This window comes from Streptomyces sp. NPDC039480 (assembly GCF_055597165.1).
In genome coordinates this window covers 319,527-375,594 of record NZ_JBVITX010000002.1, presented here as the reverse complement: position 1 = coordinate 375,594, position 56,068 = coordinate 319,527, and the positions used below count along the sequence as shown (strand labels likewise).

The 56,068-nt window shown below is 71.6% G+C and carries 51 protein-coding genes and 1 riboswitch (1 of these 52 running past the window's edge); of the genes, 17 read left to right on the top strand and 34 right to left on the bottom strand.

All coding sequences use genetic code 11. The features are described 5' to 3' along the window. The 4 genes in view from ACZ56E_RS07700 to ACZ56E_RS07685 are tightly spaced (at most 53 nt apart) and all read right to left on the bottom strand, a layout consistent with a single transcriptional unit that may run on beyond the window. Positions 1-568: the 5' portion of a YihY/virulence factor BrkB family protein gene (locus ACZ56E_RS07700; RefSeq protein WP_468604695.1), read on the bottom strand. Its footprint begins 332 nt before the window's first position; only the first 568 of its 900 coding nucleotides appear in the window; its start codon is at positions 566-568; its stop codon lies beyond the left edge, outside the window. Continuing rightward, positions 556-1,023, bottom strand: coding sequence for a GtrA family protein (locus tag ACZ56E_RS07695; protein ID WP_471213095.1), 468 nt, complete (start codon positions 1,021-1,023; stop codon positions 556-558). Before ACZ56E_RS07695 ends, ACZ56E_RS07700 begins: the two co-directional genes overlap by 13 nt. Positions 1,024-1,076: 53 nt before the next feature. Then, positions 1,077-2,027 carry a decaprenyl-phosphate phosphoribosyltransferase gene (locus tag ACZ56E_RS07690; RefSeq protein WP_471212151.1) on the bottom strand — a complete coding sequence of 317 codons (951 nt, stop codon included), beginning with the start codon at positions 2,025-2,027 and terminating at the stop codon, positions 1,077-1,079. After that, positions 2,020-2,538: a phosphatase PAP2 family protein gene (locus ACZ56E_RS07685; protein WP_471212149.1), complete on the bottom strand. Its 519-nt coding sequence runs from the start codon at positions 2,536-2,538 to the stop codon at positions 2,020-2,022. Before ACZ56E_RS07685 ends, ACZ56E_RS07690 begins: the two co-directional genes overlap by 8 nt. Positions 2,539-2,703: 165 nt before the next feature. Between ACZ56E_RS07685 and ACZ56E_RS07680 the strand changes: the two genes are divergently transcribed. Beyond that, positions 2,704-4,104: an FAD-binding protein gene (locus tag ACZ56E_RS07680; protein WP_471212147.1), complete on the top strand. Its 1,401-nt coding sequence runs from the start codon at positions 2,704-2,706 to the stop codon at positions 4,102-4,104. Between the two features lie 13 nt (positions 4,105-4,117). Continuing rightward, positions 4,118-4,873, top strand: coding sequence for a decaprenylphospho-beta-D-erythro-pentofuranosid-2-ulose 2-reductase (locus tag ACZ56E_RS07675; protein ID WP_471212145.1), 756 nt, complete (start codon positions 4,118-4,120; stop codon positions 4,871-4,873). On the opposite strand, the gene ACZ56E_RS07670 is transcribed toward ACZ56E_RS07675, so the two are convergent. The 4 genes from ACZ56E_RS07670 to trpS form a co-directional block, all read right to left on the bottom strand. Then, a complete protein-coding gene (locus ACZ56E_RS07670) occupies positions 4,870-6,084 on the bottom strand; it encodes a hypothetical protein (protein WP_471212143.1) in 1,215 nt (404 codons plus the stop codon). The two genes, ACZ56E_RS07675 and ACZ56E_RS07670, sit on opposite strands and share 4 nt — an antisense overlap. A gap of 9 nt (positions 6,085-6,093) precedes the next feature. Further along, the gene (locus tag ACZ56E_RS07665) at positions 6,094-7,287 is read right to left on the bottom strand and encodes a hypothetical protein (protein ID WP_471212140.1); all 1,194 of its coding nucleotides are present in this window, start codon (positions 7,285-7,287) and stop codon (positions 6,094-6,096) included. Between the two features lie 34 nt (positions 7,288-7,321). Beyond that, positions 7,322-7,903, bottom strand: a complete 582-nt coding sequence (locus tag ACZ56E_RS07660) for a 2'-5' RNA ligase family protein (RefSeq protein WP_468333352.1) — start codon at positions 7,901-7,903, stop codon at positions 7,322-7,324. Between the two features lie 88 nt (positions 7,904-7,991). After that, complete coding sequence (gene trpS / locus ACZ56E_RS07655) at positions 7,992-9,005, bottom strand: tryptophan--tRNA ligase (RefSeq protein WP_398300400.1); 1,014 nt, start codon at positions 9,003-9,005, stop codon at positions 7,992-7,994. Between the two features lie 89 nt (positions 9,006-9,094). Between trpS and ACZ56E_RS07650 the strand changes: the two genes are divergently transcribed. The 3 genes from ACZ56E_RS07650 to ACZ56E_RS07640 all read left to right on the top strand — a co-directional run bounded on the left by ACZ56E_RS07650 (position 9,095) and on the right by ACZ56E_RS07640 (position 11,374). Beyond that, positions 9,095-9,697: an RNA polymerase sigma factor gene (locus tag ACZ56E_RS07650; protein ID WP_471212137.1), complete on the top strand. Its 603-nt coding sequence runs from the start codon at positions 9,095-9,097 to the stop codon at positions 9,695-9,697. After that, positions 9,681-10,526, top strand: coding sequence for a hypothetical protein (locus ACZ56E_RS07645; protein ID WP_471212132.1), 846 nt, complete (start codon positions 9,681-9,683; stop codon positions 10,524-10,526). The genes ACZ56E_RS07650 and ACZ56E_RS07645 overlap by 17 nt, the downstream gene beginning before the upstream one ends. A 71-nt stretch (positions 10,527-10,597) precedes the next feature. Next, positions 10,598-11,374 carry a hypothetical protein gene (locus tag ACZ56E_RS07640; protein WP_471212129.1) on the top strand — a complete coding sequence of 259 codons (777 nt, stop codon included), beginning with the start codon at positions 10,598-10,600 and terminating at the stop codon, positions 11,372-11,374. A gap of 30 nt (positions 11,375-11,404) precedes the next feature. On the opposite strand, the gene ACZ56E_RS07635 is transcribed toward ACZ56E_RS07640, so the two are convergent. After that, a complete protein-coding gene (locus ACZ56E_RS07635; RefSeq protein WP_471212127.1) occupies positions 11,405-12,742 on the bottom strand; it encodes a serine hydroxymethyltransferase in 1,338 nt (445 codons plus the stop codon). Between the two features lie 40 nt (positions 12,743-12,782). Continuing rightward, positions 12,783-12,873: riboswitch (ZMP/ZTP riboswitch) on the bottom strand. A gap of 252 nt (positions 12,874-13,125) precedes the next feature. On the opposite strand from ACZ56E_RS07635, the gene rocD reads away from it, so the two are divergent. Together rocD and ACZ56E_RS07625 are read left to right on the top strand one after the other, a co-directional pair. Further along, entirely contained in the window at positions 13,126-14,307 is a 1,182-nt protein-coding gene (rocD, locus tag ACZ56E_RS07630; RefSeq protein ID WP_471213092.1) for an ornithine--oxo-acid transaminase, read from the top strand. Between the two features lie 184 nt (positions 14,308-14,491). Further along, on the top strand, positions 14,492-15,727 hold the full coding sequence (locus ACZ56E_RS07625; protein WP_471212125.1) for a serine hydrolase domain-containing protein: 1,236 nt from the start codon (positions 14,492-14,494) through the stop codon (positions 15,725-15,727). Between the two features lie 69 nt (positions 15,728-15,796). Here ACZ56E_RS07625 and ACZ56E_RS07620 read toward each other — a convergent pair whose 3' ends face one another. Next, on the bottom strand, positions 15,797-19,141 hold the full coding sequence (locus ACZ56E_RS07620; protein ID WP_471212122.1) for an AfsR/SARP family transcriptional regulator: 3,345 nt from the start codon (positions 19,139-19,141) through the stop codon (positions 15,797-15,799). 160 nt (positions 19,142-19,301) lie between these two features. On the opposite strand from ACZ56E_RS07620, the gene ACZ56E_RS07615 reads away from it, so the two are divergent. Next, positions 19,302-20,318 (top strand): NADP-dependent oxidoreductase, encoded by a 1,017-nt coding sequence (locus ACZ56E_RS07615; RefSeq protein ID WP_471212121.1) that lies wholly within the window; start codon positions 19,302-19,304, stop codon positions 20,316-20,318. A 62-nt stretch (positions 20,319-20,380) separates the two neighbouring features. On the opposite strand, the gene ACZ56E_RS07610 is transcribed toward ACZ56E_RS07615, so the two are convergent. Both ACZ56E_RS07610 and ACZ56E_RS07605 read right to left on the bottom strand, forming a co-directional pair. Further along, a complete protein-coding gene (locus ACZ56E_RS07610) occupies positions 20,381-21,574 on the bottom strand; it encodes a glutathionylspermidine synthase family protein (RefSeq protein ID WP_471212120.1) in 1,194 nt (397 codons plus the stop codon). Positions 21,575-21,592: 18 nt separating this feature from the next. Further along, on the bottom strand, positions 21,593-22,012 hold the full coding sequence (locus tag ACZ56E_RS07605; protein ID WP_471212118.1) for a hypothetical protein: 420 nt from the start codon (positions 22,010-22,012) through the stop codon (positions 21,593-21,595). Positions 22,013-22,166: 154 nt separating this feature from the next. On the opposite strand from ACZ56E_RS07605, the gene ACZ56E_RS07600 reads away from it, so the two are divergent. Continuing rightward, entirely contained in the window at positions 22,167-23,033 is an 867-nt protein-coding gene (locus ACZ56E_RS07600; protein WP_471213090.1) for a DMT family protein, read from the top strand. A 23-nt stretch (positions 23,034-23,056) separates the two neighbouring features. On the opposite strand, the gene pdxR is transcribed toward ACZ56E_RS07600, so the two are convergent. Further along, a complete protein-coding gene (pdxR, locus tag ACZ56E_RS07595; RefSeq protein WP_471212116.1) occupies positions 23,057-24,466 on the bottom strand; it encodes a MocR-like pyridoxine biosynthesis transcription factor PdxR in 1,410 nt (469 codons plus the stop codon). A gap of 46 nt (positions 24,467-24,512) precedes the next feature. Here pdxR and ACZ56E_RS07590 point away from each other — a divergent pair, with 46 nt between their 5' ends. Genes ACZ56E_RS07590 through ACZ56E_RS07580 form a run of 3 tightly spaced genes read left to right on the top strand, consistent with a single transcriptional unit; the run spans position 24,513 to position 26,175 of the window. Further along, positions 24,513-25,007 (top strand): carboxymuconolactone decarboxylase family protein, encoded by a 495-nt coding sequence (locus tag ACZ56E_RS07590; protein WP_468604663.1) that lies wholly within the window; start codon positions 24,513-24,515, stop codon positions 25,005-25,007. Further along, positions 25,004-25,450 carry a carboxymuconolactone decarboxylase family protein gene (locus ACZ56E_RS07585; protein WP_471212114.1) on the top strand — a complete coding sequence of 149 codons (447 nt, stop codon included), beginning with the start codon at positions 25,004-25,006 and terminating at the stop codon, positions 25,448-25,450. The genes ACZ56E_RS07590 and ACZ56E_RS07585 overlap by 4 nt, the downstream gene beginning before the upstream one ends. Further along, positions 25,447-26,175 carry an isocitrate lyase/PEP mutase family protein gene (locus ACZ56E_RS07580; protein ID WP_471213088.1) on the top strand — a complete coding sequence of 243 codons (729 nt, stop codon included), beginning with the start codon at positions 25,447-25,449 and terminating at the stop codon, positions 26,173-26,175. The genes ACZ56E_RS07585 and ACZ56E_RS07580 overlap by 4 nt, the downstream gene beginning before the upstream one ends. Before the next feature lie 69 nt (positions 26,176-26,244). Here the strand turns inward: ACZ56E_RS07580 and ACZ56E_RS07575 are convergent, their stop codons facing one another. The 7 genes from ACZ56E_RS07575 to ACZ56E_RS07545 form a co-directional block, all read right to left on the bottom strand. Next, positions 26,245-27,210, bottom strand: coding sequence for an ABC transporter substrate-binding protein (locus ACZ56E_RS07575; RefSeq protein ID WP_468604659.1), 966 nt, complete (start codon positions 27,208-27,210; stop codon positions 26,245-26,247). A gap of 1 nt (position 27,211) precedes the next feature. Further along, positions 27,212-29,188 carry an ABC transporter permease gene (locus tag ACZ56E_RS07570; protein ID WP_471212111.1) on the bottom strand — a complete coding sequence of 659 codons (1,977 nt, stop codon included), beginning with the start codon at positions 29,186-29,188 and terminating at the stop codon, positions 27,212-27,214. After that, positions 29,188-30,297, bottom strand: a complete 1,110-nt coding sequence (locus tag ACZ56E_RS07565) for a quaternary amine ABC transporter ATP-binding protein (protein WP_471212109.1) — start codon at positions 30,295-30,297, stop codon at positions 29,188-29,190. Before ACZ56E_RS07565 ends, ACZ56E_RS07570 begins: the two co-directional genes overlap by 1 nt. Next, positions 30,294-31,829, bottom strand: a complete 1,536-nt coding sequence (locus ACZ56E_RS07560; protein WP_471212106.1) for a GMC family oxidoreductase — start codon at positions 31,827-31,829, stop codon at positions 30,294-30,296. The genes ACZ56E_RS07565 and ACZ56E_RS07560 overlap by 4 nt, the downstream gene beginning before the upstream one ends. A gap of 125 nt (positions 31,830-31,954) precedes the next feature. Next, the gene (locus tag ACZ56E_RS07555; protein ID WP_471212105.1) at positions 31,955-33,484 is read right to left on the bottom strand and encodes an aldehyde dehydrogenase family protein; all 1,530 of its coding nucleotides are present in this window, start codon (positions 33,482-33,484) and stop codon (positions 31,955-31,957) included. 81 nt (positions 33,485-33,565) lie between these two features. Continuing rightward, entirely contained in the window at positions 33,566-34,120 is a 555-nt protein-coding gene (locus ACZ56E_RS07550) for a hypothetical protein (protein ID WP_471212102.1), read from the bottom strand. Next, the gene (locus ACZ56E_RS07545) at positions 34,120-34,365 is read right to left on the bottom strand and encodes a helix-turn-helix transcriptional regulator (protein WP_471212101.1); all 246 of its coding nucleotides are present in this window, start codon (positions 34,363-34,365) and stop codon (positions 34,120-34,122) included. Before ACZ56E_RS07545 ends, ACZ56E_RS07550 begins: the two co-directional genes overlap by 1 nt. A 72-nt stretch (positions 34,366-34,437) precedes the next feature. On the opposite strand from ACZ56E_RS07545, the gene ACZ56E_RS07540 reads away from it, so the two are divergent. After that, the gene (locus ACZ56E_RS07540; RefSeq protein ID WP_470978607.1) at positions 34,438-34,779 is read left to right on the top strand and encodes a hypothetical protein; all 342 of its coding nucleotides are present in this window, start codon (positions 34,438-34,440) and stop codon (positions 34,777-34,779) included. A gap of 102 nt (positions 34,780-34,881) precedes the next feature. Here ACZ56E_RS07540 and ACZ56E_RS07535 read toward each other — a convergent pair whose 3' ends face one another. Next, positions 34,882-35,871 (bottom strand): malate dehydrogenase, encoded by a 990-nt coding sequence (locus tag ACZ56E_RS07535; protein WP_468604645.1) that lies wholly within the window; start codon positions 35,869-35,871, stop codon positions 34,882-34,884. A 424-nt stretch (positions 35,872-36,295) separates the two neighbouring features. Continuing rightward, positions 36,296-37,396 carry an XRE family transcriptional regulator gene (locus ACZ56E_RS07530; RefSeq protein WP_471212097.1) on the bottom strand — a complete coding sequence of 367 codons (1,101 nt, stop codon included), beginning with the start codon at positions 37,394-37,396 and terminating at the stop codon, positions 36,296-36,298. A 622-nt stretch (positions 37,397-38,018) separates the two neighbouring features. Here ACZ56E_RS07530 and ACZ56E_RS07525 point away from each other — a divergent pair. Then, the gene (locus ACZ56E_RS07525) at positions 38,019-38,345 is read left to right on the top strand and encodes a hypothetical protein (protein ID WP_471212095.1); all 327 of its coding nucleotides are present in this window, start codon (positions 38,019-38,021) and stop codon (positions 38,343-38,345) included. Positions 38,346-38,372: 27 nt separating this feature from the next. Here ACZ56E_RS07525 and ACZ56E_RS07520 read toward each other — a convergent pair whose 3' ends face one another. The 4 genes from ACZ56E_RS07520 to ACZ56E_RS07505 form a co-directional block, all read right to left on the bottom strand. Further along, positions 38,373-39,077: a response regulator gene (locus ACZ56E_RS07520; protein ID WP_468604639.1), complete on the bottom strand. Its 705-nt coding sequence runs from the start codon at positions 39,075-39,077 to the stop codon at positions 38,373-38,375. Between the two features lie 21 nt (positions 39,078-39,098). Next, the gene (locus tag ACZ56E_RS07515) at positions 39,099-40,286 is read right to left on the bottom strand and encodes a sensor histidine kinase (RefSeq protein WP_471212090.1); all 1,188 of its coding nucleotides are present in this window, start codon (positions 40,284-40,286) and stop codon (positions 39,099-39,101) included. A 295-nt stretch (positions 40,287-40,581) separates the two neighbouring features. Beyond that, positions 40,582-41,067 (bottom strand): DUF3017 domain-containing protein, encoded by a 486-nt coding sequence (locus ACZ56E_RS07510; protein ID WP_471212088.1) that lies wholly within the window; start codon positions 41,065-41,067, stop codon positions 40,582-40,584. A 19-nt stretch (positions 41,068-41,086) separates the two neighbouring features. Continuing rightward, entirely contained in the window at positions 41,087-41,941 is an 855-nt protein-coding gene (locus ACZ56E_RS07505) for a bifunctional methylenetetrahydrofolate dehydrogenase/methenyltetrahydrofolate cyclohydrolase (RefSeq protein ID WP_398300348.1), read from the bottom strand. A gap of 254 nt (positions 41,942-42,195) precedes the next feature. Between ACZ56E_RS07505 and ACZ56E_RS07500 the strand changes: the two genes are divergently transcribed. Beyond that, positions 42,196-42,939 carry an RDD family protein gene (locus ACZ56E_RS07500; RefSeq protein WP_471212086.1) on the top strand — a complete coding sequence of 248 codons (744 nt, stop codon included), beginning with the start codon at positions 42,196-42,198 and terminating at the stop codon, positions 42,937-42,939. 91 nt (positions 42,940-43,030) lie between these two features. Here ACZ56E_RS07500 and purH read toward each other — a convergent pair whose 3' ends face one another. Continuing rightward, positions 43,031-44,611, bottom strand: coding sequence for a bifunctional phosphoribosylaminoimidazolecarboxamide formyltransferase/IMP cyclohydrolase (gene purH, locus ACZ56E_RS07495; RefSeq protein WP_471213085.1), 1,581 nt, complete (start codon positions 44,609-44,611; stop codon positions 43,031-43,033). An 11-nt stretch (positions 44,612-44,622) separates the two neighbouring features. After that, positions 44,623-45,261 (bottom strand): phosphoribosylglycinamide formyltransferase, encoded by a 639-nt coding sequence (gene purN, locus ACZ56E_RS07490; protein ID WP_471212084.1) that lies wholly within the window; start codon positions 45,259-45,261, stop codon positions 44,623-44,625. Positions 45,262-45,537: 276 nt separating this feature from the next. Between purN and ACZ56E_RS07485 the strand changes: the two genes are divergently transcribed. After that, on the top strand, positions 45,538-46,356 hold the full coding sequence (locus ACZ56E_RS07485; RefSeq protein ID WP_471212082.1) for a hypothetical protein: 819 nt from the start codon (positions 45,538-45,540) through the stop codon (positions 46,354-46,356). Positions 46,357-46,416: 60 nt separating this feature from the next. Here ACZ56E_RS07485 and ACZ56E_RS07480 read toward each other — a convergent pair whose 3' ends face one another. Continuing rightward, positions 46,417-48,591: a cell division protein PerM gene (locus ACZ56E_RS07480; protein WP_471212079.1), complete on the bottom strand. Its 2,175-nt coding sequence runs from the start codon at positions 48,589-48,591 to the stop codon at positions 46,417-46,419. A 151-nt stretch (positions 48,592-48,742) separates the two neighbouring features. Here ACZ56E_RS07480 and ACZ56E_RS07475 point away from each other — a divergent pair, with 151 nt between their 5' ends. Then, positions 48,743-49,915, top strand: coding sequence for a helix-turn-helix domain-containing protein (locus tag ACZ56E_RS07475; protein ID WP_471212077.1), 1,173 nt, complete (start codon positions 48,743-48,745; stop codon positions 49,913-49,915). A gap of 201 nt (positions 49,916-50,116) precedes the next feature. Here ACZ56E_RS07475 and sucD read toward each other — a convergent pair whose 3' ends face one another. The 5 genes from sucD to ACZ56E_RS07450 all read right to left on the bottom strand — a co-directional run bounded on the left by sucD (position 50,117) and on the right by ACZ56E_RS07450 (position 55,619). Continuing rightward, complete coding sequence (sucD, locus tag ACZ56E_RS07470) at positions 50,117-51,001, bottom strand: succinate--CoA ligase subunit alpha (protein ID WP_150171229.1); 885 nt, start codon at positions 50,999-51,001, stop codon at positions 50,117-50,119. A 21-nt stretch (positions 51,002-51,022) separates the two neighbouring features. Next, positions 51,023-52,201, bottom strand: a complete 1,179-nt coding sequence (gene sucC / locus ACZ56E_RS07465) for an ADP-forming succinate--CoA ligase subunit beta (protein WP_468604623.1) — start codon at positions 52,199-52,201, stop codon at positions 51,023-51,025. 300 nt (positions 52,202-52,501) lie between these two features. Beyond that, positions 52,502-53,365, bottom strand: coding sequence for a hypothetical protein (locus ACZ56E_RS07460; RefSeq protein ID WP_471212074.1), 864 nt, complete (start codon positions 53,363-53,365; stop codon positions 52,502-52,504). Between the two features lie 139 nt (positions 53,366-53,504). Then, a complete protein-coding gene (locus ACZ56E_RS07455; protein WP_471212071.1) occupies positions 53,505-54,356 on the bottom strand; it encodes a hypothetical protein in 852 nt (283 codons plus the stop codon). 93 nt (positions 54,357-54,449) lie between these two features. After that, positions 54,450-55,619, bottom strand: coding sequence for a VWA domain-containing protein (locus tag ACZ56E_RS07450; protein WP_471212070.1), 1,170 nt, complete (start codon positions 55,617-55,619; stop codon positions 54,450-54,452). Positions 55,620-56,068 lie beyond the last annotated feature (449 nt).

Below are 56,068 nucleotides of genomic sequence, written 5' to 3'. Positions count from 1 at the left end.
CGACGACCTGGAGCAGCACGGTGCCCCAGCCCTTCTCGTCGATGCCGACGAGGTCGGCGGCCCAGCCGACGGCGGTCGAGGCGAGCCCGGACGCGGCGAACGACGCGAGCCCCACGCCGCCGAGCCCGATCAGCACCCCGGCGTCCTTCGCCTTGCGCAGGACGGGGTTCTCCTCCTCGTCAGGCAGCTCCCAGACGGCCCGCAGGCACTCCCTGATCGAGCCGACCCAGCCGATGCCGGTGAAGAGCAGCAGGGCGCCCGCGACGAGGCCGACGGTGCCGGCGTTGGTGACGAGGGCGTCCAGGTTCAGCTGGTCGGAGATGCCGGGGACCTGTTCGGAGATCTTGTCTTCCAGCGTGTTCTGCTGCTTCTTCGACAGGGTGGCCGCGGCGATCGCGGCGGCGACGGTGAGCAGCGGGAAGAGCGCCAGGAAGCTGATGAACGTCATGGCGGCGGCGAGGCGCGTCCAGTGCACGTGATCGAGCCGGTCGTACGCCTGCCACGCGTGCGTGCGCATGCCCTTCTCAACGAGGGGCCCGATGCCGGGGAGTTTCTTCAGCCAGTCCATGACGCCTCCGTGCCTGTGGTTCTGCCTGTTGTCCTGCCCGGTGAGCGGAAGACCAACGTCCGAGTACCCCAGAACCGCAGGACAGTGGCGAGTGCCATACCGATTCCGGCACCTGAGACGGTGTCCGCCCGCTGCGAGGTGAGGCCGAGACCGTAGTGGGACACGGCGATGCACAGCAGTTGGACGAGGGCACCCGCGATGTTGACGGCGAAGAACACCACGTACTGGCGCAGCCGCGAGACCTCCGAGGTCCTGCTCCGGTAGGTGCCGAGCGCGTTGCCCGCGTACGCGACCGAGCAGCCCGCCACAAAGGAGAGCGCTTTGGCGGTCAGCGGGTCCAGGCCCACGGGTCCGCGCAGCCAGATGAACAGGCCGAGGTCGGCGGCGTACGCGCAGATCCCGACGGCGGCGAAGCCGAGCAGTTCGGGCCCGAGCGCCTGCAACCGTTCGCGCAGGGAACGCACCCTCGTATGCAGGGAACGCGCCTTCGTGCGTAGGGATTTCAAACTCACCAGTCCGCGACCGCGAGTCCGTACATCGCAATCCACACGAGGCCGATCACGGCGAGCGCCCGGTCCCGCAGGACGACGTCCTCCGGTTCGCCCGCCGTGCCCCGGTCGGCGAAGACGGCGTAGCGCAGGATCGCGAGGATGAAGGCCGCCATGGACAGCTGGCGCCAGGGCAGCAGGCTTCCGTTGGCGGTGCCGCCCTCCTCCATGGCCCACAGGCAGTAGGCGAGAACGGCGACGCCCGCGGCCAGTTGCCAGACGAAGCGCAGGTAGCCGGTGGTGTATTCGGTGAGCAACGCGCGCGTGGCGCCCAGTTTCTCCGAGCTCGCGGACATCTGGACGGCTTCGGAGTAGCGCTTGGCGGAGACCATGAAGAGCGCGCCAAAGCCGGTGGTGATCAGGAACCAGCGCGAGAGCGGGATCTCCAGTGCGAGGCCGCCGATCATGGCGCGCATCAGGAAGCCGGTCGTGACGATCGTGAGGTCGACGACGAGGACGTGCTTGAGGCTGATGCAGTAGGCGAGCTGCATGCCGACGTACGCGGCCAGGAGCGCCGCTGTGAGCGGTGTGCACAGGACGGCGGCCGCCACGGGCGCGAGGACGGCCAGGAGCCCTCCCACGGCGTAGGCGACGGGCACCGGGACCTGCCCGGCGGCGACCGGCCTGCGGCACTTGGTGGGGTGCGCGCGGTCGGCGTCCGCGTCGCGCGCGTCGTTGATCAGGTAGACGGCGGACGCGGCGGCCGTGAACAGCGCGAAGACGATCGCGACTTGGGTGAGGGCGTGCCGCGAGAAGAGTTCGCCGGCGGCCGCGGGGGCCGCGACGACCAGGACGTTCTTCACCCACTGGCGGGGGCGCGCGGTCTTCAGGAGGCCGAGCGGCAGGCTGATGGTGGCCGGGCGCTGGGCCGGGCGGGGCGGCTCCAGGACGGTGGAGATACGTTCAGGCATTGCTGCCCCCGTTCATCCAGGCGGCGCCCACGCGCGCGGTGAGCGCGCCGAGCGCCGCACCGGCGGCCACGTCCGAGGGGTAGTGGACGCCGACGACCATCCGCGAGACGCACATCGCGGCGGCCAGCGGCGGTACGAGATGGGCGCCGACGGGGCGCAGCGCGCCGTACGCGACGGTGGCCGCGGCGGCCGACGTGGCGTGCGAGCTGGGGAAGGAGTGCCGGCCCGCGGTGCGCACGAGGGGCTCGACGCCGTGGTGGCTGCCCGGACGCGGCCGTCGGACGATCCGCTTGACGCCCATGCTGGCCAGATGTGCGGTGGCGGTGAGCGCCGTGCCGCGCAGCCACGCGCCGCGGCGCTCCCGGTCGACGGCGGCGCCCGCGAGGCCGGCCGCGATCCAGAGCGCGCCGTGCTCGCCGGTCCGCGACAGGGCGCGTGCGGCGGCCGCCACATGTGGGTTGGTGCCGCAGTCGCGGAGGGCCGACAGCAACCGGTGGTCCATGTCGTGCATGTCGCCTCTATTTCGAAGACGTTCGAGAGCCGGGCATCTCAACTCTTCTAAACAACATGCTCATAATTACGTCAATGTAGGGTGACACTCCATCAATCACCCATTTCGGTGAGGACCGGGACTGTTGGAGCGAAGCGCGCATACACGGGCGATACGGTCACCTTCATGCCTGCCGACTCGCCCGCCGATTCCCCTGCCCGCGCCTCGGTCCCCGCGGCGCCCGCCGTGTCCGTCTCCGGCTGGGGCCGCACCGCACCGACCACCGCCCGGCTGGTGAGACCCCGCACGCAGGAGGAGGCGGCGGCCGCGGTGCGTGACTGCGGGGAGCGCGGCGGCATCGCCCGCGGCCTGGGCCGTGCCTACGGAGACGCCGCTCAGAACGCGGGCGGCGCCGTCTTCGACATGACGGGCCTCGACCGGGTGCGCGTCATCGACGCCGACGCGGGAACGGTCGTCTGCGACGCGGGCGTTTCGCTGCACCGTCTGATGGAAGTCCTGCTTCCCCTCGGCTGGTTCGTGCCGGTGACCCCGGGGACCCGCTATGTGACGGTGGGCGGGGCGATCGGCGCCGACATCCACGGCAAGAACCACCACGTCTCCGGCTCCTTTTCCCGGCACGTCCTGTCGATGGACCTGCTGACCGCCGACGGCACGGTCCGCACGGTCGAACCGGGCACCGCGCTGTTCGACGCGACGGCCGGCGGCATGGGCCTCACCGGCGTGATCCTCTCGGCGACCGTGCAACTCCTGCCGGTCGAGACGTCCCTGATGTCGGTCGACACGGAACGCGCCACGGACCTCGACGACTTGATGGCCCGCCTCACCGCCACCGACCACCGCTACCGCTACTCGGTCGCCTGGATCGACCTCCTCGCGCGCGGCGCCGCCATGGGCCGCTCGGTCCTGACCCGCGGCGACCACGCCCCCCTGGACGCGCTTCCGGAGCGGGCACGCGCGCGTAGAGCCCCTCTCGCGTTCCGTCCGGGCCGGCTGCCCGCCGCCCCCTCCTTCCTGCCGGAGGGACTGCTCGGCAAGGCCTCTGTGGGGCTCTTCAACGAACTCTGGTACCGCAAGGCGCCCCGCTCCCGCACCGGCGAGCTCCAGAAGATCTCCACCTTCTTCCACCCCCTGGACGGCGTCCCGCACTGGAACCGCGTCTACGGCCGCGGCGGCTTCGTGCAGTACCAATTCGTCGTCGGATACGGCAAGGAGGAGGCCCTGCGCCGCATCGTGCAGCGCATCTCGGAGCGCGGCTGCCCCTCCTTCCTCGCCGTACTGAAGCGCTTCGGAGAGGGCGATCCGGGCTGGCTCTCCTTCCCGATGCCCGGCTGGACCCTCGCCCTGGACATCCCGGCGAACCTCCCCGGACTCGGCGCCTTCCTCGACGAGCTCGACGAGGAGGTGGCCGCCGCCGACGGGCGCATCTACCTCGCCAAGGACTCCCGCCTGCGGCCCGAGATGCTCGCCGCCATGTACCCCCGGCTCGACGACTTCCGCGCCCTGCGGGCCGATCTCGACCCGCGTGGAGTGTTCCGCTCGGACCTCTCCCGCCGCCTCGCCCTCTAGGAGACCGGTACTCATGAAAGACGCCTTCGGCACCCCCCAGTCCCTGCTCATCCTCGGCGGCACCTCCGAGATCGGCCTCGCCACCGCGCGGCGCCTCGTCGCCCGCCGCACCCGCACGGTGTGGCTGGCCGGGCGCCCCTCCCAGGACCTGGAGAAGGCCGCCGCCGGCCTGCGCGACATGGGCGCGGACGTGCGGACCGTCGCCTTCGACGCGCTCGACCCCGAGTCCCACGAAGCGACCCTCGGCAAGATCTTCACCGAGGGCGACATCGACATGGTGCTGCTCGCCTTCGGCATCCTCGGCGACCAGGCACGCGACGAGGACGAGCCCGTCGCGGCGGTACGCGTCGCCCAGACCAACTACACGGGCGCGATCTCCGCGGGACTCGTCTGCGCCCGGTCGCTGCAGGCCCAGGGCCACGGCTCCTTGGTGGTGCTCTCCTCGGTGGCGGGCGAGCGCGCCCGCAGGTCGAACTTCATCTACGGCTCCAGCAAGGCCGGACTCGACGCGTTCGCGCAGGGCCTGGGCGACGCGCTGCACGGCACCGGAGTGCACGTGATGGTCGTCCGCCCCGGCTTCGTCCGCTCGAAGATGACCGCGGGCCTGGAGGAGGCGCCCATGGCGACCACTCCGGAGGCGGTGGCGGAAGCCATCGAGAACGGCCTGCGGCGGCGCTCGGAGACGGTGTGGGTGCCCGGGGCGCTGCGACTGGTCATGTCGGCCCTGCGGCACGTGCCCAGGCCGGTGTTCCGCCGGCTGCCGCTCTAGCGGCCCTTCGGGGGCTCGTAGGTGGCGACGGTGGGCAGGGTCAGCGTTCTGGCGCCTCTCTGCAGCACATAGACCTTGCCCACACCGACGAACTTCCTCGTGCCGGGCACCGGGACGATCGGGTCCAGCCAGAGCTGCTGCTTGGCCTTGGCGGTGACCTCGCCCTTCGCGGGCAGCTTCGGCCAGGACGGCCGGACGCAGCGTCCCTCCGGAGTGCGATAACGGCGTACTCCGGAGAGGAGGCCTCCGTCCTCCCCGTGCGCGACGATGTTCCTGGAGAGGCACGGGTCCTGGTCGGCGGCCTTCTGCCGGTGCCAGCGGGAACCGTCCCAGCGCAGCAGGATGTGCTCGATGGACGGCTCCTTCTCGACCTCTCCGTGGTTGAAGGAGTGCGAGCCGTACGCCCACACCTCGGTCGGAGAGACCACCTCGACGCCGTCGAGTGACGCTCCGGGCTCGGGCGGCACGGGCTCGGAGAAGCGGTACTCGGGCGTCCGCGTGAGCGTCCACGTCCTGCCGTCCCAGTGCATCGCGGCGGGCTGGCTGAGCTCACCGCCGTCACCGCCGACTCCGGAGCCGCTGTCCCGGTGGCCGACCGCCCACAGATCGTCACCCGACGTGCCGTCGAGCGCCGCCGGTTCGGCGGGCAGGGTGTGGGTTTCCCAGCGAGCGCCGTCCCAGTGCAGCAGCCGCTTCCGGCCGCCCACCACCCACACGTCGTCGGGCGCGAACACCTCGATCTCGGAGACGACGCCCTGGAGCGGCGGCCGCGGCACGCGCTGCCATCGGGTGCCGTCCCAGCGCGCCGCGCTCGCCCCACCGCGGGGACCGAAGCCGAACAGCCATACGTTGTCCGGCCCCGACGAGCCGAGCAGCGGGTGGAAGAAGTTCCCTTCGAGCTCCGCGGGCACCTTCTGCCGCTGCCAGCCACTGCCGTCGTGGCGGACCAGGAACTGGCCGTCGGGGTCGTCCATGCTGCCGTCGCGCAGCTCGTACCCGGCCGCCCAGATGTCGTCGGCGGACGACGCGGTGACGGCGGTCAGTTCACCGTCGACCGTCTTGTCGACGTACTCCAGCTTCCAAGCCCCTCCCCCGGCGGCACCGGACGAGGCGCGGCCGGTGGGGGTCGTGCGGGCGGGCCCGGTGCCGTCGCTTCCGCACCCCGCCGCGGCGAGGGCGAGGACGGCCAGGATCGCGGCGGTCTTCCTCACGGCCCTCTCCTAACGCTTCAGGGAGACGACGACGGCCCGGTCCGGGGCGTAGCCGCTCTGCAGGACGTCGACCGTGCCGAAACCCAGTACCTCGTCGGAGCCCGGCACCGTGATGATCCTCTTCAGCCAGAGCTGCTGCTGCGCCTCGGGGCGTACGCCTCCGCCCTCGGGCAGCCTCGACTTTCTGATCTTGGTGCAGGTGCCGTCGGTGGTCAGGTGCCGGTTGCCGTTCATGAAGAAGCCGCGACCGCCGTCCCGGGCCACGGGTTTCCGGTACGCGCACGCTCCGGGGAAGGGCTTCGCGTCCTTCCAGCGGGAGCCGTCCCAGCTCAACTCGACGTTCTCGGACTCCGGATCGCGGACCTCTTCGCCGTCGTACCCCCGGTAGGAGTGCCCTCCGTAGGCGCGTACGTACGTCCTGGCCGCGACGTCGATCCCGGTGAACTCGGCGAACGGCTCGGACGGCACCGGGTCGGGGAAGCGGTACGTCGGCGTCCGGGTGAGCGTCCACTTCTCACCGTCGAAGTGCATCGCGGCGAGCTGTCTGACCTCGCCGCCCGGCCCGCCGACACCGGGCCCTGTCGTACGCGAGCCGACCGCCCACACGTCGTCCCGTGCCGAGCCGGCGAGGGCGGTGACCCTCTCCGCGGGCATCGGCGTCACCGTCCAGCGATCGCCGTCCCAGTGCGTGACCTCGCCGTCGCCCCGGAGCACCCACACGTCATCCGGAGTGATGACCTCGACGTCGGTGAGCGGCCCGGCGGGAGCGTCCTTCGCGGGGCCCCAGCGCGTGCCGTCCCAGAGTGCGTAGCGCGGCTTCCTCGTGTCCGACGCGGTGCCTTCCACGGTGTGCAGCCGGATGCCCGCCGACCCGAGGTACTCCAGCCGGGAGAGGTGGGGGTCGCCGTCGACCGGCATCGGCTCCCGCGTCCACTTCTCGCCGTCGTAGTGCAGCAGGTGGCCCTTCGCGAACCGTCCGTCGGTGTGGGCGCCGTCGCTCCCGAGGGCCCATATGTCGTCCGGAGCCATGGCGGCCCCGTCGATCAGCTCACCGGGTTCGTCGTCGATGCGTTCGTACGTCCAGGAGAGGCCGGCCGCACGGGACGTGGACGGCCGCGTGTCGGCCGCACCGTCGGGCTTCTGTGCCCCACAGCCGGCCGCCACGAAGGCGAGTACGGCGACGGCTCCCGCTGCGTTGCGCATGATCCCCCAGCACAGGTCGGCCGGGGCACCCCGGTCAGCGAGCGGGCAGCGTACCCCGCGCCGACGGGGCCGAGGCCTGAGGGGGCACTACAGGGCCGCCGAAAACGAAGTCGCGCAGCTTGCGCCAGACACCGTCGGAACCCTGCTCGTACAGGGCGAAGCCGGTGCACGGCCACTCGGCCTCATACTCCGAGAGCTCCTCGTACGCGCGGTCCATGGCCTCTTCGGAGATGCCGTGCGCCACCGTGACATGCGGGTGGTACGGGAACTGCAGTTCGCGTGCCATCGGGCCTGACGCGTCCCGGACCCGCTCCTGCAGCCAGGAGCAGGCCGAGGCGCCCGACACCACCTGCACGAACACGACGGGCGACAGCGGGCGGAAGGTGCCCGTCCCCGAAAGGCGCATCGGGAACGGGCGGCCCGCCGCCGCGACCGACAGCAGGTGCGCCTCGACCGCGGGCAGCGCCGACGCGTCCACCTCGGTGGGCGGCAGCAGGGTCACATGGGTGGGGATGCCGTGCGCCGCGGGGTCCCCGAAGCCCGCACGCCGCTCCTGGAGCAGGCTGCCGTGTGGCTCCGGGACCGCGATCGAGACGCCGATCGTTACGGTCCCCACGTCGTACTCCTGTCGTCGTGTCCATGGGCAGGGGACGCCGCCCGGTGGGCAGCGCGGTGCAAACTGTGGTGCTCGGTCGTCCGGTGACTCAGTGCTTGGCGGGCAGGAAGCCCACCTTGTCGTACGCCTGCGCGAGGGTCTCGGCGGCGACGGCTCGAGCCTTCTCCGCGCCCTTGGCCAGGATCGAGTCGAGCGTCTCCGGGTCGTCCAGATACTGCTGGGTGCGGTCCCGGAAGGGGGTCACGAACTCGACCATGACCTCGGCGAGGTCGGTCTTCAGCGCACCGTAGCCCTTGCCGACGTACTTCTGCTCCAGTTCGGCGATACCGGTGCCGGTGAGCGTGGAGTAGATGCTGAGGAGGTTGCTGACGCCGGGCTTCTCCGCCACGTCGTAGCGGATCACCGTGTCGGTGTCGGTGACGGCGCTCTTGACCTTCTTGGCGGTGGCCTTGGGCTCATCCAGGAGGTTGATCAGACCCTTCGGCGTGGACGCCGACTTGCTCATCTTGATCGACGGGTCCTGGAGGTCGTAGATCTTCGCCGTCTCCTTGAGGATGTACGCCGACGGCACGGTGAACGTCTCCCCGAAGCGGCCGTTGAAACGCTCGGCCAGGTCACGGGTTAGCTCGATGTGCTGCCGCTGGTCCTCGCCGACCGGCACTTCGTTGGCCTGGTACAGCAGGATGTCCGCGACCTGCAGGACCGGGTACGTGAAGAGGCCGACGGACGCGCGGTCGGCGCCCTGCTTGGCCGACTTGTCCTTGAACTGCGTCATGCGGGAGGCCTCGCCGAAGCCCGTGAGGCAGTTCATCACCCAGGCGAGCTGGGCGTGCTCGGGGACGTGGCTCTGGACGAAGAGCGTGCAGCGCTCCGGGTCGAGGCCCGCGGCGAGGAGCTGGGCGGCGGCGAGCCGGGTGTTGGCACGCAGCTCGGCGGGGTCCTGCGGGACCGTGATCGCGTGCAGGTCCACCACCATGTAGAAGGCGTCGTGGGACTCCTGCAGCGCCACCCACTGGCGGACCGCGCCGAGGTAATTGCCGAGGTGGAACGAGCCGGCGGTGGGCTGGATTCCGGAGAGCACACGAGGTCGTTCAGAGGCCATGGTGCCCATTCTCTCAGGTGACTCTCATAGCTCGGAAACAGGTGTGTGACGGGTGGGAACCGATCGGCCACGGCCGGTGTATCAAAGGTGTGAGGGCACAGGGGGAGGTCCTGGAGGGGGGCCGCGTCGTCGACGAGCGTGCGGTGATCGCGCGGGTGCGCGCCGGAGAAGCGGAGGCGTACGCGGAATTGGTGCGCGCTTTCACCGGCATCGCGCTCAGGGCGGCCGCGGCACTCGGCGCGGGATCGGACGCGGAAGACGTGGTGCAGCAGGCCTTCTTCAAGGCCTACTGCTCACTCGGACGGTTCAGGGACGGCTCGGCGTTCAAGCCGTGGCTGCTCGCGATCGTCGCCAATGAGACGAGGAACACAGTGCGTTCGGCGGTCCGGCAGCGGTCTGTCGTCGGCCGGGAGGCCGCGCTCGCCGAAGCGGAGCCGTTGATACCGGAATCGGCGGACCCGGCAGTGGCGGCCCTGGAGGACGAGCGAAGGGCGGCGCTGCTCGCCGCCCTCGACCAGCTGGGCGAAGATCACCGCCTGGTCGTCACCTACCGCTATCTGCTGGAGATGGACGAGGCGGAGACGGCCCAGGCCCTCGGCTGGCCGCGGGGCACGGTGAAGTCCCGGCTGAACCGCGCGCTGCGCAAGCTGGGCCGGCTGTTGCCCGCAGAGGGAGGTGAGGGAGGTGAGTGAGCGGCAGCGCGCAGCCGAGGCGGCCGAGGCGGCGCGGCTCCGTGAGGAGCTGCGGGCGCTCGGCCGGTCGATGGATGCGGGCGGCACGGGCGGTGCCGGCGGGGAGTCGATGGCCGAGCGGGTCATCGCGCAGATACTCGCGGAGAGAGCCGGGGTGCCGGTGGCCGAGCCGCCCGGCCCCGCCGAGCGGCTGCGCGGCCTGCGGCGTGGTCTGCGGATGCGGTGGCGGACGGTGACGGCCGCGCTGTGCGGGCTGCTCGCGGTCCTCGTGCTCACGCCTCCGGTGCGGGCGGCGGTCTTCGAATGGTTCGACTTCGGCGGAGTCGAGGTGCGGTACGACCCGTCGGCGACCCCCTCGGCCGGGCCGGGCGTGCCCGGGTGCGGTGAGCCGGTGACGGCGGCGGAGGCGCGGCGCCTGGCCGGGTTCTCGCCCGCGGTGCCGAAGTCGCTCGGCGCGCCGGATGCGGTGTCGGTGACGCGGGAGCCGGGCGCCCGGGTCCTGGTCAGCCTCTGCTGGCGCGCGGCCGGCCGGACGATACGCCTCGATCAGTACGCGGCCCGGCTCGACCCCGGTTTCGCCAAGACGGTGCCGGTGCCGCCCGACTGGGTCGAAATCGGCCGGGAGACGGGGCTCTGGTTCGCCCGGCCGCACCGGCTCACGTTCTGGCTGGTGGAGGGCGACGGCGACCGCTGGCGGCGGTCCGAGCGGACGGCGGGGCCGACGCTGCTGTGGACACGCGGGCAGGAGCTGACGTTGCGGCTTGAAGGGGTGGCGTCGAAGGAGCGGGCCCTGGAGATCGCGGAGTCGATCCCCGAATCGGGAACCTGACCGGCTCGGGCGGTGTACCAGAAGTGAACCGGTGCGGAGGGGCCGCGCCGGCGGGCGGCTGGGGGACGGACATGCGGAAGGCAAGGGGACTGTGCGGGGCGGCGGCCGGGCTGGGCGTCACGGCGGCGCTGATGGTGGTGGGCGCACCCCAGGCGGTGGCGGGCGGGCCGACGAGCGTGCTGCTGGTGTCACCGGAGACCACCGAGAGCGCCTCGCTGTACTACACCGACGGGGAGTACGGCGACCTGGAGACCTGGCTGGAGCCCCCGGCCTCCGGCGGGAAGCCGACCGGGAAGCCGAGCGAGGACCCGCCGGGCCTCGGCGTGGGTGTCCAGAGCCGTCAGATCAATCTCACGTGGATGGTTCATGACGTGACGCCGTGGCGTGTCGACCGGGTCTATGCGCCGCTCTCCGACAAGGGGGGCGACAAGAAGGGCGGTGACAAGAAGGACATGGACGTGTGGGTGCACAGGTCGACGGAGACCGAGTCGCTGACCGGTGACTGGCACCGGGCGAAGGAGCCGGATCGCCTGGTGCCCCTGTTCAAGGAGCTCGGCCTCATGGGCAAGGCGTCCGACCGGGGCGCCTCCGGAATCGCGCCGGGCTCGGAGCCGGTGCCGGAGCCCAGGGCCCCCGAGAAGAGCGGCGGCGTGCAGAAGGCCGCCGCGGGCGGTGGCGGGCCGGGCACGACCGGCTCGGAGTGGTGGTGGGCGATACCGGGCGCCGGGGCCGGTGCGGTCGCCGCGCTGCTGCTCCGGCGCCCGGTGTCCGAGCGCTGGGCGGCAGCGGCGGCATGGCGACGGCGACCGCACGAGCCGGGGCCCCGGCAGGAGCTGCGGGACCTGTGAACCTCTGAGGTGAGGGGGGTGGGGACCCCCTCAGGCGGTGGGCAGGCCCGGTGCCGGGTGGGTGGCCATCAGGTCGGCGACCTCGGACCTGATCTTCGTCAGGGCGTCCTCGTCACCGGTGCGCGCCGCGGCGACACCACGGTCGATCCATTCGGCGACGGCCGTCATGTGCTCGGTGCCGAGTCCGCGGGAGGTGAGGGAGGGGGTGCCGATGCGGATGCCCGACGGGTCGAACGGCTTCCTGGGGTCGTAGGGCACGGTGTTGTGGTTCACGACGATCCCGGCCCGGTCGAGGGCCTTCGCGGCGATCTTGCCCGGGACGTCCTTGGAGGTCAGGTCCATCAGGATCAGGTGGTTGTCCGTGCCGCCGGAGACCAGGTCGAAGCCGCGGGCGAGGAGGGCGTCGGCGAGAGCCTTGGCGTTGTCGACGATCGCGTGGGCGTAGTCGCGGAAGGAGGGTCGGGACGCCTCGTGGAGGGCGACCGCGATGGCCGCGGTGGTCTGGTTGTGCGGGCCGCCCTGCAGACCGGGGAAGACCGCCTTGTCGATGGCCTTGGCGTGCTCCTCGCGGGACATCAGCATCGCGCCGCGCGGGCCGCGCAGGGTCTTGTGGGTGGTCGTGGAGATCACGTCGGCGTGCGGCACCGGCGAGGGATGGGCGCCGCCCGCGATCAGACCGGCGATGTGCGCGATGTCGGCCACCAGGACGGCGCCGGCCTCGCGGGCGATCTCGGCGAAGGCGGCGAAGTCGATGGTGCGAGGGAGGGCAGTGCCACCGCAGAAGATCAGTTTGGGGCGCTCCTTGAGCGCGAGGTCACGGACCTCGTCGAGGTCGACGCGGCCGTTCGTCTCGGGGTCGGTGGTCCGGCGCACGCCGTACTGCACGCCGCGGAACCACTTGCCGGTGGCCGAGACGCCCCAGCCGTGGGTGAGGTGCCCGCCCATCGGCAGGGCCATGCCCATGACGGTGTCGCCGGGTTCGGCGAAGGCGAGGTAGACGGCGAGGTTGGCCGGGGAGCCGGAGTAGGGCTGGACGTTGGCGTGCTCGACGCCGAAGACGGCCTTGGCGCGGGCGATGGCCAGGCGTTCGACGGGGTCGATGTTCTGCTGGCCCTCGTAGTAGCGGCGGCCGGGGTAGCCCTCGCTGTACTTGTTCTGGAGGACGGTGCCGGAGGCTTCGAGGACCGCGGTGGACACGTAGTTCTCGCTGGGGATCAGGCGCAGGGTGTCGGCCTGGAGCTGCTCCTCGGCGCCGATGAGGGCGGCGAGTTCGGGGTCCTCGGCGGCGAGGGCGGGGTGGTGCTGAGCGGGTGAGGAAGGGCGAGAGGAAGAGGCAGGGGATGCAGGGGATGAGGAAGGGGAAGTCATGGCGTCCTCCGGGGCGAGCGGTCAGTGTCCGGTCGTGGTCCCGGGGTGCCCAGGCGGGCGGCACCTCGAAGGTTCTGCCTGGCACGGCTTCATCGGGGTCGGTTCCCCGTGCGCCAGTCACCGTGCTGTCAGGGCCAGCCTAGCGGGCGCGCCGATCCGGCAGGTTTCTTCGTCCGCGATGCGAGCGACGATAGGAATTGGGCGCCACATCCGCCCCACGCCGCAAGACGAACGGAGACCCCGTGTCGAGTACGTCATCTCCCCGCACGTCATCGTCGTCATCGCCCTCATCCGCGTCATCGCCTGCTGCCGCGTCACCGGCCGCGTCATCGGCCGCCGGTTCCGGCACCGGCTCCGGCTCCGGCTCGGCCAGCGAGCGGCTCATCGCCTCGGCCGAGGCGCACAGCGCGCACAACTACCATCCGCTGCCCATCGTGGTCGCCTCCGCCGAGGGCGCGTGGATGACCGATGTCGAGGGGCGCCGCTATCTCGACATGCTCGCCGGGTACTCCGCGCTCAACTTCGGGCACGGCAACCGCCGGCTGATCGACGCCGCGAAGGCACAGCTCGACCGGGTGACGCTGACGTCGCGGGCGTTTCACCACGACCGGTTCGCCGAGTTCTGTACGCGCCTGGCGGAGCTCTGCGGCAAGGAGATGGTGCTGCCCATGAACACGGGCGCGGAGGCCGTGGAGACGGCCGTGAAGACCGCGCGGAAGTGGGGGTACCAGGTCAAGGGCGTGCCGGACGGGCGGGCGAAGATCGTGGTCGCGGCCGGCAACTTCCACGGCAGGACCACCACGGTCATCAGCTTCTCCACGGACGAGGAGGCGCGGGCGGACTTCGGGCCGTACACGCCGGGCTTCGAGATCGTGCCGTACGGCGACCTGGCGGCGCTGCGGGCCGCGGTCACCGACGAGACGGTGGCCGTGCTTATCGAGCCGATCCAGGGCGAGGCCGGGGTGCTCGTGCCGCCGGCCGGATATCTGCCGGGGGTGCGGGAGTTGACCCGGGAGCGCGGGGTCCTCTTCATCGCGGACGAGATCCAGTCGGGGCTCGGCAGGACGGGACGTACGTTCGCGTGCGAGCACGAGGGCGTGGTGCCGGACGTGTATCTGCTGGGCAAGGCGCTCGGGGGCGGCGTGGTGCCGGTGTCGGCCGTGGTGGCGGACGCCGATGTGCTGGGGGTGTTCAAGCCGGGTGAGCACGGTTCGACGTTCGGCGGCAACCCTCTCGCCTGCGCGGTGGGGCTCGAGGTGGTCGACATGCTGTCGACGGGTGAGTACCAGCAGCGCGCCACGGAGCTGGGCGACCATCTGCACGCCGAGCTGGGGCTGCTGACCGGTGCGGGCAAGGTGACGGAGGTGCGGGGCCGCGGTCTGTGGGCGGGTGTCGACATCGCCCCGTCGTACGGCACGGGGCGGGAGATCTCCGAGAAGTTGATGGAGAGGGGGGTGCTGGTCAAGGACACGCACGGGTCGACGATCCGTATCGCTCCCCCGCTGGTGATCAGTAAGGAGGATCTGGACTGGGGGCTGGATCAGTTGCGGGCCGTGCTGAGCTAGCGGCCGGCCGGGGCGGGGTTGCCCGTCCCTGTGCCGGGGCGGGGTTGCGCGCCCCCGCGCCGGGGCGGGGGTTACCCCCACCTGGAGTGGGCGGTTGGCAGGATCGTCGCGGGTGTTCTCATCCGGAAGTGTGGAGTCCGGCGGGGTGCCGCCGGATTCCCGACGCTTCCACAGGAGTTGGCTCGTGCGTGAGCAGACATGGCAGAGGTTCCGTTTTTCCGGTCGGCAGCGGGGCGGTCGGCGTAGAGCCGTGTCGACCGCGACCGCGGTGGCCATCAGCGTGAGTGTGGGCGCCATGACGGTGGGGGCGCTGGCACCGTCTGCGGCGTCCGCGGCACCCGCCACGCCCACGCCCACATCCACATCCACATCCGCGTCCGCGTCCGCATCCGTCGCGTCCAGGGCGGACGCCGTCCAGCGGGGTTTGGAGGCGCTGGTGCGCGACGATGGCATTCCCGGTGCGCTGGCGAGTGTCAAGGGGCGCGACGGACACAGCCGTGCCTACACGGCGGGGGTCGGCGATCTGGCCACCGGGGCGAAGGTGCCGCGGGACGGGCGGGTGCGGGTCGGCAGCAATACCAAGGCGTTCACCGCGGTGGTCGTGCTGCAGCTGGTCGGTGAGGGGAAGGTCCGCCTCGACGACTCGGTCGACACCTATTTGCCGGGTGTCGTGCGCGGGAAGGGGATCGACGGCAACCGGATCACGATCCGCCATCTTCTGCAGCAGACGAGTGGGCTGCCCAATTACACGAAGCACGACCTCCAGCCGCGTTATTACGAGCCTCGTGAACTGCTCGACATCGCGCTTCAGTACGAGGGCGAGTTCGAGCCGGGGAAGGGATGGGCGTACAGCAACACGAACTACGTACTGGCCGGGATGATCGTCGAGCAGGTCACCAAGCGCACTGTGGCGGAGGAGATCGACCGGCGCATCGTCAAGAAGATCGGGTTGCGCCACACCTATTTCCCCGCCCCTCATGACGCGACCATCCGCGGACCCCACCCCAAGGGGTATCTGCAGGAGGGTGAGGGCGCGCCCCTGCGTGACATCACGGAGCTGGATCCGTCCTGGACCTGGGCGGCGGGTCAGATGATCTCCACCAACTCCGACCTCAACCGGTTCTACGGCGAGCTCCTGCGCGGCCGTCTCCTCCACCAGGAGCAGCTCGACCAGATGCGCACCACCGTCCGCGCCGACTACTTCGGCCCTGGCGCCCGCTACGGCCTGGGGCTCGTGAGCAAGCCGCTGTCGTGCGGCGGCGTCTACTGGGGTCACGGCGGCAGCTACCCGGGATACGAGACCCGGGGCGGAGTCACCGACGAGGGCCGCGCCGCGAACGTCGCGGTGACCATGCAGCCGAACGACAAGACGGTCATGACCCGGGTGGACGGTGTCGTCGACAAGGCCCTGTGCCGCTGAACCGCGACACCGGGCTGAGCCCCTCCCCCGCCTTCCCCCCGCCCTTCCCGGCCCTCCCCCGCCCTGGCGTCAGGGGTGGGCTCCCCGGTCGTATGCCGTTTGGAACGCGGTGTCGCCGAGGGCGGTGCGGGTGCGGTGGGTGGCGCGGGTGACGTCCGTGCGTTCTGCCGGAGGCAGGGGTGCTCCCTCCGACTCGCGGATGCGGGCGGCCGTGCCGAGGAGGCCTGCGGCGTGGGTGTGGTCGCCGGCGAGGGAGCGGGCGCCCGCGAGGCCTTCCAGGGCGAGGGCCACCGCGCGCTCGTCGCCCGTCGTGCGGGCCACGGCCAGGCCCTCGCGGTGGAGGGTTTCGGCGCGCTCCGCGTCGCCGCGTTGTTCGGCGACGTAGCCGAGTTGGGCCAGGATCAGGGCCGTGCCGGAGTCGACGCCGAGGCGGCGGTTGAAGTCCAGCCACGGCAGGAGGAGTTTCTCGGCCGTGTCCAGGTCACCGCGGCGGCGGGCGCCGATGGCGAGGCCGGTCTCGGCGAACTGCTGGGCGGGGCGATGTGACTGCTGGGCGGCGAGGCCGGCGGCTCGTTCGTGGAAGGCGGTGGCGGCGGGGTCGTCACCGGTGAGGAGGGCGATGCGGCCGAGGCGGGAGAGGCGGAAGGAGAGATCGGTCCAGAGGTGGAGTTCTTCGGCGCGGCGCATTCCGTCGCGTTGGAGGCGGGCGGCTTCCTCGTAGTCGGCGGCGATCTCGGCGAGGATGCCGAGCTGTTCGGACGACTGCAACTGGCCCCAACCGTCGCCCAGTTCGCGGAACATCTCGGCGCTGCGTGTGGCGTCGCGGCGCAGGGCCGGGAGGTCGCCGCGGTAGAGGGCGCGGGTGGCCCGGGTGGACAGTGTGGCGGCCTCGCCCCAGCGGTCGCCCGCGGCCCGGAACTCCGCGAGGAGCGCGTCGACCCGCGCGGCCTCGCGAGGCGTGTGGTCGAACCCGCACCGCGCGAAGGCGAGCAGCCAGCGGGACCGGGCGTCGGCGGCCGTGGCCGTGGCAGTAGTGGCGGGCGCGGTGGTTTCCGCGCCCTCGGAGGTGTCGTGGTGCGCGGAGGCGGGTTCGCCGGCCAGTAGGGCGAAGGCGGCGTGGGCCGACGCGGCGGCGGTGCGGGCCGAGAGCAGCGGGCCGGCCTCTTCCCGCTGAGGCGGCGCGGGCAGGTTCAGGGCCTGGTCCAGGGAGCGCATGGCTTCGCGGAGGCGGCCTCGGAGGAACCAGTACCAGGTCAGGGCGTTGACCAGGCGCAGGGCTGTCGGGGTGTCGGAGTCCGTGGCGGACCAGTTCAGCGCGGCACGGAGGTTCACCGTCTCGTGGTCGAGCCGGCGCAGCCAGGTCCGCTGGTCGGGGCCGCGCAGGGCTGCGGCGGCGCGTTCGGCGAAGGTGGCGAAGTGGCGGGCGTGACGGCGGCGGACCTCGGCGGTCTCGGCCGCGTCGTCGAGGCGTTCGAGGCCGTACGCGGTGACGGACTCGAGCATGCGGTAGCGCATCTCGGGGGCGTCGGTCGTCATCGGAGCGAGGAGGGAGCGGTCCACGAGACGGGTCACCAGGTCGAGGACGTCGTCCTCTGGTGGAGAGTGCGGTGGGGCCTGCGGGGCGGTGTGCGTCAGTACGGCTTCTGCGTGCGGGAGCGTGAATCCGCCGTCGAACACCGCGAGTTGACGCAGAGCGCGCTGCTCGGGGGTCGTCAGGAGTTCCCAGCTCCAGTCGATCATCGCGCGCAGGGTGCGCTGGCGGGCGGGGGCGTCGCGGCGTACCTGGTTGAGGAGGCGGAAGCGGTCGTGCAGGCGGTCGGCGAGGGCGTGCACGCCGAGGGCTCGTACGCGGGTGGCGGCGAGTTCGACGGCGAGGGGGATGCCGTCGAGGCGGCGGCAGATGAGGGCGACGGACTCACGGTTCGTGTCGTCCAGGGCGAAGCCCGGGGCGGTGGCCGCGGCACGGGCGGCGAAGAGCCGCACCGCGTCCTCCTCGCCGAGCGGACCGATGGCCTCCACGGTTTCGCCGGTGAGGGCGAGAGGTTCCTGGCTGGTGGTGAGGATGTGCAGGTGGGGGGCTTGGCGCAGAAGTTCGGCGGTCAGGTCCGCGACGGGGTCGAGGACGTGTTCGCAGTTGTCGAGGACGAGGAGGAGGCGACGGCCGGCGAGGGCCTGTGCGAGCCGTACGGCTGGGGTCCGGGCGGCCGAGGCCCGGGCGGCCGGGGGGTGTGCGGCCGGTGCGTCGTCGCGGAGGCCCAGGGCGGCCGCGACCGTTGGGACCACCTCGTCCCAGGTGCCGGCGAGTTCGGTCAGCCAGATGCCGTCGGGGAAGGCGTCCGTCAGGCCTGACGCCGACTCCAGGGCCAGCCGCGTCTTTCCTACGCCGCCGGGGCCCGTGAGGGTGACCAGGCGTTCCGTGGCGATCAGGTCGCGTATGCGCGCGATCGCGCCGTCGCGGCCGATGAGGTCCGTGACCTGCGCGGGCAGATTCGTGAGCGGGCGGTTCACAGCCACGTCTGCGCCCGCAGCTGTGCCCGTATCCGGGCCCGCAGCTCTCCCCGCACCTGTGCCCGTATCTGCGCCCACACCTGTGCCCGCAGCTGTGCTCACATCCGGGCTCGTAGCCGCACCCGCGCCTTGTGGTCCCCGCTCCTCCTCCTGTCGCAGCATCGCCTCGTGCAGCTCCGTCAGTTCGGGGCTCGGGTCGATGCCGAGTTCTTCGGCGAGACGAAGCCGGAGGTCCCGGTAGGAGTCCAGGGCCTCGGCCACGCGGCCGGAGCGGTACAGGGCCCTGAGATGGATGGCCCGCAGGCGTTCGCGCAGGGGCTCGCGCGCCACCAAGGGGGCCAGGTCGTCCGCCAGTACGGCGTGCTCGCCGTGCGCGAGGCGCAGCTCGGCCAGCGTCTCCTGCGCGGTCAGGCGCTGCTCCTCCAGGCGTGTGACGGCCGCGCGCGCGAAGTCGGCGTCGCGGAAGTCGGCGTACGCGGGGCCGCGCCACAGCGCCAGCGCGTCGGTCAGAAGCGATGCCTTCGTACGCGTATCAGCTTCCGTCGAGTCGGTCGTGTCCGTCGCGTACGCGCGTGAGGTCAGCGTCTCGAAACGGGTGGCGTCGACGTGCTCGGGCGGTATGCGCAGCGCGTATCCGGCGGGCCCGTGCACGACGAGGCCGCGGCCGCCGGGTTCGGCCGCCTCCAGCGTGCGGCGCAGCTGGGAGACCTTTGTCTGGAGCGAGTTGACCGGCGAGGACGGCGGGCGGTCGCCCCACAGGTCGTCGATCAGCGTGTCCACCGGGACCGGGTGTCCGACCCGCACGAGGAGGGCGGCGAGCAGCGCGCGGACCTTCGGCTCCGGGGCAGGCGCGGCCGCCCCGTCCTGCGTGCGCACGGTCAACGGGCCCAGCACCTCGAATCGCATACGGCCACGTTAATCGCCCCCGGTGACCGCTGAGGAGCCCCAGCGGCGCTGACGGGAGGCCGTGCGTGAACCGTCAGCGTTCCGTGCGCGCCTCCCGGCACGGTAGTCCTCGTGATCGCGGCACCGCAGTCACCGTCACCATCTGAACCCAGGAGTCACCATGACCATCTCCCGCGAAATCCGTCTCGCCGCCCGCCCCATCGGCGAACCCACCGCCGCCGACTTCGAGTTGGCCACCACCGAGGTGCCCGAAAGCCTCGACGCGGGGCAGATCGTCGTCCGCAACACCTGGATGTCGGTCGACCCGTACATGCGGGGCCGCATGGACGACGCACCGTCCTACATCCCGCCGTTCCGACTGGGCGCCCCGCTGGAGGGCTCGGCGATCGGCGAGGTCGTCGCGTCGAACGCCCCCGACGTGCCCGTCGGCGCGACGGTCACGCACTTCCTGGGATGGCGGGAGTACTCCGTGCTCGACGCCGCGGCCGCCACGGTCGTCGACACCACGCTCGCGCCGGCCGCCGCCTACCTCGGCCCGCTCGGCACCACGGGACTCACCGCGTACGCCGCGCTGACCCGCACCGCCCCGGTGCGCGAGGGCGACGTCGTCTTCGTGTCCGCCGCGGCCGGGGCGGTCGGCAGTGTCGCGGGGCAGCTCGCCCGCGAACTCGGCGCCTCCCGGGTGATCGGCTCGGCGGGCGGCCCGGCGAAGACGAAGAAGCTCCTCGACACCTTCGGGTACGACGCCGCCGTCGACTACCGCCTGGGCGGCCTGCCCGAACAGCTCGCCCAGGCCGCGCCCGATGGCGTAGACGTCTACCTCGACTCGGTCGGCGGCGACCATCTGGAGGCCGCGATCGGGGCGATCCGGCCGGGCGGACGCATCGCGCTGGTCGGCGCCATCAGCACGTACAACGCGACCGAGCCCGCACCAGGCCCCAACAACCTCTTCCGCGCCGCCCAGCAGGAGGCGACCCTTCGCGGCATGCTCGTCACCAGCCACCTCGACCTGTTCCCGGAGTGGATCGGCCGGGCGGCTCCGCTGCTCGCCGACGGCAGCCTGCGCACCGAGCAGACCGTCGTCGACGGCATCGAGCGGGCGCCGGAGGCCTTCCTCGGCGTACTGCGCGGGGCGAACACCGGCAAGATGCTGGTCCGGCTGGGTGCGGACTCCTGACCGGCGGCGGCAGCCGGCCGCTCGCTCACAGGATCACGTGCGGGCGGCAGCCGACCACTCGTTCACAGGATCACGTGCGGGAGGAACCTCGCGTACTCGTCCGTGATCAGGCCCGAGGACTCCCTGATGCCGAGCCCCGCCGCCTCGTTCTCCACGACCCACGCGCCGAGCACGACCCGGTTGCCGTCGAAGTCGGGCAGTGGCGCCAACTCCTGGTAGCAACAGCGCTCTTCGCGGAGTACGGGCGCGACGGGCGCGGGGCCCGGTTCGTGCACGGTCACTCCCGCGCCCTCCCGCCCGAGCAGCGGCTTGGCGACGTAACCGCCGGACACGGCCAGTTCGCGCGGGCCGTCCAGATAGGCGGGCAGCAGGTTCGGGTGGCCCGGGTACAGCTCCCACAACACCGCAAGGAGCGCCTTGTTGGAGAGGAGCATCTTCCAGGCAGGCTCGATCCACAGGGTCGAACCCGTGCCGCCGCCGTTGTCGAGGGTCTCCAGGACGTGCGGCGCGAAGCGGTCCGTGGTCAGCCACTCCCACGGGTAGAGCTTGAAGCAGCTGCGCATGAAGCGGAGCTTCTTGTCGACGAAGCGGCGCGAGAGACGGTCCCAGCCGATGTCCTCCATGGCGATGGACTCGGCGGCGAGGCCGGCCTGTTCGGCGGTCTCCCGCAGATACGCGACCGTCATCAGGTCCTCGCCGAGCTCGTCCCCCGCGGAGTGGGCGAAGTACAGCGGGCCGCCGGGCGGGAGGAGCGGGGCCTGCTTCTTCCAGGCGTCGACGAGCCGTTCGTGGAGGGAGTTCCACTGGTCGGCGCCCGGGAAGCGCTCCTCCATCCAGAACCACTGGGGGCTCGCGGCCTCGACCAGGGAGGTGGGGGTGTCGGCGTTGTACTCCAGCATCTTGGCCGGGCCCGTGCCGTCGTAGCGGAGGTCGAACCGGCCGTAGAGGGAGGGCAGTTCGGCGCGGCGGTGCCAGGCCTCGGTGACGGCGGCCGCCACCCGCGGGTCCGTGATGCCGAGGTCGGCGAGCCGGTCGTGCTCGACGATGTGCGCGGCGGCGGCCAGGCACATCGCGTGCAGCTCCTCGACGACCTCCTCCAGGGCCTCGACCTCGGGGAGCGAGAAGACGTAGTACGCGCTCTCGTCCCAGTAGGGGCGCAGGGTGTCGTCGGGGTAGCGCGTCAGGGGGTAGATGAGGCCCTGGTCCTCGACGGTCCGCTGCCAGTCGGGGCGGGGTTCTGTGGTGCGGCGTTCCATGGCGTACGTACCGCTCGCTCAGCCGCCGCTGCTGCCGCTGCCACCGCTGCCGCCGCCCGAGCAGCCGAAGCCGTCCCGGTCGACGGCCTCGCTGCGGCTGAAGGTGCCGTTGTCGGCGTAGCGTCCGTCGACGTCGGCGTCGTAGTACCAGGCGGGGTCGGTGCGGCCCGAAGAATTGCCGGTGCCGGTTCCCGTGCTCGTACCCGTGCCGTAGGAACCCTTGCGGGACTTGCCGGTAGACCCGGAGGAACTAGTCCCTCCCGACTTGCACTTGCTGTCACTGACGACGCGATAGCCGTTGACGAGGTCGTAGCTGTCCCGGTCCACACAGCGGCGGTCCGGGTCGGAGCCGCAGGAGGTGAGAGCCGCGGCGAGGACGCCCATGCCGCCGAGCGCGACCGTGCTCGACCGCAGCCGTCGCGGTTGTTTCTGTGCCATGTGGTGTCGTCCCCCGTAGCCGTGCCGCGTACGAATGGTTCGTACAAGGAGCAGCGTAGGGACGCCCCGGCACCCCGTGCCAACCGGCTCCACCGAATGTCCCTTGGGTCTCCCTTGACTCACCTTCCTCTACAGTCACTTCGTGTCTCTTGGGATGTTTTGCGCACTCGGCTCAGCGGTCTGCTTCGGCACGGCCTCGGTTCTTCAGGCGGCCGCCACTCGCGCCACCGCGCCCGGCACGGGCTCCGGCGTCGACCCGGCGCTGCTGCTGCGCGCCCTGCGCCAGTGGCGCTATGTCGCCGGGCTCGCCTTCGACGGACTCGGCTTCCTGTTGCAGGTCGTGGCGTTGCGCTCGGTCCCCATCTACGCGGTGGGGGCGGCGCTCGCCGCCAGCCTCGCCGTCACGGCGGTGGTCGCGTCCCGGCTGCTGCGGGTGCGGCTCAGCGGCGTCGAATGGGGTGCGGTGGGCGTCGTCTGCGCGGGGCTCGCGCTGCTGGGTCTCGCGTCCGGCGCCGAGGGCGACCGCACCGGCTCGACGGCCCTGCGGTACGTGATGCTCGGCATCGCCGTCACCGTGCTGGTCGTCGGCGCGGTCGCCGGGCGGCTGCCGGGACGGGCGCGGGCGCTGGCGCTCGGTCTGGGCGCGGGGTGCGGTTTCGGGGTGGTGGAGGTGTCCGTACGTCTCGTCGACGACGTGTCGCCCTGGGCGCTCCTGGCCAATCCGGCGACGTACGCCCTGCTGTTGGGCGGCGGCGCCGCCTTCCTGCTGCTCACCTCGGCGCTGCAGCGCGGCTCGGTGACGACGGCCACGGCGGGCATGGTGATCGGCGAGACGATCGGTCCCGCCCTGGTGGGCGTGGTCTGGCTGGGCGACCGTACGCGGGACGGACTGGGCTGGCTTGCGGTCCTGGGCTTCGCGGTGGCGGTCGCGGGGGCGCTGGCCCTCGCCCGGTTCGGCGAGGCCCCCGCGGAGGCCGTGGCGCCGACCAGGACCCCACTCCTCGAAGACCACCACGACTGACCGCACAGGTCACGGGCGGAGCCTCACGGCAGCACCCTGCACAACGCCTCCAGCGCCCCCGCCCACGCGTGCTCCGCCGGCGTCCCGTACCCCACCACCAGCGCGTCCCGCTCCCGTGCCGCCCCTGCCAGGGGGTGGCGGAAGCCGGCCAGGCCGTGGACCGCGAGGCGCTCCCAGTTGGCCGCCTGCACGATGGAGCGTTCGGTGCCCGGCGGGAGTTCGAGCACCGCGTGCAGGCCCGCCGCGATACCCGTGGCGCGGACCTCGGGAGCCCGCGCCGCCAGCGCCGCCACCAGCTGGTCGCGGCGGCGCCGGTACCGCAGCCGGGCGCCGCGCACATGCCGGTCGTACGCCCCCGACGTGATGAACTCCGCGAGCGTCAGCTGGTCCAGGGCGCCGCAGGACGCGCCGGCCGCGTCCTTCTCTCCGAGAACCTCCTCGTACAGCCCTGAAGGCAGCACCATCCAGCCCAGGCGCAGGCCGGGGGCGAGGGACTTGCTTGCCGTGCCGAGGTACACGACACGTTCGGGATCGAGGCCCTGGAGCGCGCCGACGGGCTGGCGGTCGTACCGGAACTCCCCGTCGTAGTCGTCCTCCAGGATCACCCCGCCCGCACGCCGCGCCCAGTCGACGGCCGCCGCCCGCCGGTCGGGGTGCAGCGGCACGCCCATCGGGAACTGGTGCGCGGGGGTGAGCAGCACTGCCTTGGGCGATGCGGGGCCCAACGCCGAGACGTCCGTGCCGAGTTCGTCGAAGGCGAGCGGCTTCGTGCGCAGGCCCGCGCGGTGCAGCAGGTTCCAGTGGATGTCGAGGCCGTACGACTCCACGGTCACCTCGCGCAGCCCGCGCGCCCGCAGCACCCGGCCGAGGACCGCGAGGGCGTGCACGAACCCGGCGGTGACGACGATCCGGTCGGGGTCCGCGTGCACGCCGCGGGCCCGCGCGAGGTAGCCGGCGAGGGCGGTGCGCAGCTCGACGCGGCCGCGCGGGTCCGCGTACCCGAGGGCGTCGTTGGGCGCCGCGGCCAGCGCGCGCCGGGCCGCCTTGAGCCACTCCGCGCGCGGGAAGGACGCGAGGTCCGGCGAGCCCGGGGTGAGGTTGTACGTGGGCGCCCCGCCCGTCCTGCGGGGCGGCGCGGACCGCACCGGCGGCGCGACCACCCGCTCGGCGACGCGCGTGCCCGACCCCTGGCGGGCCGTGAGCCAGCCCTCGGCGACCAGGTCGGCGTACGCGTCGGCCACCGTGTTCCGTGCGATGCCGAGGTCGACGGCGAGCGAGCGGGACGACGGCAGGCGGGTGCCGGGCGCCAGGCGGCCGCCGCGCACGGCCTCCCGCAGCGCGTCCGTGAGGCCCTTGCGGACGCCGTGGCGGGACGCGTCGCCGCCGGTCTCCAGATGGAGGTCGACCCCCAAAGTGGCCCATTTTTCTCCCATGAAAATGGACCATAGCCGTGGGCTACTCCGCCCGTACCGTCGAACCATGACGACAGAAGCCAAGGAATACGTCCACGAGCACACCCCCCGCCTCGCCTGGGCCGAGCACGCCCCCGAGGTCTTCAAGGCCATGATCAAGCTCGACGCGGCCGCCCGTAAGGGCCTCGACCCGGTGATCTTCGAGCTCGTCAAGATCCGTGCCTCGCAGCTCAACCGCTGCGCGCTCTGCCTCGACATGCACACCAAGGACGCCCTCGCGGCGGGCGAGAGCGTCGAGCGGATCGTCCAGCTCAGCGCCTGGGAGGAGTCGCGGCACTTCTACACGGCCAAGGAGGTCGCCGCGATCGAGCTGACCGAGGCCATCACGGTTCTCACCGACGGTTTCGTACCCGACGAGGTGTACGAGAACGCTGCGGCGCACTTCGACGAGGCGGAGCTGACCCAGCTCATCGCCGCGATCACCGTCATCAACGCGTGGAACCGCTTCGGTGTCAGCACGCGCCAGGTGCCGGGCCACTACAAGGCGGCGAACGCCAAGTGAGCCCACGCACCACCCGCCTGGACCCGCAGGTGGCGGGCGCCATGAGCGCGCTGAGCGCCGCCGCCAAGAAGGGGCTCGGCGACCCCGTGCTCGCCGAGCTGGTGATGATGCGGGCCTCACAGATCAACGCCTGCGCCTTCTGCCTCGACATGCACGTGGACGTCGCCCTCGAACACGGCGAGACCCCGAAGCGCATCGCGCTCCTGAACGCCTGGGAGGAGGCGGGCGACCTCTTCAGCGAGCGCGAACGCGCGGCCCTCGCCCTCACCGAGGCCGTCACCGTCCTTACCGAGGGCTTCGTGCCCGACGCGGCGTACGCGAAGGCCACCGAGCACTTCACCGAGGGTGAACTCGCCCACCTCATCGGCGTGATCACCGTCATCAACAGCTGGAACCGGCTCATGGTCAGCCGCCGCATCGCGCCCGGAGGCCCCGCGTGGTGAACCCTGTCGACACACTGCGCGCCCTGCACCACGGCCGGGCACAGGACGACCCGCTGATCCTGCCCGGGCCGTGGGACGCCGCGAGCGCCCGGGTGTTCGAGGAGGCGGGGTACGAGGCGCTCGCCACGCCCAGCGCCGGGATCGCGCTCTCCCTCGGGTACGAGGACGGGCAGGTGTCGCCCCGGGACATGTTCGCGGCGATCACGCGGATCGTGCGGGCCGTCTCCGTGCCCGTGACCGCCGACGTCGAGACCGGCTACGGCCTCGCCCCGAAGGAGCTGGTGGACCGGCTCCTGGAGACGGGGGCCGTCGGCTGCAACCTGGAGGACTCCTTCGGCGGCAAGGGCGTGACGGGCACGCTGCGGGACCCCGCCGAGCAGGCCGCCTTCCTCGCGGAGGTGCGCGAGGCGGCGGGCGACCGGCTCTTCGTCAACGCCCGCGTGGATACGTTCGTACGGGGTGTCGAGGACCCGGCGGCCGCGATCGAGCGGGCCCGCCTGTACGTGGCCGCCGGGGCCGACTGCGTCTATCCGATCCTGGCGCCCGCCGAGGCGATTCCCGCGCTGCGGGCCGGGATCGAGGGGCCGGTCAACGTGCTGGCGATGCCCGACGGGCCCTCCCCGCGGGAGCTCGGCGCGCTGGGCGCCACGCGGGTTACGTTCGGCCCCGGGCTGCTGCACCGGGCCATGTCGGCCCTGCGGGACGTCGCCGCTCAGCTGAGGTAGACCCGGAAGACAGAGGCGGAAATGCCGGGCGCCTCCTCGCGAGGCACCCGGCACCACCCCACGTAAGGGCTACTTCGGCAGCCAGCCCTTCCACTTCGACTCGTTCTTGTCGATCCACGCCTTCGCCGCGTCCTCCGGCGACATCTTCTTGTCGGCGATCATCAGGGAGACCTCGTTCTGGTCCTCCTCCGACCACTTGAAGTTCTTCAGGAACTTCGCGGCGTCCCCGCCGTTCTTCGCGAAGTCCGCGTTGAAGTACTTCTGCAGGGGCGTGTGCGGATAGGCGCACTTGATCTTCGCCGGGTCGGCGTCGCAGCCCTCCTTGTACTCGGGCAGCTTCACCTCCGTCATCGGCACCTTCTCGAACAGCCACTGCGGCTTGTACCAGTAGGTGAGGAACGGCTTCTTCTGCTTGGCGAACTGCTCGATCTGGGTGATCTGCGCCGCCTCGGACCCCGCGAAGACGACCTGGTAGTCCAGGTCCAGGTTCTCCACCAGGGCCTTGTCGTTCGTCACGTACGACGGGGAGCCGTCCATGAGCTGGCCCTTGCTGCCGCTCTCGGACGTGCGGAACTGGTCGGCGTACTTGTTGAGGTTCTTCCAGTCCGTGACGTCCGGGTGCTTCTTCGCGAAGTACGTCGGGACGTACCAGCCGATGTGCCCCGTCACGCCGACGTCGCCGCCGGGGACGATCGTCTTCTTGTCCTTGACGTACCGCTGCTCCTGGTCCGGGTGGCCCCAGTCCTCCATGATCGCGTCGACGCGGCCCTGGCTGAGGGCGTCCCAGGCGGGCACCTCGTCGATCTGGACCTTGTCGACGCGGTAGCCGAGCTCGTTCTTGAGCAGGTACTCGGCGACGGCGACGTCCGCCTGCGCGCCGACCCAGGACTGGACCGAGAGGGTCACCGTCTTGGCGCCTGCGGCGTTCGCGTACGGCGACGCCTGCTTGCTCATGTCGGCGGCGCCGCAGCCGGAGAGCGCGAGGAGCGCACCGGCGGCCGTGACGGCGCTCATGACACGCGTACGAACGCGCATGTCAGGCTCCCTTCTTCGCGCGGCGGGGCCGGCGTTCCGTGGGCTGCGTGACCCGGTCGAGCATCAGGCCGAGGCAGACGATCGCGGCACCGGCCACCAGGCCCGTCGCCAGATCGCCCTGGGCGATGCCGAACACCACGTCGTAGCCGAGCGCGCCACCGCCGACCAGACCGCCGATGACGACGACGGCGAGGACGAGGACGACGCCCTGGTTGAGGGCGAGCATGAGGGCAGGGCGGGCCAACGGCAGCTGGACCTTGCGCAGCTGCTGCCAGCTCGTGGCGCCGAGCGAGCGCGAGGACTCCATCGCGGCGGCGTCGACCTGGCTGATGCCCTGCGTGGTGATGCGGACGACGGCGGGCAGCGCGTAGACGACGGCGGCGGCGACCGCGGGGGCGCGGCCGATGCCGAAGAGGGCGACGACCGGGATGAGGTAGACGAACTGCGGCATCGTCTGGAAGACGTCGAGCACCGGGCGGAGCAGGCGTTCGAACCGCTTGCTGCGGGACGCCGCGATGCCGATCGCGAAGCCGAGCACCAGGGTCACGGCGACACCGGCGAGGACCTGCGCGAGCGTGTCGAGGGACTTGTCCCACACGCCGAGCACGCCGATCGCGGCCATCGCGGCGACGGCGGTGAGCGCCGTCTGCCAGGTGCCGATCAGCCAGGCGAGCGCGGCGACGACGAGCAGCACCGACCACCAGGGCAGGCCCTGGAGGCCGTCCCTGACCGGGTTGAGGATCCAGGTGGTGAAGTGCGAGGCCCAGTCGGCGGTGCCGCCGACGACGGGCACGCCGGTGTAGATGTGGTCGACCATCCACTCCTTGGCGGTGTTGACCGATGGGGCGATGTTGACGACCCAGCCGGTCGGCCAGTCCACGCGGTCCGCGAAGCGGGCGGCGAGCGCGGCGACGACCGTCAGGGCGCCCGCGACGGACCAGCCGCGCCAGCCGCGCAGCGGCGACGTGTCCTCGGTGTGCGCGCCCGTGCGCTCCCCGGCCGCGCCTGTCACGCGGTCGAGGACCACGGCGAGCAGCACGATCGGGATGCCGGCGGCGAGCGCCTGGCCGACGTCGACGGTGGAGAGCGCCTGGTAGACGCGGTCGCCGAGACCGCCCGCGCCGATCACCGAGGCGATGACGGCCATGGAGAGCGCCATCATGATCGTCTGGTTGAGGCCGAGCAGGAGTTCCTTGAGGGCGAGCGGCAGGCGCGCGGAGAACAGGCGCTGCCGGCCGGTCGCGCCGAGCGAGGTCACCGCCTCCATCACGCCGCCGTCGGCGCCGCGCAGGCCGAGCGCGGTGAGCCGGGCCATGGGCGGGGCGGCGTAGACGACGGTCGCGATGATGGCCGCGGGGACGCCCATGCCGAAGACGAGGGCGAACGGCAGCAGGTAGGCGTAGGCGGGCAGCACCTGCATGGTGTCGAGGACCGGCCGCAGGATCCGGAAGATCCGGTCGTTCAGGCCGCCCGCGAGGCCGAGCAGCAGGCCGATGACGACCGAGGCGAGGACCGCCACGATCATCAGGGCGAGGGTCTGCATGGTCGGCACCCACATGCCGAGCAGTCCGCACACGGCGAACGAGGCCGACGCCAGGACGGCGAGCCTGACGCCCGCCACGCGCCAGGCGACGAGCCCGGCGCCGATGGTCACGCCCGCCCAGCCCGCGGCGAGCAGCACGAGGTAGACGCCGCGCACGGAGAGCACGATGGCGTTGGAGACGTGCCCGAGGAAGTAGGTGAACAGCGGATGGCTGTCGCGGTTGTCGATGATCCAGTCGGTCGTCCTGCCGAGCGGCTCGGTCAGGTCGACGGTGAGCGCGTCCGGCCAGGCGCCGGAGGCCCACTTGGCGTTGACGATCGGCACGAGGACGGCCGCGGCGACGGCGAGCAGCAGCAGCTTGGAGACGGCACGGTGGCGCAGGAGCGCGCCGATCCCGGTGTCGCGCACGGGGCCCGAGGCGGTGGCGGTGGCCATCAGGCGATCGCCTCGCCCCGGCCGGGGACAGGGGACGCCGTCGCGGTGCCCGCGACCACGGCGAGCAGCCCGGCGTGGTCCACCACGCCGAGGCAGCGCTTGCCGTCCATCACGCGCACCGGGGAGCCGGTGCGGGCGACGGCCTCGATGGCCTCGGAGACCTTGGCGTCGGGGGCGAGCGCCGCGCCGGCGCTCTCCTCGTCGCCCTCGGCGGGGCGCATGGCGCTGCGCACGCTCATCACGTCGGCGCGCACCACGTCGCGCACGAAGTCGCGCACGTAGTCGTCGGCCGGGGAGCCGACGATCTCCTCGGGCGTGCCGAGCTGCACGACGCGGCCGTCGCGCATCAGGGCGATGCGGTCGCCGAGCTTGAGGGCCTCGCTGAGGTCGTGGGTGATGAAGACCATGGTGCGGCCCTCTTCGCGGTGCAGGCGGACGACTTCTTCCTGCATGTCGCGGCGGATCAGCGGGTCGAGGGCGCTGAACGGCTCGTCGAAGAGGAGGACTTCGGGGTCGACGGCGAGGGCGCGGGCCAGGCCCACACGCTGCTGCTGGCCGCCGGAGAGCTGGCCGGGCTTGCGCTGTTCGAGCCCTTCGAGGCCGACCTTCTTGACGACTTCGAGGGCCTTGGCGCGGCGCTCGGCCTTGCCGACGCCCTGGATCTCCAGGCCGTACGCGACGTTGTCGAGGACCGAGCGGTGCGGCAGGAGACCGAAGTGCTGGAAGACCATGGCGGCACGGTGGCGGCGCAGTTCGCGCAGCCGGGCCTTGTCCATGGCGAGGACGTCCTCGCCGTCGATGGCGAGGGCGCCGGAGGTGGGCTCGATGAGCCGGGTCAGGCAGCGTACGAGGGTGGACTTGCCGGAGCCCGACAGGCCCATGACGACGAAGACCTCGCCCTTGTTGACCTCGAAGGACACATCGCGGACGGCGGCGGTGCAGCCGGTACGGTCCCGCAGTTCGGCGGGGCTGAGGCCGTGCACCTCCTCGTTGCCGGGTATGCGCTCGGCGCCGGGGCCGAAGACCTTCCAGAGGTTCTTGACGGCGAAGACGGGTCCGTCAGCGGCTGTCTCGTCCTGGTCCGCGATCGTCGCGGTGGCCTCGCTCATCGGCCGCCACCACCAAGGATCTCGGCACATTTCTCCCCGACCATGAGTACTCCGATCATCGGGTTCACGGCGGGCATCGTCGGGAAGACGGATGCGTCCGCGATACGGATTCCTGCCAGGCCCCGGATTCTCAGCTCCGGGTCGACCACGGCGAGTTCATCAGTGGAAGCACCCATTCGGCAGGTGCCCGCCGGGTGGTAGACGGTGTGCGCGGCCTTGCGGACGAGTTCGCTGATCTCGGCGTCGTCGGTGACGTCGGGGCCGGGGAACACCTCGCGCTTGAGCCACTTCTTGAACGGCTCGGCCTGCGCGACCTTGCGGGCCAGCTTGATGCCGTCGACGAGCGTCTGCCCGTCGTAGTCGCCCTCGTCCTCGAAGTACTTGAAGTCGAGGGCGGGCTTGACCTCCGGGTCCGCCGACGTCAGGTAGAGACGGCCGCGGGCGCGCGACTTGGGGATGTTCGGGGTCATCGACACACCGTGCTCGGGGCGTTCGTAGCCGAGGCGCTCCGGGTTGTCGGTGAACGGGATCTGGTAGAAGTGGAACATCAGGTCCGGGCCCTTGTGGTCCGGGTCCCGCTTCACGAACAGACCGGCGTCCGAGTCCATCGCGGAGTTGCCGGGGATCGGCCCTTCGGTCTCCCAGACGATGACCGACTCGGGGTGGTCGATGAGGTTCTCGCCGACGCCGGGCAGGTCGTGGACGACCGGGATGCCGAGGGCTTCGAGGTCCTTCTTCGGGCCGATGCCGGAGTGCATGAGCAGCCGCGGCGTGTCGATGGCGCCGGCGCAGACGAGCACCTCGCGGCGGGCGGTGAAGAGCTTCTCCACACCGTCCTTCGTGCGGATGTGGACGCCGCGCGCGGTCTTGCCGGCCAGCTCCAGCTTGGTGGCCCAGGTCTCCAGGAAGAGGTGGAGGTTCGGGCGGTCACCGGCCTCCATGTGGGGGTGGAGGTAGGCGACGGAGGCGGAGGAGCGCTTGTTGTTCTCCGGGTGGTACGAGAGGTCGAAGAAGCCGACGCCCTCATCGAAGGGCTTGTCGTTGAAGCCGACGATCTCCGGGACGCCGAGCGCGGTCTTCGTCGCCTCGACCCAGTCGGTGGCGATCTGGTTCTGGTCCTTCTTGGCGACGCGCACGATGTTGTTGCGCAGCTTGCCGAAGTAGGGGTCCATGGCCTTGGCGTTCCAGCCGGCCGCGCCCGCCTCCTCCCACTCGTCCCAGTCGGACGGCAGCGGCTTGAAGGAGATGAGGGTGTTGTGCGACGAGCAGCCGCCGAGCACCTTGGCGCGGCTGTGCAGGATGTGCGAGTTGCCGCGCGGCTGTTCGGTGGTCGTGTACTCGTAGTCGAGCTCGCCGCCGAGCAGCCCGAGCCACTTGCGCAGCGTGAGGACGTCCTCGCGGTCGATGTCGCTGGGGCCGCCCTCGATGACGGCGACGGTGACGTCCGGGTTCTCGGTGAGGCGGGACGCGATCACCGATCCGGCGGTGCCGCCACCGACGATGACGTAGTCGAACTCGGTCTGGTCAGACATGCGTACGTACTCCTCTTCCTGCGAGGTCGTGCCAAAGTGCTAGCGCGTAATGAGCGGGGGGCGCTTGAACGTGTTGCGCGCGGGGCGGACCTCCCGCCCCGCGCGTACCTCTCCTCTGCCAGGTGTCAGCCGGCGAACCAGCGGACCGGCTGCGGTGCCAGGTTCTGGTAGATGTGCTTGGACTCGCGGTACTCGGCGAGGCCCGCGGGGCCGAGCTCGCGCCCGACGCCGCTCTTGCCGAAGCCGCCCCACTCCGCCTGCGGGAGGTAGGGGTGGAAGTCGTTGATCCAGATGGTGCCGTGGCGCATCCGGCGCGCCATGCGGCTCGCGCGGCCCTGGTCGCTGGTCCACACGGCGCCCGCGAGGCCGTACTCGGTGTCGTTGGCGAGCGCGACGGCCTCGTCCTCGGTGCGGAAGGTCTCGACGGTCAGGACGGGTCCGAAGACCTCTTCCCGTACGACCTTCATCCCGCGGTGGCACTGGTCGAGCACGGTCGGCTCGTAGAAGTACCCGTCGGCGGGCCGGACTTCGCTCGGCTCGGGCCGCTTGCCGCCGGAGCGCAGCACCGCGCCCTCGTCCAGGGCGGAGGCCACGTACATCTCGGTCTTCTCGCGCTGCTGCGCCGAGACGAGCGGTCCGCACTCGACACCGTCCTCGGTGCCGCGGCCGAGCTTGATCTTGCGGGCCCTGCGGGCGAGTTCGGCGACGAAACGTTCCCGCACGGACTCCTCGATGATGAGGCGGCCGCCGGCGGAGCAGACCTGCCCGCTGTGGATGAAGGCGGCGTTCAGCGCCTGGTCGACGGCGGTGTCGAACCCTTCCTCCGTGGCGCAGGCGTCGGCGAAGACGACGTTGGGGTTCTTGCCGCCGAGCTCCAGGGCGACCTTCTTCACGCCGAGCGCGGCTGCCTGGGCGACCTTGGTGCCGGAGACGAGGCCGCCGGTGAAGGAGACCAGGTCGACGTCGGGGTGGTCGGCGAGGCGGGCGCCGACGGTGTGGCCGGGCCCGGTGACGATGTTGGCGACACCTGCGGGCAGTCCGGCCTCGACGAGCAGCTCGATGAGCGCGACCGTCGTCAGCGGGGTGATCTCGCTGGGCTTGATGACGAAGGTGTTGCCGGCGGCGAGGGCGGGCGCGATCTTCCAGCTGGCCTGGAGCAGGGGATAGTTCCAGGGCGTGATCATCGAGCAGACGCCGACGGGCTCGTGCACGACGACGCTGTGGATGTCGTCGGACCCGGCGTCCACGACCCGTCCGGCTCCTTCGCCGATCACCAGGTCGGCGAAGTAACGGAAGGCGTCGGCGACGCAGTCCACGTCGACGCGGCCCTCTTCGAGGGTCTTGCCCGCGTCGCGGCTCTCCAGGAGGCCGATCTCCTCGCGGTCGCGTACGAGGAGATCGGCGACGCGGCGCAGGAGCGCGGCGCGCTCGGCGACCGAGGTGCTCGGCCACGGGCCCTCGTCGAAGGCCTTGCGGGCGGCGGCGATGGCGGCGTCCGCGTCGTCCGCTCCGCCCTCGGCGATCACGGCGAACGGCTTGGCATCCGCCGGGTCGAGGATCTCGCGGGTGGCGCCGGAGGCGGCCGCAAGCCACTCTCCGCCCACATGGATGGTCTGTTGTGCGGACACGTCCCGTTTGCCTTCCGTTCCTGTCATATGCCCCGCCTGTCACTCGCGGCAGCCGGGTGCACCTTCCCTGACCGGAACAATGCATGCGCGTCTCACACGTGCGCTGCGTCACTCGCCGCCGGTGGCGTCGGCGGCGGCCTCCTCGCCGAACTCGTCGTCCGCGGGCTCGTCGTCGGCCGTGAGCCCCACCATCCACAGCGGCATCAGCCAGTGCACGACGAACACGCTGAACAGCACCGGGAAGACCAGCCCCTCGATCTCCACGCCCGCGAGGCCCCCGACCCCCACCACGGCGGTCACGGCCAGCAGCAGCCACAGCATCACGTGGTGCGCGCGGGCCGCGACGCGGTTCTTCTCGGCGCGCTGCCGCTCGTCGAGGGCGCGTGCACGCAGCTGCAGGAGGCCGCGGGTGGCGCCGTTGATGACACCGGTCGCCACGCACCACGGCAGCAGGACCCCGAACATCCCGAACGTCGCCCAGAGCTTGTCGCCGAGCACGGAGTAGAGCCAGCAGGTGATGCCCGCGGCGGTCAGCGCCATGTGCGTGACGACCGCGGCGCGGCGGCGGGCCGCGGTGGCGTAGAGCGGGGCGGCCTCGCGCCGGTTCATGATCGCGTACATCCGCCGGTCGTAACCGGTCAGGGGGCGCTCGTCGGTCCTCATCACTGCTTCCTCCCGTAGACCTCATCCGTGAGCGGGCGAAACGGCTCGAGGGAGAACAGGGCCTCGACCGGCAGCGCGAAGAACTTCGCGATCTTCAGCGCGAGGTCGAGGCTCGGGTTGTACTGCCCGCGCTCGATGTAGCCGATGGTCTGGTAGTGGGCTCCCACTGCCTCGGCCAGGCTCTGACGCGACACCTTCCGCTCGGCGCGCACCATCGCCAACCTGTTGTGCACTTGCTCGCTCATGTATAAGAAGTACTACATTTACGAGTACGACAGCAAGAGCCATGAGGGCCACGAGGACAGGGAGCGGAAGACATGTTCGGCACCAAGCGGGAACTGATGGTGATCGCCCTGCGCGACACGGACGCGGTCGCGGACGAGCTGCGCGAGGCGCTCGCGACGGCCGACGAGAAGGACCGCCCCGGCCTCGAGCGCGCGGCGGCGCTCCTCGCCCGCGCGGCCGCCGTCCCGGACTCCGAGATACGCGGCCGCTGGGCCCTGCGCCGGATCACCGCCGCCGGGCACACGGGCCCCGCCGACTCGGTCCACGCGGTCAAGGCCCTGCGCCAGGCCGAACCGGGCCTGAGCCTGGCGTCGGCGGTCCTGCTGTCCAAGGAGGCGGCGGCACTGCAGGCGGCGGACGCCTCTCACACCTGAGCCGGCGGGCACCCGTCGGCCAATAAGACCGCCCCCCGGCGGCCTTGACGGCTGACGGGGGGCGGTCTTTCAGTCGTGCGCGTACGCGTGGACTCAGCGCACTCAGATGAGGCCGAGACCGCGGACGGCCTCGCGCTCCTCGGTGAGCTCCTGCACGGACGCGTCGATGCGCGCACGCGAGAAGTCGTTGATCTCCAGGCCCTGGACGATCTCGTACTTGCCGTCCTTGGCGGTGACGGGGAAGGAGGAGATGAGGCCCTCCGGCACGCCGTACGAACCGTCGGACGGGATGCCCATGGAGGTCCAGTCACCGGCAGCCGTGCCGTTCACCCACGTGTGGACGTGGTCGATCGCGGCGTTGGCGGCGGAGGCGGCCGACGAGGCGCCACGGGCCTCGATGATCGCGGCACCGCGCTTGGCGACGGTCGGGATGAAGGTGTCGGCGAGCCACTTCTCGTCGTTCACGACCTCGGCGGCGTTCTTGCCGGCGATCTCCGCGTGGAAGATGTCCGGGTACTGGGTGGCCGAGTGGTTGCCCCAGATGGTCAGCCGCTTGATGTCGGCGACGGACGAGCCGGTCTTCTTCGCGAGCTGCGACAGGGCGCGGTTGTGGTCCAGACGGGTCATCGCGGTGAAGCGCTCGGCCGGTACGTCCGGGGCGGCGGCCTGCGCGATGAGCGCGTTGGTGTTGGCCGGGTTGCCGACCACGAGCACCTTGATGTCGTCGGCGGCGTGGTCGTTGATGGCCTTGCCCTGCGGCTTGAAGATGCCGCCGTTGGCCTCGAGGAGGTCACCGCGCTCCATGCCCTTGGTGCGGGGGCGGGCGCCGACGAGCAGCGCGACGTTGGCACCGTCGAAGGCGACGTTCGGGTCGTCGCTGATCTCGATCGAGTTCAGCAGCGGGAAGGCGCAGTCGTCGAGCTCCATGGCGGTGCCCTCGGCGGCCTTCAGCGCCGGCGTGATCTCGAGAAGGCGCAGGTTGACCGGCACGTCCGCGCCGAGCAGGTGGCCCGAGGCGATGCGGAAGAGCAGCGCGTAGCCGATCTGGCCGGCCGCGCCGGTGACGGTGACATTCACGGGAGTGCGGGTCATGGCGATCTCCGTAAGACAGCTGGCGGTGGGGTCCCGTGTCCCTCTACTGGATCCCCTGATTCCTGGATCCCCGCCGACGCCTCTTCGAGTCCTCGATCGCCTCTCGATGATCGATCTCTTGGCATCAAGAGAGATCCGCCGTCAGGCTATCGCGCTCCGCCCGCCCCTCGCGGCCGGGTCGGTGTGGCCCGCCCCACAGCACTCCGCTGGGGGGACGCCCTGTTGCCCGGGGGGGCGGCCGCCACGTGAGGGGGGAGCGTGGCGGCCGCCGTGGGGGTGTGACCACTCCCGTGGGGGTACGGTCCGCCTGCCCTCCGCAACGCATGTCATGCCCCCTCCCACCCGACTTTCTCCCCCGCCTCTCAAATCCCCTTCCGGAGCAGCCATTTGCCGGGCGGGGCAGGCTCCGGGAGTGGCGTAGGGACTAGTCCGTGCAGCCCGTCCGGCCGGAGGTCAGGGTCGCGCACGCCTTCGCCGCCGTCCCCGAGGTGGCCGCCACCATCGGCGTATACGCGTCGAAGTCCTCGTTCACCGTGCTCTTCTGCTTGGCCGAGGCCCCGCCCCCCGATCCCGTGATCGTGAGCTCGTCCCCGGGCGAGGCCTGCGTGATCCGTGCCCACGCGGCCCCGCACGTCTTGCTGTACCGCACCTCGACCAGCGTCGTGCCGATCGTCGCCCGCGACGTCGTCCTCGCCAGCTCGTCGCCGCACCCCATGTTCTCGGGGTCCTTGCCCGCGCAGTCCTTGCCGCTGCACTCCACCCCCGCGGGCAGATCCGTTTCCTTGGCGGACGGCGTCGCGGACGGCTTCGCCTTGTCGTCACCCTTGTCGTCATCGCCGAACCCGGTCATGAAGACCGCGGCGGCTATGACGACGAGGGCGCCCACTACGCCCGCGAGGAACATCGTCAGCTTCCTGCGCCGCCGCTGCCCGTCGGGCGAACCCCCGCCGCCGCTCCCTTCACCGAAGGGGGCCGCGGAACCGAAGACCCCGGGTGCCCCAGGGCCCGCGGGCGGCGGCACCGTGGGCGACACCCCGGCGGGCCCCGCCACCCCCATGACCGGCCCACCTCCCGCTCCGCCCCAACCAGAAGACTTCGCGGGCCCGGCCGATGGAGAGGAAGGCGCGGAGGGAGAGGGGGAAGAGGGCTGCCCCGGCGCGGGCGCGGGCGCGGTCGGGTGCGCCCCTGTCTCGCCCAGCGCGGCCCGCGCCTGCGAGATGCGGATCGCCTGCATCGTCATGTCGTGCCGCATCTCGGACCGGCTCCACGCCCGCTCGGCCAGCTCCCACATGGTGATGAGATGCACGGGCTGCGTCCCCGTGACCTCCGCCAGCGCGACGATCGCCCCCTTGGGCGCGAGGAGCCGCCCGTTCAGATAGCGCTCCCACGACGTCTTGCTGTAGCCGGTCCTGTCGGACACCGCCGCGATGCTCAGCCCGCTGCGGTCGACGAGCCTGCGCAGCTGACCGGCGAACTCCTTGACCTCCGGATCGAGTTCTTCCGGTAGCGCCTTCCAACGAGGCATTACTCCCCCTCATCCCCCCGACGTTCCTGCCCTGCCCCCATACGCCCCTGTCCTGCCCCCACACCGCCCGGTCCCGGACTACCCAGAGGGATGCCCGGAGCCAGGATGTCAGTTCCCGAAGTGGGGGCGGAAGCAGAGAACCGCCCTCGTACAGCAGTCCGAGCCACCCCGAAATCCCCTGATCACCGCGGTCTCCCGGCCCACCCCACCAGCACCGTTGCACACCTCGAACACCGTTGCGGAATGGTCACCTCCGTGCCACAGGGGCCGGTCATCCCTTGTCCAGGCCTGACGGGTCCATGACTCTGGATCACGAGCGGAACGCACCGCTTACATCGGGAGGTTCCAGCAGGAAGCACTAACCCCCGACCGACGGTGCCCGTCCTCCCACGGGGGTGGGGACGGGCACCGTCACCCCAGCGTCTCCGTACGCGCGTCCCGCATCCCGCACAGCCCCGACGCATCTCCCTATACGGAGTCTGCGGTGTCCCCGAAAGGGCGACTTCGGCCATGTCTTGCGGCCCCCGGACCCGAGGACCTCGGCAGAGTCGGTGCGACAACAGCGGCAACAGCGACATTCGCGACAGCGCCGCTCAGCACGATCCCCCGAAGGGACCCGCACATGAAGTACGGCAAGCGGCTCGCCGGCACCGTCGTCACCGCGTCCGCCCTGCTCGGCACGGCCCTGGTCACGACCCCGACGGCGTCAGCCACTCCGTCGTCCCCCACCGCGACCGCCGCCCTCCGCGGCACCGCCCCGGCCTGCGTCAAGCGAGACGTCGTCAAGCACCGCAAGTACGTGAAGGTGACCAACCACTGCGGCCGGGCCATGCATCTGAAGGTCGTCATCGACTGGGGCAACGACTCGCCGTGTCTGACGTACCAGCACAACCAGCAGTGGGAGTGGAACTGGGGCCGCGGCTCCTACGGCAAGGTGGTCACCTGCTGAGCCACCGGACCGGCGGCCCGCCCCCGCTCAGCCCCCGGCCCCCGGCGTGACCAGCCCCGTCTCGTACGCCACCACCACCGCCTGCGCCCTGCTGTCCAGGTCGAGCTTGCTCATCGTGCGGTTGAGGTGGGTCTTGACGGTGGCCTCGCTGATGTAGAGCCGCTCCGCGATGTCCGCGTTGGTCAGGCCACGCGCGATCAGCTTCAGGACCTCGACCTCGCGCAGGGTCAGCGCGTCGAGGTCGGGCGGCCGCCGGCTCTTCGCCCACTCGGGCCCCTCCCCCTCGTGCCCCGCCCCCTGCCGGGCGAACGCCTCGACGAGGCGCCGCGTCACACTGGGCGCGAAGAGCGCGTCACCGCCGCCGACCGCCGCCACCGCGGCGAGCAGCCGCTCGGGCCCCGAGTCCTTGAGCAGGAACCCGGAGGCGCCCGCGCGCAGTGCCCCGTACACGTACTCGTCGAGGTCGAACGTCGTCAGGACCAGGACGCGCGGCGCCGGTTCTGCGGCCTGCTGCAGGATCTTCGTGGTGGCGGTGATGCCGTTCATGCCCGGCATCCGGATGTCCATGAGCACCACGTCGGGTGAGGTCCGCGCGGCGAGCTCCACGGCCTCGTCCCCGTCGCCCGCCTCGCCGACGACCTCGATGCCCGGCGCGGCGCGCAGCAGCCCCACCAACCCCGCGCGGATGAGGAATTGGTCGTCGACGACGAGCACTCTGATGCATGCAGTCATCCGGTCACCCGGTCACCCGGCTCATTCCGTTGCGCCGTCCCCTGCCTCGTCCCCCCGCGCCGCGGCGCGCGCCGAGGTCGGCAGGGTGAGTCGCACGGCGAAACCCCCCTCGCTCAGCGGGCCGATACTGATCGCCCCGCCGTAGAGCTTGGCCCGCTCCCGCATCCCAATCAAGCCGTGCCCGCTGCCCGTCCGTACTCTGTCCTGATTCACCCCCTCCCCCTCGCCCGTCCCGTCATTGACGACCGAGACCTCGATGTGCCGCCGTTCATAGGCGAGTTCGACGGTCACCGCCGCTCCCCGCGCGTGTTTCAGTACGTTGGTGAGCGCCTCCTGCACCACGCGGTACGCGCAGAGCTCCACGCCGGGCGCCACCGGCCGGGGCGTCCCCGTGACGCGCAGCTCGACGGGGGCGCCTCCCGCACGGATCCGTTCGACCATCTCGTCCAGGCGGGCGAGGCCCGGCATGGGCGCGGCGGGGGCGTCGCCCGTCTGCTCGGCGTCCTCGGCCCGCAGCACCCGCAGCATGCGGCGCAGCTCTTCGAGCGCCTCGCCGCTGGTTCCGGAGATGGTGCCGAGCGCGGCGCGCGCGGTGGCGGGGTCGGAGCCGAAGACGAACGTCGCGAGGCCCGCCTGCACGGAGATCACCGACATGTGGTGGGCGACGACGTCGTGCAGCTCGCGGGCGATGCGCCCCCGCTCCTCGGCGACCTCGCGCCGGGCCCGTTCGTCCTGCTCCCGCTTCAACTGCCGCGCCAGCTCCGCCGTACGGCGTGCGACGTACCCGAAGCGCCAGAGGACGAGGGAGAAGCCGACGGCCTGGCCGACGACGGACGGCATCGAGGAGCCCTCGGTGATCGCGCCGGCGTAGATCCAGAGGGTGGCCGTCAGCGCGGTGCAGGCGAGGGAGATGCGCGGCGGGCACAGGGACGCGACCGTGTAGACGGTGAGCATGGGGCCGAAGGTGCCGACCACGGGCCAGTAGCCGGCGGTGACGTAGACGAACCACGCCAGATGGACGACGCACAGGACGGTGAGCGGCGCCCTGCTCCGGGCGGCGACCGGTACGGAGACCAGCGCCACCAGCGCGTATCCCACGGGGTCGAGCGCGGGCCAGCCCTGCTTGACGGACTCCTGCCCGAGCAGCACGGCCACCGTGGTCAGGGCGACCGCGATGAGTGCGTCTACGGCGAGGGGGCGGATCCGCATCGCCGCAGCGTAACGCGCGTATGGGCGCCGGAACGTCAACCAGCGGCGGTACCGCGGAAGTTGCAGGAACCGGCCGTCTACCGCGCCTGGAGCAGGCCGGGTTCAACCCAGGACGTGACGACGCGGCAGGCGCACCGCCCGTAGTTTGTGGAACCAGGGACCGCGGCCGTCGGGGGGATCGCACGGGGGAGGGCGCCCGGTCCACATGGCGGTGGCCCGTCCCCTCGGGGGAGGACGGGCCACCGTCACGCGCAGGGCGCGCCGTACCGCTGGATCGTGTGGTGCAACGTGTCGTCTAGATCGTGTAGTGCAACGTGTCGTCCAGGAACGGGATCTCCAGCCACGGCTGGGGCTGCGCCATCATCGCGAGCAGCACGATGGCGAGGCCCAGGGCCCCGTACGTGACCATGTCGGTGAACCGGGAGCGCACCGCCAGCATGCCCACGTCCGGCAGCGCCCAGCGGAGCACGGCGCCGCCGATGAGGGCGACGCCGACGAGCAGTGTGCCGACGCGGAACACGTCGAGCGCGGTGAGCAGCAGCCCGAGCCCGACCAGGGAGACGACGCTGAGCAGCGGCCACTGCCGGGCCGGTGCGGGTGCGTCACCGGCCGCGGCACGGCCGCCGCCTTCGGGCCGTGCGGTGTCGCGGGTGAACAGCGGGAAGCGGCGCGACACCTTCCGCGGCCGCCCGTCCGGGCCGGGCGCGCTGACCGCGCCCTTGGCTTTGGGGCCCTCCGGAATGCTGTCCTGTTCGGCTTCCGAGCTGCCGGCCTCGCTCATGACCTCGCCTCTTTCCCGATCAGCGCGCTGCGCGTTCCGCGGCCTCGACGACGTTCACCAGGAGCTGGGCGCGGGTCATCGGGCCGACACCGCCCGGGTTGGGGGAGATCCATCCGGCGACCTCGGCGACGCCCGGGTGGACATCGCCGACGATCTTGCCGCTCTCGTCGCGCGAGACGCCGACGTCCAGGACGGCGGCGCCCGGCTTCACGTCCTCGGGCTTGATCAGGTGCGGCACGCCCGCCGCGGCCACGATGATGTCGGCCCGCTTCAGGTGCGCGGCGAGGTCACGGGTGCCGGTGTGGCACTGGGTGACCGTGGCGTTCTCGGACTTGCGGGTGAGCAGGAGCGGCATGGGCCTGCCGATGGTGACGCCGCGGCCGACGACGACGACCTCGGCGCCCTTGATCTCCACGTCGTGCTGCCGGAGCAGTCGGATGATTCCGTACGGGGTGCAGGGCAGCGGCGCCGGCTCGTTCAGGACGAGGCGGCCGAGGTTCATCGGGTGCAGTCCGTCGGCGTCCTTGTCCGGGTCCATGAGCTCGAGGACGCGGTTCTCGTCGATGCCCTTGGGCAGCGGGAGCTGGACGATGTAGCCGGTGCAGGCGGGGTCCTCGTTGAGCTCGCGGACCACTGCCTCGATCTCCTCCTGGGAGGCGGTGGCGGGCAGTTCGCGCTGGATGGAGGCGATGCCGACCTGCGCGCAGTCGCGGTGCTTGCCCGCGACGTACTTCTGGCTGCCGGGGTCGTCGCCGACCAGGACGGTACCGAGTCCGGGCGTGACGCCCTTCTCCTTCAGGGCCGCCACGCGGGCGGTCAGTTCGGACTTGATCGCGGCTGCGGTGGCCTTGCCATCGAGAATCTGGGCGGTCATGGCTCCATCTTCCCGGATGAGGCCCGCCCGGTACCAATCAGGTCGCCCACCGGCGCCTCGCCGCTTCACCCGCTGATCAGCGAGGTTGCACTTGCACAACACCTGGCGTGGCCGACTGGACAGGAAGGCGGCCCATTGAGAACCATGTCCCGGGCCATGCCGCGGGCAGTGTCGGGGGGCAAACCGCTCAGCAGCACCTCTTTCCTCCGCTCGTACCGCGTCGTCCCCGCAGCGAACAACGGAGGAAATCCGCCATGAGTTTCGGCGACCCGAACAACCCCTACGGCCAGCAGCAGCCCCAGGGCCAGCCCGGTGGCTACGGCCAGGCTCCGGGCCAGCCCGGTTACGGCCAGGCGCCGGGCCAGCCGCAGTACGGCTACCCCCAGCAGGCCCCGGGCGGCGTCCCGCAGCAGGGCTACGGCTACCCGCAGCAGCAGCCGGCCTCGCCCTACGGCGCGTACCCGCAGCAGCCCGGCGGTGGCTACGGCTATCAGGGCGGCGGCCCGACGGTCGCGTCCATGGGCCGCCGGTTCGGCGCCCGCGCGATCGACGGTGTCGCCTTCACCCTCATCTACATCGTGCTTCTCGTCGTCGGCGCCGCGGACGCCATCGGCGAGGCGGCGGACTGCGACCCGGGTTCGGCCGCGTACGACAGCTGCATGAACGACGCGAGCACCGACATCATGGGGTCCCTCGGCGCCGTGATCGGCGCCCTCGCGGTCGTCGGCCTGCTCTACGAGTGGCTGATGACGGCCATGGTCGGCGGCACGCTGGGCAAGCTCGCCGTGGGCATCCGCGTCATAGACGCGGAGAGCGGCCAGAAGCCGGGCATCGGCGCGGCCTTCGTCCGCTACATCATTCCGCTGGTGGGCTCGCTGGCCTGCGGCATCGGCTCGCTGCTCGTCTACCTGTCGCCGTTCTGGGACAAGAGCGGTCGTCAGCAGGGCTGGCACGACAAGGCGGCCAAGACGATGGTGATCCAGCGGTCCAACAACTGACGTACGCACGGCAGTTGCCACCACCGGCGAAGGCCGCGCCTCCCTCATACGAGGGGGCGCGGCCTTCGCCGTGTCAGGCTGCCGGTTGGTATCAGTGGAAGAAGTGCCGCGTCCCCGTGAAGTACATCGTGACGCCCGCCTTCTTCGCGGCCTCGACGACCAGCTCGTCGCGGACCGAACCGCCCGGCTGGACCACGGCCTTGACGCCCGCGGCAGTCAGGATCTCCAGGCCGTCGGGGAAGGGGAAGAACGCGTCGGACGCGGCGTACGAACCACGGGCCCGCTCCTCGCCAGCCCGCTCGACCGCGAGCTTCGCGGAGTCGACGCGGTTGACCTGGCCCATGCCGACGCCGACGGAGGCACCGTCCTTGGCGAGCAGGATCGCGTTGGACTTGACCGCGCGGGACGCCTTCCAGGCGAACGCCAGCTCGGCCAGCTCGCCCTCGTTCAGGGCGTCACCCGTGGCGAGCGTCCAGTTGGCGGGGTTGTCGCCGTCGGCCTGGAGCCGGTCGGTGACCTGGAGCAGCGCGCCGCCGTCGATCTGCTTCACCTCGACCGCGTTCGCCGGCGCCCGGTGGGCACGCAGCACGCGGATGTTCTTCTTCTTGGTGAGGACTTCGAGGGCGCCGTCCTCGTACTCGGGCGCGACGATGACCTCGGTGAAGATGTCGGCGACCTGCTCCGCCATCTCCTTGCTCACCGGGCGGTTGACGGCGATGACGCCGCCGAACGCGGAGAGCGGGTCGCAGGCGTGCGCCTTGCGGTGCGCCTCGGCGACGTTCGCGCCGATCGCGATGCCGCACGGGTTGGCGTGCTTGATGATCGCGACGCAGGGCTCGTCGTGGTCGTACGCGGCACGGCGCGCGGCGTCCGTGTCCGTGAAGTTGTTGTACGACATCTCCTTGCCGTGCAGCTGCTCGGCCTCGGCGAGGCCGCCCGTGCCGTCGACGTAGAGCGCGGCGCCCTGGTGCGGGTTCTCGCCGTAACGGAGGACGTTCTTGCGCTCGTACGTGGCGCCGAGGAACCCGGGGTGGCCGGTCTCGTCCGCGGCCGCGTAGTCCGCCGCGAACCAGCTCGCCACCGCCACGTCGTACGCGGCCGTGTGCCGGAACGCCTCTCCCGCGAGCCGCTTGCGCGCGGTCAGGTCGAAGCCGCCCGCCTCGACCGCCGCGAGGACGTCGGCGTACCGCTTCGGGTCGGTGACGACCGCGACGGAGGGGTGGTTCTTGGCAGCGGCACGGACCATCGAGGGGCCGCCGATGTCGATCTGCTCGACGCACTCGTCGGGCGTGGCGCCCGAGGCGACGGTCTCCTTGAAGGGGTACAGGTTCACGACGACGAGCTGGAAGGGCTCCACGCCGAGCTCGGCGAGCTGGTCGCGGTGGTCCGCCAGGCGCAGGTCGGCGAGGATGCCCGCGTGGACCTTCGGGTGCAGGGTCTTGACCCGGCCGTCGAGGCACTCGGGGAAGCCGGTGAGCTCCTCGACCTTGGTGACGGGCACTCCGGCGGCGGCGATCCGCCCGGCCGTCGAGCCGGTGGAGACGAGTTCGACGCCCGCCTCGTGCAGCCCGCGCGCGAGCTCTTCCAGGCCGGTCTTGTCGTAGACGCTGATGAGCGCGCGCTTGACGGGGCGCTGCGTGCCGTCGGTGCCTGTGGCGTTCGCGGTGTTCATAGCTTCGGCGGTCACGGGATAAGAACCTTTCGTCCCTCAATGCGGTAGCCGTGCCGGGCCAGACGCCCCACGACATCGACGAGCAGCGTGCGCTCGACTTCCTTGATGCGCTCGTGCAGAGCGCTCTCGTCGTCCTCGTCCCGGACCTCGACCACGCCCTGGGCGATGATCGGGCCGGTGTCGACGCCGTCGTCGACGAAGTGGACGGTGCAGCCGGTGACCTTCACGCCGTACGCGAGCGCGTCGCGCGCACCGTGGGCCCCCGGAAAACTGGGCAGCAGCGCGGGGTGCGTGTTCACGAACCGCCCGCCGAAGCGGGCGAGGAACGCCTTCCCCACGATCTTCATGAACCCGGCCGAGACCACCAGGTCCGGGCTGTACGCGGCCGTCGCCCCGGCGAGCGCGGCATCCCACTCGTCGCGCGTCGCGTGGTCCTTCACCTTGCAGACAAAGGTCGGGATCCCGGCGCGCTCGGCGCGCTCCAGGCCCGCGATGCCGTCACGGTCGGCGCCGACGGCGACGATCTCGGCGCCGTAGTGCTCGGCCCCCTCGGCGCGGATGGTGTCGATCAGGGCCTGAAGGTTCGTGCCCGACCCGGACACCAGCACGACGAGGCGCTTGGGGCGCGCGACCACAGCGCTCTTGGCCACAGCGGGGCCCTTTCTCGGAGGATGCGTCTTGGAAGGCGCGTCTTTGCGTCTTTGTACGGTCGTACAAAGGCTTCGGGCCCCTCGATACGGGGAACCCTACGAAGCGGCCGACCGCCAGCAACGATACCGGCACCCGGAACCGCCCCTCACGGGACGGGGGCGCGGGCGGGAGGTAGCGTCTGGGGGAAAGGCGCCTCAATACCGACGAATGCCGAGTTGCCGAGCCGTCGTACGACGGTTCCACCACGGCCCTACCAAGGGGAAGACGCACACCTGATGCCGGACCGTAGCCGCCCTTCGTCTCCGCCGCAGGACCCGGAATCCCAGGGACCCGAGTCCCGGGGCCAGGGTGCCCAGGGAACGGGCAAGGACGACGACAACCCCTTCGCGCCGCCGCCGGAGGGGACTCCGGACCGGCCGTGGCAGCCGCGCCGTCCCTCCGGCGACTCCGCGCCGGACCACCAGGACTCGGGCGGGGGGCACGGTTCGCCGTGGGGCAGCCAGTGGAGCGACCGCCAGCCCGGCCGCTCCCAGGGAGGCTTCGGCGAGCGCCCCGGGCAGGGCCACCAGGACCAGCAGAACGGCCCCGGCCGGGAAGGCCCCTCGGGGTCCGGTGGCGGTGGCGGTGGCGGCATGCGCTGGGACCCGACCGACCCGGCCCAGCGCCGCGCGCGGTACGCCCTGCTCTCCGGCATGTGGGGCTTCTTCTTCGCACTGTTCGGCTGGCGGTACGTCGCGTTGCTGCTCGGCGCGCTGGCGGTGATGTGGGCGGTGCAGTCGCTGCGGGCGAAACCGCGGACACCGGACCCGACGGCACCGGCGCCGGCGCCTGCCTCGACAGCCTCACCGGGCACGCCCGCCCCACCTGCGGCGCCCACGGCGGCGTCGACGAGGCCGCAGACGACCGCCGCGATCAGCGGCCTGGTGACGGGCGGACTCGCGCTGGTCATGGTGGCGGCTACGTTCACCGCGCAGCTGGTGTACCGCGACTACTACACGTGCGTGGACGACGCCCTCACCAGCACGTCGAAGCAGTCCTGCGAGGACCTGCTACCGAAGCAGCTGCGCCCGCTTTTGGGCGAGCAGGACGACTAGCTGGGGGCGCTGCGGCGCTTGGGGGGGCTGGGCGCCCGGGTGGCGCCTCGCCTCTTCGGGTCAGGAAGTCTCCGGGGGCCGGCGCCGCTCCCAGAGGCGTTCCCCCTCCTCCTTCAACGCCTGCCAGCGAGCTTCACGGGCGGCGTCGGGGTGCGAGGAGGGGGCCGACGGGAAGGGCTCTTCGTACGGCTCGGGTGGGCGTGCGGGTGAGGACGGGGGTGAGGGTGAGGTCTGCTGTTGTGGTTGCGATTGCAGCGTCCGCGACTCCCACGGCGCCTCCGGCTGCGGCTCCCGCTCGGGGTCCAGCTCTCGCTTGGGCTTCAGCTCTCGCTTGGGCCTGAACCCTCGCTTGGGGCGCAGCTCCCGCTCAGGGTGGGGCTCTGGCTCGGCGTACGGCTCTAGCTCGGTGTACGGCTCTAGCTCGGTGTACGGCTCCCGCTCAGGCTGCGACTCCCGCCCGGGGCGCAGCTCCCGCCCCGACTTCCACTCTCGCTTCGGGCGCAGCTCGCGCTTGGAGGGCAGCTCCCGCTCGGGCACGACCTCCCAGTCGGGATGCGGCTCTAGCTCGGCGTACGGCTCCCGCTCGGACTTCCGCTCCCGCTCGGGGGCCCAGGGCTCCGCCTGGATCCAGGGCTCCGCCGGGATGGCGGGCTCCGGTTGCTTCGGTGGTTCTGAGGGTCTCGGCGGGGCGGGTCGGGCCGACGGTTCCGGTAGGCCCGGCAGCTCCAGCGGGTCCGGCTGGCCCGGCATTTCCTGAGCCGCCGACAGCACCTGGTCCCTCGATGGCGCCTGGAGCCTCGACGACTCCCGCTCCCCGTCGTCCCCCGGCCGTCCCGTCCACGGGAGCCGCAGCGAAGGGAGCGGTGGTCGCTGGAGCCATCGCCGACGGGGCTTTGCGGAGGGGCGTCGCGTAGAGGGGCGCCTCCGGCGCCACGTGCGTAGGGACAACGCCACCGGCACCCCGACCAGCAGCGTCCAGGTGAGCGCCGCCGCCCCCGTCTGCCACCACACCGGACCGAACTCGGCGAGCACCGCCACGCCCATCGGTCCGCCCGCCAGCGCCGCGAGTGCCGCCATCACAGACCCGCACACCACCGCCGCCATCGCGGCACACACGGCCGTCCGCCCCGGTGGCCACGCCTCGTCCCGCTCCCCGAAGGCGGGCGCCGCCGCCTGCACCGTGCACCAGGCGACCGCGCACCCCGCCGCCAGAGGCACCACCGCGGCCGCCCAGGTCAGCGGTGACCCGGGCCCCGTCGACGGCACCGCCGCGAACAGCGGGAAGGGCGGCAGCAGCGGCGCCGCACCCGCGGCGAGGGGGCTCGTGACGGTGCCCCCGCCGAGGGTGAAGCCGGGCCCGAGCCCATAGGCGGCGCCCCACACCGCGGCGTTCGGCACGAGGGCGCACGCCAGCAGCAGCACCGCGAGCCGCCCCGACCACACATCCGTGACCTGCGTGAACGACAGCTGCACCAGCCCGGCGTGCAGCACGAGCGACACCGCGACGAGCAGCGCCCCACCGCCGACGAGCACCAGCGCGCCCGCCACCCCGGCCCGGGCGACGGCCACCGCGCGACGCCGGGCGAGAAAACTCCGTACGAGCGCGGCACGCAGAGCGACACGCACCCCCTCGGGCAGCGCGGCCAGCGGACGGCGCACGACCCCCGGCAGCGGCCCGCACGGCCGGCCCCGAGCCGTCCACACCCCGAGCCCGGCCGCACCCACCGCGAGAACCGGCACGTGCACGACCGCGCTGAGCCAGTCGGGCCGCAGCGCACCGCCCGCCGCGTACAGCGCCGCGGCCCCGCCGACCAGCAGATACCCGGCCACCACCCCGCACCACGCCGTCTGCCCGGCGTGCCCGCGCCCCTCGGGGGACGCCGCGTCGCGCGCCGCCCGGTGCAGCAGCCAGCCGGGCAGGACGACGAGGAGGAGCGGCGTCACACCGATCGGCGCGGGCGCGCCCGAAAGCGTGTCCGCCCTGATCAGTTCTGTGCCGTGCGCCAGCAGCCAGAGCCCCGCCGCGACGTGCAGAGCGCCGTCGGGTCCGCTGTCCGGGTACGGCGAGCTGATCCACAACATGATGACCAGCACGGCGAACGCGCCGAGCCCCAGGCCCGCGGCGACGGCCCCGCCCAGCGCGCAGGTGGCCAGTCCGGGCGAACGATCGCGGGCCCGCCTGCGCGGCGGCTCGGCGGGCGGCGACGAGGCGTGGTGATCGAACGTCTGGGTCACGCGGCCATGCTGCCAACGACACGCGCTTTCTTCCCGTAACAGGCGAATATCGGATGTGTCGCCCAATATACGTTTATGTAATTATTCGTACGGAGGGTCAGCCGCGCCCGGCCGCCCGCCGTACGTCGGCCCACGGTGCGGAGAGTCCGACATGCCCCAGAGCCCTGCCACGCCTCTGCCGTCCCCCAAGGAACGCCGCAGGCTGCGCGAGGCGAAGTCGCTGAGCCAGGCCGACATCGCGGCGAAGATCGGCGTCACCCGCGAAACGATCCGTTCGTGGGAAACCGGCCGCACCGCGCCGCGAGGCCGCAAACGCGAGGCGTACGCGAAGCTCCTGAACGCGGAGACCACCTCGCCGGCCGCCAAACGCGGGCCGAAGTCGCGACCCCCGGCACGGCCCGCCACCCACACCCCGGCGCACGCGCACACCCCTGCGCGCACCCTTGCACCGGCGGCCACCGCCACCCCCCAGCCCCAGCCGCTCCGGGTGGCGACGACCGCCGCGCCCCCGTTCCCCGGCCCGCGGGACCACAGTCCCGCCCAGGCCTTCGACGCCCTCTGCGCCTACTGCGCCCCCAACCTCGTACGCCAGACGTACCTGCTCACCGGGCGGCGCGGCCTCGCACAGGAGTCGGTGGAGCGGGCCTTCCAGCTGGCCTGGCAGCGCTGGCCCGAGGTGGCGGTCGACCGCGACCCGGCGGGGTGGGTGCGCGCGGCGGCGTACGAGTACGCGATGTCCCCCTGGCACCGCTTCCGCCCCGGCCAACGCCACCCGGACGCCCTGCCCGCGTCGGCGGCCGACCGCGCCTTCCTCGACGTACTCCTGAGCCTGCCGCCCGCGCAGCGCCGCACCCTGATGCTCTACGACGGCCTCGGCCTCGACCTGCCGGAGACCGCCGCCGAGACGGAGGCGAGCACACCGGCCACCGCGAAACGCCTGCTGCACGCGCGCGAGACGGTCGCCGAACAGATGCCCGAACTGGCGGACCCCGAAGTGCTGCACCGGCGCCTCATGGAGGTCGCAGGGGCGGAGGCGCTGCGGCTGCCCAAGGCGGAGCGGGTCAGGACCGGCAGCGAGTACCGCGCCCGCTTCTGGACGCGCGCCGCCATCGCGTTCACGGCACTGATCGTCGGCGCGACAGCACTGACCCTGCGGAACGCACCCACCGAGTACGAACCCCCACAGGCCCCCGGCACCGCCATCAACGGCGTACCCCCACGCATGGGCCCGGGCCCCCTCTCGTACGAGGACACCACCCTCCGCGAAAAACTCCGAGCAGAACTAACCACCGGCAACCCCCGCCTAACCCCCCAACTGCCATAGGGGACGGCATTCCAGGGCCACGGGGAACATCCCAGGGGCGCGGGGAACTGCGCAAAAAGCCCGCACCGAGCCGACCTTCCAGGGGCGCGGGGAACTGCGCAACACCCCCCACCGGGCCGCAGCCGCGAAGAAAGAAAAGCGGGCCCGCACCTCAGCGCATGAGGTGCGGGCCCACTTTTAGACACTGCTAAACCGACGGAGTCATCCCGCCAGGATCTCGCGCGCCAGCTTCGCCGTCTCGGTCGGCGTCTTGCCGACCTTCACGCCGGCGGCCTCGAGGGCCTCCTTCTTCGCGGCGGCGGTGCCGGAGGAGCCGGAGACGATGGCGCCCGCGTGGCCCATCGTCTTGCCCTCGGGCGCCGTGAAGCCCGCGACGTAGCCGACGACCGGCTTCGTCACGTTCGCCTTGATGAAGTCCGCCGCGCGCTCCTCCGCGTCGCCGCCGATCTCGCCGATCATGACGATCAGGTCGGTGTCGGGGTCGGCCTCGAACGCCTCGAGGGCGTCGATGTGCGTCGTGCCGATGACCGGGTCGCCACCGATGCCGACGGCCGAGGAGAAGCCGATGTCACGGAGCTCGTACATCATCTGGTACGTCAGCGTGCCGGACTTCGAGACCAGGCCGATGCGGCCCGGCTTCGTGATGTCGCCCGGGATGATGCCGGCGTTCGACTGACCCGGGGTGATGAGACCGGGGCAGTTCGGGCCGATGATGCGGGTCTTGTTGCCCTTCGCCTTCGCGTACGCCCAGAAGGCGGCGGAGTCGTGGACCGCGATGCCCTCGGTGATGACGACGGCGAGGGGGATCTCCGCGTCGATCGCCTCGACGACGGCGGCCTTCGAGAAGGCCGGCGGCACGAAGAGGACGGAGACGTTCGCGCCCGTCTTCTCCATGGCCTCCTTGACGGAGCCGAAGACCGGGACCTCGGTGCCGTCGAAGTCGACGGAGGTGCCGGCCTTGCGCGGGTTCACGCCGCCGACGATGTTCGTGCCGTCACCCAGCATGAGCTTGGTGTGCTTCATGCCCGTGGCACCGGTCATGCCCTGGACGATGACCTTGCTGTCCTTGTTGAGGAAGATAGCCATGGCTGTTCTTTCCCTCGTCCCTTACTTCGCGGCCGCGAGCTCGGCGGCCTTGTCGGCCGCGCCGTCCATGGTGTCCACACGCTGCACCAGCGGGTGGTTGGCGTCGCTCAGGATCTTGCGACCCAGCTCCGCGTTGTTGCCGTCGAGGCGCACGACCAGCGGCTTCTCGACCTTCTCGCCCTTGGAGGCGAGCAGCTCCAGGGCCTGGACGATGCCGTTGGCGACCTCGTCGCACGCGGTGATGCCACCGAAGACGTTGACGAAGACGGACTTGACGTCCGAGTCGCCGAGGATGATCTCCAGGCCGTTCGCCATGACCTCGGCGGAGGCGCCGCCACCGATGTCGAGGAAGTTGGCGGGCTTCACGCCGCCGTGCGCCTCACCGGCGTACGCGACGACGTCGAGGGTGCTCATGACGAGACCCGCGCCGTTGCCGATGATGCCGACCTCGCCGTCGAGCTTGACGTAGTTGAGGCCCTTGGCCTTGGCCGCAGCTTCGAGCGGGTTAGCTGCGTCCTTGTCCTCGAGCGCCTCGTGCTCCGGCTGGCGGAAGTCCGCGTTCTCGTCGAGCGAGACCTTGCCGTCCAGGGCCAGAATGCGGCCGTCCTTGGTCTTCACCAGCGGGTTGACCTCGACGAGGAGCGCGTCCTCGGCGACGAAGGTCTCCCACAGGGTCACCATGGCCTCGGCGACACCCTCGGCCACGTCGGCCGGGAACTTCGCCTGGGCCACGATCTCGCGGGCCTTCTCGATGGTGACGCCGTCGTTGGAGTCGACCGGGACCTTCGCAAGGGCCTCGGGGGTCTTCTCCGCGACCTCCTCGATGTCCATGCCGCCCTGCACCGACGCCATGGCGAGGAAGGTGCGGTTGGTGCGGTCGAGGAGGTACGAGACGTAGTACTCCGCCTCGATCTCCGGGGACAGCTCGGCGATCATCACCTTGTGGACCGTGTGGCCCTTGATGTCCATGCCGAGGATGTCCGTCGCACGAGCGACGGCCTCGTCCGGGTTCGCCGCCAGCTTCACGCCGCCGGCCTTGCCGCGGCCGCCGACCTTCACCTGCGCCTTGACGACCGACTTGCCGCCAAGGCGTTCGGTGGCCTCGCGCGCCGCCTCAGGCGTGTCGATGACTTCACCGGCCAGCACCGGTACACCGTGCTTGGCGAAGAGGTCCCTCGCCTGGTACTCGAACAGGTCCACGCGCGTCCGTCCCTTATCCGTGATCTCGCTGCGATCTGCTGCATTGGTGTCAGCTGTCTGCATGGGCGTGCCGCGGAGGGCAACGTGACTGCGCTGTCACAAGGGAGGCGTAGGACGGAGTCCAGTACGCGGCATGTCCGTCTCGCAGGTTATCGCCGCAGGACGTGGGTCCCTAAATCGCAGATCACATTTGGGCGGTGATGACGGTCACAGATCGCGGCCGCGAAGTGCCGGCGGACGTGCCGACGGGCGGCCCCTGCTGCGCCAGGGGCCGCCCGTTTGCTCCCGTTGCTCCAGCGATCAGCTGGTGTGCAGGTAGCCCGGTGTCACGTCCGCAGCGACGCCCCGGACTCCGGTGACGGCATTGCCCGCGAGGTCCTGGGCGTCAGGGGTGACGGTTCCTGCGAGGTCCCGCGCGAACGGCTGGACCTGCGAGGTGACACCACCCGCGAAGGGCCGCACATCACCCGCCACACCCTGGACCAGGCCGCCCGTGCTGTCGCCGACCCCCTGCACGACGGGCCGCACCTGGTCGGTGACGGTCCGCACGAGCGGCGTGACCGAGCCGACGACACCGTCCGCGAACGGACGCACGTCCTCACCCACGATCGCCCCCGCGAACGGCGGAACCTCACCGACGACCCCACCGGCGAACGGCCGCACATCCCCGACCACACCCTGCGCCAGCTCCGACGCGTCCCCGCCGGCCTGCCCCGCGACCGGCACGACCTCGTCGACAGCGGTGGCGGCAATGGGCGGCAGCACGGCGGCGGCGGTCTCGTCGGCGATGGGGGTGGCGGTGTCCTGGGCGTGGGCGAAGGCGGAGAGGGGGCCGTTGAGGTAGTCGATGTCGTCGGTGGAGTGGGGGACCTGGTCGTGGGCCTGGTCCTGGGCCTGGGCCTGGGCCTGGTCGATGGCGGGGGCTTCGACGGGCTCGGCCTTGTCGGCGGCCTTGTCCTGAACCTTGTCGGCGACGTCCGAGACCTTCGCGACCTCCGAGACCTCCGAGTCCTCCGAGACTTCCGAGACGGCGTCGGACGGCTGGTCCGGCAGCGCGATGGAGTGCTGGGGCAGCTCGTCGGCGCTGGCGACGGCGGAGCCGAGCGCCCAGGCACCCGTGACACCGGCGGCTATGACGATGGAACGGCGGATGTTCTTGTTCATGCTTGCGTCGGATCCTTCGAATTCGAGCTCTGACTCACGAGCTCCGGCTGTGAACCCGGTGCTTCCGGAGATGTCCGGTGACCGGAGGGCAGACCTGTACCGCCCCCGCGCGGCAGGTCGTCGCGGGGAAAGGGCTGCCCTAGCCGGGGAATTCGGGAATGTCCCGCTGTCTGTCACGGGTCGGCGCGGGGTCGGTGAAAACCCCGGGCCCAGCCTGCAGCCGCACCGGCGCGCGGCTGCCGAACGCAGCAGCGTACAGATCCCCGTGGCGCGAGGAACTGCCCTCGCCCACGGTCGCGTTACCGAGATGTCCACCGCTCTGCCCCGGAGCGACGGGCAGCGGCACATGCTTCGTACCGTGCACTTCGTCGCGGCGGTCCGACGCGCTGCCGGAATGCCGGTTCTCGGCGAGGACGGAGGAGTACGAGCCGTCGACGCGAGGCCCCACAGGAGCCAACTCCGCTGCCTCAGAACGACGCCCGGACTCGTCCGACCGACCCGACTCGACCTGCTCGGAAAGCTGCTCCGGAGGCTCAACACGCACGACAGGCCGGACAACGGGACGTACGACAGGACGCACGGCAGGCCGGACGACGGGACGGACAACTGGCCGCACGACATGGCGCACGACAGGCTCCGGAACAGCTCGCGTCACCGCGCGAACGGGTTCCGTCTCCCGCAGCGACCGAACCTGCTCGTCCGGCAGAACCTGCTGAACCTTCCGAACCGGCTGAACCGGCACAAGTCGCTGACCCTGCTGAACCGGCTGAAGCCGCTGCACTGGCTGAACCTGCCCGCCCCGCAACTGCTCGGCGCCGCCGACAGGAAGGCCGTCCGCCGCCTGCGCCCGCTCCCCGAAGAGGAACCCGAGCACGAGCAGCCCACCGAGCAACAGCACCACTTGCAGCCCACGCCGACCGGCCACCGCACGCACGAAGCGCACAGCGGCACCGGACGGAACGTCCGCGGAAACTGCGGAAACCGAGGTCAAGGCGGGAAAGGTCCTCTGAAAGGGTGGGCGAGGCGCGTAGATACTCGCACGGGACGCACGCCGTCGCGCAAGCCCGCTGTCACCGATGCCTGCTCATGTCCCGTTCCCCGCCGCCGCGTCCGGTATGGGAAGAGGGCGCCTTTCGATCGCCGCGGCCATCACCTCCGGGAAGAGGTCCGGCGTGCAGGCGAAGGCCGGCGCACCCAGCGCGGCGAGCGCCGCCGCGTGCTCGCGGTCGTACGCGGGAGCCCCCTCGTCGGAGAGCGCGAGCAACGTCACGAACTGCACCCCGGACGCCTTCATCGCCGCGACCCGCTTCAGCATCTCGTTGCGTATGCCGCCTTCGTAGAGGTCGCTGATGAGAACGACGACCGTGTCGGCGGGCCGGGTGATCTGCGACTGGCAGTACGCGAGCGCCCTGTTGATGTCGGTCCCGCCACCCAGCTGCGTACCGAAGAGGACGTCGACCGGGTCGTCGAGCTGGTCGGTGAGGTCGACGACGTTCGTGTCGAAGACGACGAGCCGGGTGTTCAGCGACCGCATGGACCCGAGCACGGCCCCGAACACCGAGGCGTAGACGACGGACGCGGCCATCGACCCCGACTGGTCGATGCAGAGGATGACCTCCTTCTTCACGGACTGGGACGCCCGCCCGTACCCGATGAGCCGCTCGGGGACGATCGTCCGGTACTGCGGCAGGTAGTTCTTGAGGTTGACCGCGATCGTGCGGTTCCAGTCGATGTCGTGGTGGCGGGGCCGGCTGACGCGGGCGCTGCGGTCGAGGGCTCCGGTGAGCGTGGAGCGGGTCCGCGTGGCGAGCCGCTTCTCCAGGTCTTCGACGACCTTGCGCACGACGGCACGCGCGGTCTCCTTGGTCGTCTCCGGCATGGCCTTGTTGAGGGAGAGCAGAGTGCCGACGAGGTGCACGTCCGCGTCGACGGCCTCCAGCATCTCCGGCTCGAGGAGGAGCGCGGAGAGCCCCAGCCGGTCGATGGCGTCGCGCTGCATGACCTGGACGACGGACGAGGGGAAGTACGTCCGGATGTCCCCGAGCCAGCGCGCCACGGACGGCGCCGACGCCCCGAGCCCCGCCGAACGCTCCCTCCCCCGGCCGTCCTTCTCACCCCCTCCCCCGTACAACGCGGAGAGCGCACCATCCATCGCCGCATCCCGCCCGCCGAGCGCACACCCCGTCCCGTCGGCGCCACCCCCACCCAACACAAGCCGCCACCGCCGCAACCGCTCCTCGTTCCCTTCACTCACCCCGCCACCCCCACACAGTCGTCGCCGCAGTCCCTCGCCGCGCCCCTGTCGACGCCGCCCCACCCCAACACCGGCCACCACCACAGCCGCACCCACTCATCGGCCACCCCACTCACCCCGCCATCCCCACACAGCCGTCACCGTCAACCCCCGCCGCGGCCCCGTCGGCGCTGCCCCCACCCAGCACCAGCCACCACCGCAGCCGCACCCACTCATCGGCCATCCCACTCACCCCGCCACCTCCAAGCAGCCGTTACCGCTGACCTCCACCGCCATCCCGTCGAGGCCTCCCCCACCCAGCACCAGCCGCCACCGGCACAGCCGCCCACCAGCCACCCCACTCACCCCGCCACCCCCACACAGCCGTCACCGTCAACCCCCGCCGCGGCCCCGTCGGCGCTGCCCCCACCCAGCACCAGCCACCACCGCAGCCGCACCCACTCATCGGC

Bases quoted from the DNA above. Each gene is read 5' to 3' on its own strand.
- ACZ56E_RS07565 (WP_471212109.1), bottom strand. From the start codon at position 30,297: ATGAGCGAGGCCACCGCGACGATCGCGGACCAGGACGAGACAGCCGCT.
- ACZ56E_RS07515 (WP_471212090.1), bottom strand. From the start codon at position 40,286: ATGCGGATCCGCCCCCTCGCCGTAGACGCACTCATCGCGGTCGCCCTG.
- ACZ56E_RS07520 (WP_468604639.1), bottom strand. From the start codon at position 39,077: ATGACTGCATGCATCAGAGTGCTCGTCGTCGACGACCAATTCCTCATC.
- ACZ56E_RS07485 (WP_471212082.1), top strand. From the start codon at position 45,538: ATGCCGGACCGTAGCCGCCCTTCGTCTCCGCCGCAGGACCCGGAATCC.
- ACZ56E_RS07460 (WP_471212074.1), bottom strand. From the start codon at position 53,365: ATGAACAAGAACATCCGCCGTTCCATCGTCATAGCCGCCGGTGTCACG.
- ACZ56E_RS07555 (WP_471212105.1), bottom strand. From the start codon at position 33,484: ATGACAGGAACGGAAGGCAAACGGGACGTGTCCGCACAACAGACCATC.
- ACZ56E_RS07635 (WP_471212127.1), bottom strand. From the start codon at position 12,742: ATGACTTCCCCTTCCTCATCCCCTGCATCCCCTGCCTCTTCCTCTCGC.
- ACZ56E_RS07535 (WP_468604645.1), bottom strand. From the start codon at position 35,871: ATGACCCGCACTCCCGTGAATGTCACCGTCACCGGCGCGGCCGGCCAG.
- ACZ56E_RS07550 (WP_471212102.1), bottom strand. From the start codon at position 34,120: ATGAGGACCGACGAGCGCCCCCTGACCGGTTACGACCGGCGGATGTAC.
- ACZ56E_RS07500 (WP_471212086.1), top strand. From the start codon at position 42,196: ATGAGTTTCGGCGACCCGAACAACCCCTACGGCCAGCAGCAGCCCCAG.
- ACZ56E_RS07510 (WP_471212088.1), bottom strand. From the start codon at position 41,067: ATGAGCGAGGCCGGCAGCTCGGAAGCCGAACAGGACAGCATTCCGGAG.
- ACZ56E_RS07620 (WP_471212122.1), bottom strand. From the start codon at position 19,141: ATGCGATTCGAGGTGCTGGGCCCGTTGACCGTGCGCACGCAGGACGGG.
- trpS (WP_398300400.1), bottom strand. From the start codon at position 9,005: ATGGCCTCTGAACGACCTCGTGTGCTCTCCGGAATCCAGCCCACCGCC.
- ACZ56E_RS07610 (WP_471212120.1), bottom strand. From the start codon at position 21,574: ATGGAACGCCGCACCACAGAACCCCGCCCCGACTGGCAGCGGACCGTC.
- ACZ56E_RS07665 (WP_471212140.1), bottom strand. From the start codon at position 7,287: ATGCGCAACGCAGCGGGAGCCGTCGCCGTACTCGCCTTCGTGGCGGCC.
- ACZ56E_RS07525 (WP_471212095.1), top strand. From the start codon at position 38,019: ATGAAGTACGGCAAGCGGCTCGCCGGCACCGTCGTCACCGCGTCCGCC.
- ACZ56E_RS07615 (WP_471212121.1), top strand. From the start codon at position 19,302: ATGACCATCTCCCGCGAAATCCGTCTCGCCGCCCGCCCCATCGGCGAA.
- ACZ56E_RS07570 (WP_471212111.1), bottom strand. From the start codon at position 29,188: ATGGCCACCGCCACCGCCTCGGGCCCCGTGCGCGACACCGGGATCGGC.
- ACZ56E_RS07575 (WP_468604659.1), bottom strand. From the start codon at position 27,210: ATGCGCGTTCGTACGCGTGTCATGAGCGCCGTCACGGCCGCCGGTGCG.
- ACZ56E_RS07675 (WP_471212145.1), top strand. From the start codon at position 4,118: ATGAAAGACGCCTTCGGCACCCCCCAGTCCCTGCTCATCCTCGGCGGC.
- ACZ56E_RS07640 (WP_471212129.1), top strand. From the start codon at position 10,598: ATGCGGAAGGCAAGGGGACTGTGCGGGGCGGCGGCCGGGCTGGGCGTC.
- ACZ56E_RS07505 (WP_398300348.1), bottom strand. From the start codon at position 41,941: ATGACCGCCCAGATTCTCGATGGCAAGGCCACCGCAGCCGCGATCAAG.
- ACZ56E_RS07530 (WP_471212097.1), bottom strand. From the start codon at position 37,396: ATGCCTCGTTGGAAGGCGCTACCGGAAGAACTCGATCCGGAGGTCAAG.
- ACZ56E_RS07690 (WP_471212151.1), bottom strand. From the start codon at position 2,027: ATGCCTGAACGTATCTCCACCGTCCTGGAGCCGCCCCGCCCGGCCCAG.
- ACZ56E_RS07605 (WP_471212118.1), bottom strand. From the start codon at position 22,012: ATGGCACAGAAACAACCGCGACGGCTGCGGTCGAGCACGGTCGCGCTC.
- pdxR (WP_471212116.1), bottom strand. From the start codon at position 24,466: ATGGGAGAAAAATGGGCCACTTTGGGGGTCGACCTCCATCTGGAGACC.
- purH (WP_471213085.1), bottom strand. From the start codon at position 44,611: ATGAACACCGCGAACGCCACAGGCACCGACGGCACGCAGCGCCCCGTC.
- ACZ56E_RS07685 (WP_471212149.1), bottom strand. From the start codon at position 2,538: ATGCACGACATGGACCACCGGTTGCTGTCGGCCCTCCGCGACTGCGGC.
- ACZ56E_RS07475 (WP_471212077.1), top strand. From the start codon at position 48,743: ATGCCCCAGAGCCCTGCCACGCCTCTGCCGTCCCCCAAGGAACGCCGC.
- ACZ56E_RS07560 (WP_471212106.1), bottom strand. From the start codon at position 31,829: ATGTCTGACCAGACCGAGTTCGACTACGTCATCGTCGGTGGCGGCACC.
- ACZ56E_RS07590 (WP_468604663.1), top strand. From the start codon at position 24,513: ATGACGACAGAAGCCAAGGAATACGTCCACGAGCACACCCCCCGCCTC.
- ACZ56E_RS07540 (WP_470978607.1), top strand. From the start codon at position 34,438: ATGTTCGGCACCAAGCGGGAACTGATGGTGATCGCCCTGCGCGACACG.
- ACZ56E_RS07680 (WP_471212147.1), top strand. From the start codon at position 2,704: ATGCCTGCCGACTCGCCCGCCGATTCCCCTGCCCGCGCCTCGGTCCCC.
- ACZ56E_RS07545 (WP_471212101.1), bottom strand. From the start codon at position 34,365: ATGAGCGAGCAAGTGCACAACAGGTTGGCGATGGTGCGCGCCGAGCGG.
- sucD (WP_150171229.1), bottom strand. From the start codon at position 51,001: ATGGCTATCTTCCTCAACAAGGACAGCAAGGTCATCGTCCAGGGCATG.
- ACZ56E_RS07600 (WP_471213090.1), top strand. From the start codon at position 22,167: ATGTTTTGCGCACTCGGCTCAGCGGTCTGCTTCGGCACGGCCTCGGTT.